General features: G+C 62.0%; 50 protein-coding genes, 2 tRNA genes and 1 riboswitch (1 of these 53 only partly in view). Of the genes, 25 read left to right on the forward strand and 27 right to left on the reverse strand.

What is annotated here, in order from left to right:
* Window positions 1-292: 292 nt before the first annotated feature.
* Window positions 293-493, reverse strand: coding sequence for a DUF378 domain-containing protein (locus EDD78_RS10770; protein WP_079699877.1), 201 nt, complete (start codon window positions 491-493; stop codon window positions 293-295).
* A gap of 63 nt (window positions 494-556) precedes the next feature.
* A complete protein-coding gene (locus EDD78_RS10775) occupies window positions 557-1,453 on the reverse strand; it encodes an LCP family protein (protein WP_159449029.1) in 897 nt (298 codons plus the stop codon).
* Between the two features lie 175 nt (window positions 1,454-1,628).
* Here EDD78_RS10775 and EDD78_RS10780 point away from each other — a divergent pair, with 175 nt between their 5' ends.
* Together EDD78_RS10780 and EDD78_RS10785 are read left to right on the forward strand one after the other, a co-directional pair.
* On the forward strand, window positions 1,629-3,884 hold the full coding sequence (locus EDD78_RS10780; RefSeq protein WP_132084937.1) for a hydratase: 2,256 nt from the start codon (window positions 1,629-1,631) through the stop codon (window positions 3,882-3,884).
* A 184-nt stretch (window positions 3,885-4,068) separates the two neighbouring features.
* A riboswitch (THF riboswitch) is annotated at window positions 4,069-4,168 on the forward strand.
* Window positions 4,169-4,291: 123 nt separating this feature from the next.
* Window positions 4,292-4,828: a folate family ECF transporter S component gene (locus EDD78_RS10785; RefSeq protein WP_079699880.1), complete on the forward strand. Its 537-nt coding sequence runs from the start codon at window positions 4,292-4,294 to the stop codon at window positions 4,826-4,828.
* 70 nt (window positions 4,829-4,898) lie between these two features.
* Here the strand turns inward: EDD78_RS10785 and EDD78_RS10790 are convergent, their stop codons facing one another.
* From EDD78_RS10790 to EDD78_RS10815, 6 genes are read right to left on the reverse strand one after another with little or no spacing between them, the layout of a single operon-like run.
* Window positions 4,899-5,633, reverse strand: a complete 735-nt coding sequence (locus EDD78_RS10790; protein WP_132084938.1) for an ABC transporter permease — start codon at window positions 5,631-5,633, stop codon at window positions 4,899-4,901.
* Window positions 5,630-6,412: an ATP-binding cassette domain-containing protein gene (locus tag EDD78_RS10795; protein WP_207668675.1), complete on the reverse strand. Its 783-nt coding sequence runs from the start codon at window positions 6,410-6,412 to the stop codon at window positions 5,630-5,632. Before EDD78_RS10795 ends, EDD78_RS10790 begins: the two co-directional genes overlap by 4 nt.
* Complete coding sequence (locus tag EDD78_RS10800; RefSeq protein ID WP_159449030.1) at window positions 6,364-7,275, reverse strand: ABC transporter substrate-binding protein; 912 nt, start codon at window positions 7,273-7,275, stop codon at window positions 6,364-6,366. Before EDD78_RS10800 ends, EDD78_RS10795 begins: the two co-directional genes overlap by 49 nt.
* Window positions 7,272-7,844: a UbiX family flavin prenyltransferase gene (locus tag EDD78_RS10805; RefSeq protein ID WP_079699884.1), complete on the reverse strand. Its 573-nt coding sequence runs from the start codon at window positions 7,842-7,844 to the stop codon at window positions 7,272-7,274. The genes EDD78_RS10800 and EDD78_RS10805 overlap by 4 nt, the downstream gene beginning before the upstream one ends.
* Window positions 7,845-7,854: 10 nt before the next feature.
* On the reverse strand, window positions 7,855-8,754 hold the full coding sequence (locus EDD78_RS10810) for a 4-hydroxybenzoate octaprenyltransferase (protein WP_286170856.1): 900 nt from the start codon (window positions 8,752-8,754) through the stop codon (window positions 7,855-7,857).
* Complete coding sequence (locus EDD78_RS10815) at window positions 8,744-10,438, reverse strand: menaquinone biosynthesis decarboxylase (RefSeq protein ID WP_132084939.1); 1,695 nt, start codon at window positions 10,436-10,438, stop codon at window positions 8,744-8,746. Before EDD78_RS10815 ends, EDD78_RS10810 begins: the two co-directional genes overlap by 11 nt.
* A gap of 149 nt (window positions 10,439-10,587) precedes the next feature.
* On the opposite strand from EDD78_RS10815, the gene EDD78_RS10820 reads away from it, so the two are divergent.
* The 9 genes from EDD78_RS10820 to EDD78_RS10860 all read left to right on the forward strand — a co-directional run bounded on the left by EDD78_RS10820 (window position 10,588) and on the right by EDD78_RS10860 (window position 21,583).
* Entirely contained in the window at window positions 10,588-12,555 is a 1,968-nt protein-coding gene (locus EDD78_RS10820; protein WP_132084940.1) for an NAD(P)/FAD-dependent oxidoreductase, read from the forward strand.
* A complete protein-coding gene (locus EDD78_RS10825) occupies window positions 12,548-13,513 on the forward strand; it encodes a polyprenyl synthetase family protein (RefSeq protein ID WP_132084941.1) in 966 nt (321 codons plus the stop codon). The genes EDD78_RS10820 and EDD78_RS10825 overlap by 8 nt, the downstream gene beginning before the upstream one ends.
* Window positions 13,514-13,533: 20 nt before the next feature.
* Window positions 13,534-14,607 carry a hypothetical protein gene (locus tag EDD78_RS10830; RefSeq protein ID WP_132084942.1) on the forward strand — a complete coding sequence of 358 codons (1,074 nt, stop codon included), beginning with the start codon at window positions 13,534-13,536 and terminating at the stop codon, window positions 14,605-14,607.
* The gene (locus EDD78_RS10835) at window positions 14,589-15,677 is read left to right on the forward strand and encodes an FAD:protein FMN transferase (protein WP_132084943.1); all 1,089 of its coding nucleotides are present in this window, start codon (window positions 14,589-14,591) and stop codon (window positions 15,675-15,677) included. The genes EDD78_RS10830 and EDD78_RS10835 overlap by 19 nt, the downstream gene beginning before the upstream one ends.
* Window positions 15,678-15,806: 129 nt before the next feature.
* Window positions 15,807-17,039 carry a glycerate kinase type-2 family protein gene (locus EDD78_RS10840; protein WP_132084944.1) on the forward strand — a complete coding sequence of 411 codons (1,233 nt, stop codon included), beginning with the start codon at window positions 15,807-15,809 and terminating at the stop codon, window positions 17,037-17,039.
* A gap of 238 nt (window positions 17,040-17,277) precedes the next feature.
* Window positions 17,278-18,555: a nickel-dependent lactate racemase gene (larA, locus tag EDD78_RS10845; RefSeq protein ID WP_132084945.1), complete on the forward strand. Its 1,278-nt coding sequence runs from the start codon at window positions 17,278-17,280 to the stop codon at window positions 18,553-18,555.
* A 31-nt stretch (window positions 18,556-18,586) separates the two neighbouring features.
* The gene (locus EDD78_RS10850; protein ID WP_079699893.1) at window positions 18,587-18,883 is read left to right on the forward strand and encodes a UxaA family hydrolase; all 297 of its coding nucleotides are present in this window, start codon (window positions 18,587-18,589) and stop codon (window positions 18,881-18,883) included.
* A gap of 16 nt (window positions 18,884-18,899) precedes the next feature.
* Window positions 18,900-20,063, forward strand: coding sequence for a UxaA family hydrolase (locus tag EDD78_RS10855; RefSeq protein ID WP_132084946.1), 1,164 nt, complete (start codon window positions 18,900-18,902; stop codon window positions 20,061-20,063).
* 95 nt (window positions 20,064-20,158) lie between these two features.
* Window positions 20,159-21,583, forward strand: coding sequence for a GntP family permease (locus EDD78_RS10860; protein WP_079699895.1), 1,425 nt, complete (start codon window positions 20,159-20,161; stop codon window positions 21,581-21,583).
* Between the two features lie 116 nt (window positions 21,584-21,699).
* Here EDD78_RS10860 and EDD78_RS10865 read toward each other — a convergent pair whose 3' ends face one another.
* Window positions 21,700-22,386 (reverse strand): GntR family transcriptional regulator, encoded by a 687-nt coding sequence (locus tag EDD78_RS10865; protein WP_079699896.1) that lies wholly within the window; start codon window positions 22,384-22,386, stop codon window positions 21,700-21,702.
* A gap of 172 nt (window positions 22,387-22,558) precedes the next feature.
* Between EDD78_RS10865 and EDD78_RS10870 the strand changes: the two genes are divergently transcribed.
* Window positions 22,559-23,479, forward strand: a complete 921-nt coding sequence (locus EDD78_RS10870) for an AEC family transporter (RefSeq protein WP_132084947.1) — start codon at window positions 22,559-22,561, stop codon at window positions 23,477-23,479.
* A 54-nt stretch (window positions 23,480-23,533) separates the two neighbouring features.
* On the opposite strand, the gene EDD78_RS10875 is transcribed toward EDD78_RS10870, so the two are convergent.
* The 7 genes from EDD78_RS10875 to EDD78_RS10905 form a co-directional block, all read right to left on the reverse strand.
* Window positions 23,534-26,170 carry an alpha-L-rhamnosidase gene (locus EDD78_RS10875; RefSeq protein ID WP_132084948.1) on the reverse strand — a complete coding sequence of 879 codons (2,637 nt, stop codon included), beginning with the start codon at window positions 26,168-26,170 and terminating at the stop codon, window positions 23,534-23,536.
* Window positions 26,171-26,185: 15 nt separating this feature from the next.
* Window positions 26,186-27,031, reverse strand: a complete 846-nt coding sequence (locus tag EDD78_RS10880) for a carbohydrate ABC transporter permease (protein WP_079699899.1) — start codon at window positions 27,029-27,031, stop codon at window positions 26,186-26,188.
* A gap of 11 nt (window positions 27,032-27,042) precedes the next feature.
* Window positions 27,043-27,930 carry a carbohydrate ABC transporter permease gene (locus EDD78_RS10885; protein ID WP_079699900.1) on the reverse strand — a complete coding sequence of 296 codons (888 nt, stop codon included), beginning with the start codon at window positions 27,928-27,930 and terminating at the stop codon, window positions 27,043-27,045.
* A 113-nt stretch (window positions 27,931-28,043) separates the two neighbouring features.
* The gene (locus tag EDD78_RS10890) at window positions 28,044-29,399 is read right to left on the reverse strand and encodes an ABC transporter substrate-binding protein (RefSeq protein ID WP_165873199.1); all 1,356 of its coding nucleotides are present in this window, start codon (window positions 29,397-29,399) and stop codon (window positions 28,044-28,046) included.
* A 115-nt stretch (window positions 29,400-29,514) separates the two neighbouring features.
* Complete coding sequence (locus tag EDD78_RS10895) at window positions 29,515-31,086, reverse strand: helix-turn-helix domain-containing protein (RefSeq protein ID WP_132084950.1); 1,572 nt, start codon at window positions 31,084-31,086, stop codon at window positions 29,515-29,517.
* A complete protein-coding gene (locus EDD78_RS10900) occupies window positions 31,080-32,876 on the reverse strand; it encodes a sensor histidine kinase (RefSeq protein WP_132084951.1) in 1,797 nt (598 codons plus the stop codon). Before EDD78_RS10900 ends, EDD78_RS10895 begins: the two co-directional genes overlap by 7 nt.
* A gap of 192 nt (window positions 32,877-33,068) precedes the next feature.
* Window positions 33,069-33,836, reverse strand: coding sequence for a DeoR/GlpR family DNA-binding transcription regulator (locus EDD78_RS10905; RefSeq protein WP_165873200.1), 768 nt, complete (start codon window positions 33,834-33,836; stop codon window positions 33,069-33,071).
* Window positions 33,837-33,992: 156 nt separating this feature from the next.
* Here EDD78_RS10905 and EDD78_RS10910 point away from each other — a divergent pair, with 156 nt between their 5' ends.
* Genes EDD78_RS10910 through rhaD form a run of 3 tightly spaced genes read left to right on the forward strand, consistent with a single transcriptional unit; the run spans window position 33,993 to window position 37,564 of the window.
* On the forward strand, window positions 33,993-35,477 hold the full coding sequence (locus tag EDD78_RS10910) for a rhamnulokinase (RefSeq protein ID WP_132084953.1): 1,485 nt from the start codon (window positions 33,993-33,995) through the stop codon (window positions 35,475-35,477).
* 1 nt (window position 35,478) lies between these two features.
* Window positions 35,479-36,735, forward strand: a complete 1,257-nt coding sequence (locus tag EDD78_RS10915; RefSeq protein ID WP_132084954.1) for an L-rhamnose isomerase — start codon at window positions 35,479-35,481, stop codon at window positions 36,733-36,735.
* Between the two features lie 13 nt (window positions 36,736-36,748).
* Window positions 36,749-37,564: a rhamnulose-1-phosphate aldolase gene (rhaD, locus tag EDD78_RS10920; protein WP_132084955.1), complete on the forward strand. Its 816-nt coding sequence runs from the start codon at window positions 36,749-36,751 to the stop codon at window positions 37,562-37,564.
* Between the two features lie 81 nt (window positions 37,565-37,645).
* Here the strand turns inward: rhaD and EDD78_RS10925 are convergent, their stop codons facing one another.
* The gene (locus EDD78_RS10925) at window positions 37,646-38,224 is read right to left on the reverse strand and encodes a GNAT family N-acetyltransferase (protein ID WP_165873201.1); all 579 of its coding nucleotides are present in this window, start codon (window positions 38,222-38,224) and stop codon (window positions 37,646-37,648) included.
* A 208-nt stretch (window positions 38,225-38,432) separates the two neighbouring features.
* Here EDD78_RS10925 and EDD78_RS10930 point away from each other — a divergent pair, with 208 nt between their 5' ends.
* The gene (locus EDD78_RS10930) at window positions 38,433-39,494 is read left to right on the forward strand and encodes a DUF4261 domain-containing protein (RefSeq protein WP_132084957.1); all 1,062 of its coding nucleotides are present in this window, start codon (window positions 38,433-38,435) and stop codon (window positions 39,492-39,494) included.
* 59 nt (window positions 39,495-39,553) lie between these two features.
* Here the strand turns inward: EDD78_RS10930 and EDD78_RS10935 are convergent, their stop codons facing one another.
* Both EDD78_RS10935 and EDD78_RS10940 read right to left on the reverse strand, forming a co-directional pair.
* Window positions 39,554-41,296, reverse strand: coding sequence for an FUSC family protein (locus tag EDD78_RS10935; protein ID WP_350308585.1), 1,743 nt, complete (start codon window positions 41,294-41,296; stop codon window positions 39,554-39,556).
* Between the two features lie 170 nt (window positions 41,297-41,466).
* Window positions 41,467-41,543 (reverse strand) — tRNA-Pro (locus EDD78_RS10940).
* A 177-nt stretch (window positions 41,544-41,720) separates the two neighbouring features.
* Between EDD78_RS10940 and rpmB the strand changes: the two genes are divergently transcribed.
* Window positions 41,721-41,909, forward strand: a complete 189-nt coding sequence (gene rpmB / locus EDD78_RS10945; protein ID WP_079699910.1) for a 50S ribosomal protein L28 — start codon at window positions 41,721-41,723, stop codon at window positions 41,907-41,909.
* Between the two features lie 77 nt (window positions 41,910-41,986).
* Here rpmB and EDD78_RS14105 read toward each other — a convergent pair whose 3' ends face one another.
* The 4 genes from EDD78_RS14105 to EDD78_RS14040 are packed head-to-tail and all read right to left on the reverse strand — an operon-like array spanning window position 41,987 to window position 43,466.
* A complete protein-coding gene (locus EDD78_RS14105; protein ID WP_132085008.1) occupies window positions 41,987-42,652 on the reverse strand; it encodes an N-acetylmuramoyl-L-alanine amidase in 666 nt (221 codons plus the stop codon).
* Window positions 42,649-43,092 carry a phage holin family protein gene (locus tag EDD78_RS10955; protein WP_132084958.1) on the reverse strand — a complete coding sequence of 148 codons (444 nt, stop codon included), beginning with the start codon at window positions 43,090-43,092 and terminating at the stop codon, window positions 42,649-42,651. The genes EDD78_RS14105 and EDD78_RS10955 overlap by 4 nt, the downstream gene beginning before the upstream one ends.
* On the reverse strand, window positions 43,092-43,268 hold the full coding sequence (locus tag EDD78_RS14270; protein WP_350308586.1) for a CD1375 family protein: 177 nt from the start codon (window positions 43,266-43,268) through the stop codon (window positions 43,092-43,094). Before EDD78_RS14270 ends, EDD78_RS10955 begins: the two co-directional genes overlap by 1 nt.
* Before the next feature lie 60 nt (window positions 43,269-43,328).
* Window positions 43,329-43,466 (reverse strand): hypothetical protein, encoded by a 138-nt coding sequence (locus EDD78_RS14040; RefSeq protein WP_159449034.1) that lies wholly within the window; start codon window positions 43,464-43,466, stop codon window positions 43,329-43,331.
* Between the two features lie 289 nt (window positions 43,467-43,755).
* On the opposite strand from EDD78_RS14040, the gene EDD78_RS10965 reads away from it, so the two are divergent.
* Both EDD78_RS10965 and EDD78_RS10970 read left to right on the forward strand, forming a co-directional pair.
* On the forward strand, window positions 43,756-44,370 hold the full coding sequence (locus EDD78_RS10965) for a LexA family protein (protein ID WP_207668677.1): 615 nt from the start codon (window positions 43,756-43,758) through the stop codon (window positions 44,368-44,370).
* Between the two features lie 243 nt (window positions 44,371-44,613).
* Entirely contained in the window at window positions 44,614-45,411 is a 798-nt protein-coding gene (locus tag EDD78_RS10970; RefSeq protein ID WP_181966705.1) for a hypothetical protein, read from the forward strand.
* Between the two features lie 479 nt (window positions 45,412-45,890).
* On the opposite strand, the gene EDD78_RS10975 is transcribed toward EDD78_RS10970, so the two are convergent.
* A complete protein-coding gene (locus EDD78_RS10975) occupies window positions 45,891-46,880 on the reverse strand; it encodes an AEC family transporter (protein ID WP_132084961.1) in 990 nt (329 codons plus the stop codon).
* A 189-nt stretch (window positions 46,881-47,069) separates the two neighbouring features.
* Here EDD78_RS10975 and EDD78_RS10980 point away from each other — a divergent pair, with 189 nt between their 5' ends.
* The 3 genes from EDD78_RS10980 (at window position 47,070) to EDD78_RS10990 (ending at window position 48,868) form a co-directional block, all read left to right on the forward strand.
* A complete protein-coding gene (locus EDD78_RS10980; RefSeq protein ID WP_079699914.1) occupies window positions 47,070-47,441 on the forward strand; it encodes an OadG family protein in 372 nt (123 codons plus the stop codon).
* Window positions 47,442-47,474: 33 nt separating this feature from the next.
* Complete coding sequence (locus tag EDD78_RS10985; protein ID WP_079699915.1) at window positions 47,475-48,608, forward strand: sodium ion-translocating decarboxylase subunit beta; 1,134 nt, start codon at window positions 47,475-47,477, stop codon at window positions 48,606-48,608.
* Between the two features lie 77 nt (window positions 48,609-48,685).
* Window positions 48,686-48,868 (forward strand): hypothetical protein, encoded by a 183-nt coding sequence (locus EDD78_RS10990; RefSeq protein ID WP_079699916.1) that lies wholly within the window; start codon window positions 48,686-48,688, stop codon window positions 48,866-48,868.
* An 88-nt stretch (window positions 48,869-48,956) separates the two neighbouring features.
* Here the strand turns inward: EDD78_RS10990 and EDD78_RS10995 are convergent, their stop codons facing one another.
* Genes EDD78_RS10995 through EDD78_RS11005 form a run of 3 tightly spaced genes read right to left on the reverse strand, consistent with a single transcriptional unit; the run spans window position 48,957 to window position 54,270 of the window.
* The gene (locus EDD78_RS10995) at window positions 48,957-51,998 is read right to left on the reverse strand and encodes an efflux RND transporter permease subunit (protein WP_132084962.1); all 3,042 of its coding nucleotides are present in this window, start codon (window positions 51,996-51,998) and stop codon (window positions 48,957-48,959) included.
* Window positions 51,995-53,662, reverse strand: a complete 1,668-nt coding sequence (locus tag EDD78_RS11000) for an efflux RND transporter periplasmic adaptor subunit (protein WP_132084963.1) — start codon at window positions 53,660-53,662, stop codon at window positions 51,995-51,997. The genes EDD78_RS10995 and EDD78_RS11000 overlap by 4 nt, the downstream gene beginning before the upstream one ends.
* Window positions 53,663-53,712: 50 nt before the next feature.
* The gene (locus EDD78_RS11005; protein ID WP_079699919.1) at window positions 53,713-54,270 is read right to left on the reverse strand and encodes a winged helix-turn-helix domain-containing protein; all 558 of its coding nucleotides are present in this window, start codon (window positions 54,268-54,270) and stop codon (window positions 53,713-53,715) included.
* A gap of 219 nt (window positions 54,271-54,489) precedes the next feature.
* Between EDD78_RS11005 and EDD78_RS11010 the strand changes: the two genes are divergently transcribed.
* The 3 genes from EDD78_RS11010 to EDD78_RS11020 form a co-directional block, all read left to right on the forward strand.
* A tRNA-Gly gene (locus tag EDD78_RS11010) sits at window positions 54,490-54,563 on the forward strand.
* 270 nt (window positions 54,564-54,833) lie between these two features.
* Window positions 54,834-56,540 (forward strand): ATP-binding protein, encoded by a 1,707-nt coding sequence (locus tag EDD78_RS11015; protein ID WP_242942195.1) that lies wholly within the window; start codon window positions 54,834-54,836, stop codon window positions 56,538-56,540.
* A gap of 202 nt (window positions 56,541-56,742) precedes the next feature.
* Window positions 56,743-56,976, forward strand: the 5' portion of a protein-coding gene (locus EDD78_RS11020) for an AraC family transcriptional regulator (RefSeq protein ID WP_132084964.1). The gene runs 690 nt beyond the window's last position; only the first 234 of its 924 coding nucleotides appear in the window; it begins with the start codon at window positions 56,743-56,745; the stop codon falls past the right edge of the window.

A 56,976-nucleotide genomic window follows, 5' to 3' on the forward strand; every position in this document is an offset into this window, starting at 1 on the left:
TCTTTGGTGTCGGGCCGCGCCCGACGCGTTTCCCGGGCTTTTTAACAAACCCCGCCTCCCGAGGGAGGTAAGTTTTATTATATCACCCCGCTGCCTTTCTTGTCAACCCTTTCCTTTCACCCTTTCGGGCTCAAGATCACGGCCTCCCGCCGGACAGCTTATTTATATTAGCATAGGGTTGTCCGGTTTGTCAAGTATATTTTCCCTTGTTTTTCAAGAAAATTTTACTTTAATTTACGCCGGAAACACATTACCTGCTTCCCGGCGTAAATCAAAGCTATTCCTGTCGCAATCAGTCGGCGTGCGACGTATCCTTAAAGAGCAGGGAGATCACCCAGATTCCCGCCAGCGCCACCAGGGTATAGATGATCCGGCTGAGAACCGCCGCCTGTCCGCCGAACATCCAGGCGACCAGGTCGAACTGGAAGATCCCGATGGCGCCCCAGTTGAGCGCTCCGATGATGACCAGAATCAATGCAATTTTATCAAGCATACTGTAAAACTTCCTTTCCCAATTGCTTTTCGCTAGTAGTATGGTCCAGTTGTTTCCATTTATTCAGACGTGCTGCTGCGCGGGAGAATAGATTTCCTGAATCTGCCCGAGCGCGGTTTTGGACAGCGAAAAAATTTCAAACTGCTCGTTCGAGTTCCCGGTGATGGGGATCGAGATGGCCGCCTCCCCCCGCAGCTGTGCCAGAAAGCGGGCGGCGGGCTTTATACGGGTGTAATCCATCGCGGAAAAGTCGGTCTGGACCATATTGACGATCCGCTCAAAGAGCGCGTCGCTTTCCTCGGTCAGGATCAGCTCCCCATGCTGGTTGATCAACGAGCATGCGAGCTCCCCCATCACCCGGGCGCGCCCGAGCTCCCCATCGGGATAGCCGCCATAGGTCATTACCTCATAGAAGAGGCTGCCCGAAAGCTGCTGGTTTCCCGCCTCCAGGGTGGTGCCCACGTTCCCGCCGCTGAGCGTCAGGGGGGCATTCAGCCGGTAGCGCACCCCGCCGAGCAGGTCGATAAGGTCGATGACGTTCTGCTTATTCATCTTAATATACCGGTCGATCTGTACCCCAAGGTCGTCCGCCAGCTCGCCCGATACCCGCTTGACCCCGGCATATTCATAGAGGTTGTCGATTGATAGGGTGTTGTTATTGATTTCCAGCAGCGTCCGCCCGGGCAGGGCGAGCACTGGAATCTGCCCGCGCACCGGATCAAAACGGATCAGCAGGAAGCTGTCCTCCTCTTCGGGGGAGGCGCGCTCGATCACGACCAGGAGGTTGAGCGCATCCTCGTTCGAGGGCAGATAGGCGCCCTGATACTCATTCGTGTCCAAATCCCGGTGCATCTGAGGCGGCACGAAGAGGACGACCAGCATGGCCGCCACCGCCAGCACCAGAAAGCCGGCCGCGAAGGACAGCAGGAAGTAACGCACCGTCAATCTTTTTTGATTCATCCGCCCCGCTCCTTTTGATCCGAATAAGAATAGCATGGTCCGCCCAAAACGAAAAAATACAGCTTTTTGCCTTTGGCGCTCAGACAAATCCTGTTAAAACCTTGCGCGGCGGCGGTATTCTATGCTAAACTTGTGTTTGTTCGACGATTCATATGTTTAAGGAGGGAGTTCCTTTATGATACAACTCAAAGAAGGCGGCGCCTTCATCAAAAACGGCGCCGAAATCCTGGATGATGGCCAGTGCGCGGGGCTGGACAGCCGGCAGCTGCGGCAGAATACCATCGCCTATTCGATTTTAAAAAGCCACAACACCGCAGAGGACATGCAGAACCTGAAGCTCAAGTTTGACGCGATGGCCTCCCACGACATCACCTATGTCGGGATCATCCAGACCGCCCGGGCCAGCGGGCTGCGCGAGTTCCCGCTGGAGTACGTGCTGACCAACTGCCACAACAGCCTGTGCGCGGTGGGCGGCACCATCAACGAGGACGACCACCTCTTCGGCCTTAGTGCCGCGCGCAAATACGGCGGAATTTATGTCCCGGCCCATCAGGCGGTCATCCACCAGTACATGCGGGAGATGGAGGCCGGCTGCGGGCGGATGATTTTGGGTTCGGACAGCCACACCCGCTACGGGGCGCTGGGCACCATGGCCATCGGCGAGGGCGGGCCGGAGCTGGTCAAGCAGCTGCTCGGGCGCACCTACGACATCGCCCTGCCGCAGGTGGTGGCAGTTTACCTCACAGGGGCCCCCCGGCCGGGGGTCGGGCCGCAGGACGTGGCGCTGGCCATCATCGGAGCGGTCTTCAAAAACGGTTATGTCAAAAACAAGGTCATGGAGTTCATCGGGGACGGGATCCAGAACCTCGGGATGGAATACCGCAACGGGATCGACGTGATGACCACCGAGACCACCTGCCTCTCCTCGGTCTGGATGACCGACGAAAGGACGCGCGAATATTTAAAGGAACACGGGCGCGAAGAAATGTACCGTCCCCTCTCTCCAAACGGGACCGCCTACTATGACGGGCTGGTGACGGTGGACCTCTCGAAGGTCAAGCCAATGATCGCCCTGCCCTTCCACCCCTCGAACACCTATACTATTGAGGAGCTTTGCGCCAACCTCTCGGACATCCTCCACGAGGTCGAGCTCACCGCCAAGCGGCAGCTCGGGAACCCGGACCTCCGGTTTTCGCTGCAGGACAAGATCCGCGGCGGGCGGCTGGTGGTGGACCAGGGTGTCATCGCCGGATGCGCGGGCGGAACCTTCGACAACATCTGCTGCGCGCGGGACATCCTGCGCGGACATTCGATCGGCAGCGGGGAGTTTTCGCTGAGCGTCTACCCCTCCAGCCAGCCGACCTTCCTCTCGCTGGTGGAAAACGGCGCGATCGCCGATTTGATGACCAGCGGCGCGACGGTGCGCAGCGCCTTCTGCGGGCCCTGCTTCGGCGCCGGGGACGTGCCCGCCAACGGCGCGCTGAGCGTGCGCCATTCGACGCGCAACTTCCCCAACCGCGAGGGCTCCAAGCCGGGAGAGGGACAGATTTCCTCGGTCGCGCTGATGGACGCGCGCTCGATCGCGGCCACCGCCATGAATGGCGGCGTGCTCACCGCGGCCGATACGCTGGACATTGATTATCAAAGTCCCGCATACAAGTTTAACGGCGAGGTTTACAAAAACCGCTGCTACTACGGCTTCGGCAAGGCGCGCCCCGAAGAGGAGCTGCGCTTTGGGCCGAACATCACCGACTGGCCCCACATGCCCGCCCTGACCGAGCATCTGCTGCTGAAGGTCGCCTCCTTCATCACCGACCCGGTCACCACCACCGACGAGCTGATCCCCTCGGGCGAAACCTCGTCCTACCGCTCGAACCCCGAGCGTCTGAGCGAATTCGCCCTCTCGCGCAAGGACCCCGCCTATGTGGGCGAGGCCAAGGAGGTGCGCGCTTTCGAGCGGCTGCGCGAGGAGGGGCAGGACCCCTTTGGCGGCGGGCTGCAGGGACTGCTCGAAGAGATCAAAAAGCTCGACAGTGGAGTGGACAGCAAGGAAATCGGGATCGGTTCGCTGGTCTACGCCGTCAAACCGGGCGACGGCTCGGCGCGCGAGCAGGCGGCTTCCTGCCAGAAGGTGCTCGGCGGCTGGGCGAACATCGCGCAGGAATATGCCACCAAGCGCTACCGCTCCAACCTGATCAACTGGGGCATGCTTCCCCTGCTGCTCGAGGGCGAGCCGAAGTTCGGGCGCTGCGACTGGATTTATATCCCCAATGTGCGCACGGCGGTGGAAAAGCGCCTGGAAACCATCGAGGGCTACGTCTTGGCGGACGGAGATGCGGTTCCTCTCAAGCTGTCTCTGGGCAGCCTGACCGACGACGAACGCCAGATCATCCTGGACGGATGCCTGATCAATTATTATAAGAACCACTGACCCGGCGGTGGGAGCGCCGCCTGAAACCATATGCCGGCCTCCACGCCGGCGTACCAAGTATCTTTCGGTCTAAAGTTGCGCCAGCAACTTAGATGCCGACGTTTACGCCGGCGTAGAACAGTCTTTCGGTCTAAAATAATTGCGTCAGCAATTATTTAGATGCCGGTGGGTAACCACCGGCGTAGGCAGAGTAGGCAGCCAAGCGTAAAGTGTCCCGCGGACGGGGAGTTGCCGCGGGAACGAAAAGCGAATAGCTTGCGGTTTGGCTGCCGCATCCCGCTGTTAGTGAAAGGTGTTAGAACGGGACGCGGCGCGTCCTCGACGATGCCTCAATCTAAATACGGGAACGGCCTGCCTTTTACCAGCGTAAAGGCAGGCTTTTCATTTTTGAAGGAGGTATCGTCACCATGCTGGAATCCATCCGACTCTCGTACCGTTCCCTGCGCGAGGCGCGCACCCTGACCACCATGTCCATCCTGATCGCCCTCGGGCTGCTGCTCGGGCTCGTCACCCTGGTGCCCAACGAATTCCTCAAAATCGGCCTGGGCTTCACCGTCACCTCGGCGATGGGCTTCCTCTTCGGGCCAGTGCCCGCCTGCCTGGGGGCCGGGGCGATCGATGTGCTGCGCTTTTTCCTGCGCCCCACCGGCCCCTATTTCTTCGGCTTCACCTTCAACGCCCTGCTCACCGGCACCATCTACGGGCTGCTGCTCTACCATAGACGCCCCACCTTCTGGCGCTGTCTGCTGACCAAGGGGGTGGTCTCGCTGACGGTCAACGTCATCCTCTCCACACTCTGGCTGGCGGTGCTTTACGGACAGGCAATCAACGTGCTGCTGCCGGTGCGGCTCATAAAAAACGCCGTCGCCCTGCCGGTGGAGGCGGCAATCATGTTCTTCATCTTAAAGACCATGGAGCGGGTGCGGCAGGTGCAGCGAAAATAACCGGTCTATAAAAAGTGCCCCGGGTCAACGACCCGGGGCACTTTTTCTGCTTTCACCGCTTTTGCCGTGGTTATGCCTGCTTCCACCGGCAAAGCCTCTGCGCTAGCAGGTCCACGCCGAGGAAGAGCAGCGCGCCGACCAAAGAGATCAGCACGATCCCGCCGTACATCCCGAGATAATCAATCCGCGACCAGCAGTCCAGGATGTAGTAGCCGATCCCCCGGTCGGTCCCGTAGCCTTCGACCAGGAAGAGCAGTGCCAGCGCGGTGCCCACCCCCAGGCGCAGGCTGGTCAGCAGCGCCGGGAGCAGCGCGGGCAGGGTGATCTGCCAGAAGCTCTGCCACCGGCTCGCCCCGGCGCTGCGCGCCAGGGCGTAGAGGGCGGGGTCGGTCTCCTTTGCGGCATCCCGGGCCGCCACCGTCACCGGGAAAACCACGCTGAGAAAGATGATCATCACCTTCGAGCCGTCCCCAAGCCCCAGCAGCAGCATGGCCACCGGCAGCAGCGCGCTCTTGGGCACCGGATAGGCAAAATAGAGGACCGGATCGAGCGCGCGCCCGAGCGCTGGCAGGCGGGCCATCGCGATCCCCGTCAGCCCGCCTGCCAGCAGCGCCAGCGAAACGCCCATCCCCACCCTCCAGAGGCTGAAGAGGATATGCCCGCCGGCGCCGCAAAGCGTCTGCGGCAGGGCGCGGTAGACCGCGATGGGCCCGGGCAGCGCGCGGGTGCGGAGTGCCGCCGCCAGCAGCAGCCAGAGCAGGTTGCAGCAGAGAAACCCCAAAAGGAATTGCCGCGTCTTTTTCATCCCGCCGCCTCCCCCGCGCGGGCGGCGCGCAGCTCCTCCCCGAGCTTCGCCGCCAGCACCCGGCGGCGAAGGTCATCCGCCCCCGCCTCCGGGTTTTCGTGCAGGGCCAGAAAACGTCCGCCCGGGCCCATTACGGCGATCCGGCGCGCGAAGCAGAGCGCCTCTTCGATCTGGTGGGTGGCGAGGACCAGGGTGGCGCCGCTCTCCTGCCAAAGGCTGTGGCAGAGTGTGCGGGCCTCTGCCGCTGTACCGATGTCCAGGGCCGAAAAGGGCTCGTCGAGCAGCAGCAGCCTCGGCCGCATCAGCAGCGCGCGCGCCAGGGCCACCCGCTGCGCCTGTCCTCCGCTGAGCTCGGGCGGATACCGCCTGAGCAGCGCCGTAAGTCCCAGCCGCGCTGCCAGGGAATCCAGGGCCGCAGCGTCTTCGCCTCCCCGCAGCCGCGCCGCGAAGAGGCAGTTTTCCCGCACCGTTTTCCAGGGCAGCAGCCCGTACCCCTGCGGCACCAGTCCGATCGGGACCTTCTTCGGGGTCAGCGGCTCCCCGTCAAAACGCAGCTCCCCGCGCTCGGGGGTGAGCACCCCGCACAGGAGATGGAGCAGGGTGGTCTTCCCGCAGCCCGAGGGGCCCAGCAGCGCCAGCGACCCGCCGTCCGGCAGGGTAAACGAGAGGTCCTCGATCACCGGCGGGTCGCTGGGGCGGTAGCGGGCTTTCAGCGCCCGTACGCTGAGCATCAGCGCGGGGAGCCCAGCAGCGCGTCCGGGCTGAGGTCCCCGCTGCATAGGCCCCGCTCCGCCGCCCAGCCGATGGCGCGCTGCAAATCCTCCCGGGACGGCAGCGCGCTCGGGCGGTAGTGCGGCAGCGTGGCGGGGACACCGGCCTCCTTCGGAAAACCAGCCGCCTCGAGCAGCGCCGGGTCGATTTCCCCGGCGGGCAGGGCATTGAGCTGCCCCGCCGCCTCGTCATACGCCTCGTAAAACCGGGTAATTTCCCCGCCCTTCTTTTCGAGCGCCGTCCCGGTGAAGGCCGAAACCGCCGGATAGAGGTGGGAGGTGTTGGCGCTGCCCAAAGCGGTTGCCCCCTCCTGCAAGGCCAAGGTGCTGAACGGCTCGGGCAGCAAGACGAGCTCCACCTTGTTTTCCCGCAGCATCTGCAGCCGGTCGGGGATGCGCGGCACCAGCTCCTTTTTGAGATAGTCCGGCGGGTAGCCCTCCTCCCCGAGGATATATTCCAAAGCGTACTCGATCAGGGTGTTCTGCGAGATGGCCACCCTCTGCCCGGCCGCCCCGGCGAGGGAGCCGATCCCGCTGCCGGGGGCGGCCAGGAGCAGATAGTCCCCATCGGTCACGCCGGTAATGCGCACGTCCAGCCCGGCGTTTTGGTAAATGCAGACCCCGATGTAATCGGTGAACACCCCGTCGAGCTCCCCGGCCTGCAGCGCCGCGTCCCGGTCCTTGGCCGAGGAAAAGACCTGCATGTCCAGGGTGAAACCATGCGCCTGGTCCATCCCCTGCTCCTTCATCAGCGCCAGCGGCAGGATGTCCGCCGAGTACATCACCCCCAGGCGCAGGGCTTCCGCCTCCCTGCCGCCGCAGCCGCAAAGCAGCAGGAGCACCGACAGGAATAATAAAAAAATCCGTTTCATTCGCGTACTCCCTTCCAGTGTGGATAACATTCGTTCTTCAGCCCCAGGCAGTCGAGCACCTTCCCCGCCATGAAGCCGGTCAGCTCCCCGACCGTCTGCGGCCGGTGGTAAAAGCCGGGGCAGGCGGGCAGGATCACCGCCCCGGCCCGGCAGAGGGTCAACATATTTTGCAGGTGGACGGCGCTCAGCGGCGTTTCGCGGATCATCAGCACCAGCGGGCGGCGCTGCGCGAGGGAAACGTCCGCCGCCCGCGCGAGCAGGTCGTCCGCTACCCCCGCTGCGATCCGGCCGAGGGTGGAAACCGAGCAGGGCGCCACCGCCATGCCCGACACCGGGAAGGAGCCGCTGGCGATGGGCGAAAAGAGGTCCCGGTCATCCTCGGTTTGCAGGTTTTCCCGCCCGCGGGCCCATTCGTCGAAGCCGAGGCCGCACTCGTAGCGCAGCACCTGCTCCCCCATCCCGGTGAGTACGGCATGCACCCGCGCGCCGCGCGCAAGCAGCGCATCGATGAGCGCGAGCGCGTAGGCACTCCCGCTCGCCCCGGTGATCCCGACAATATAACGTTCCATCGTCTCCTCCTTATAAATAGACGTCCAGCACCCCGCAAAAAAGCAGCAGCAGACTGGTCAGCTGGCTGACATTATAGGAAGCGAGCTGCGCCTTGTCCCGCCGGTTGGGGGTGACCATCCGGTGCTGGAGCGCCATCAGTGCGGCGATCCCCGCAAACCCCATCCAGAAGAGAGGGCCCATGCGCGCCTCCAGCAGCCCGAACGCCAGAAGCGCCAGAAGCGCCAGAAGATGAAAGGCGGCGCTGATCTGCAAAGCGCGGCGCAGCCCGAAGCGCACCGGAATGGAATAAAGCCCGTGCGCAAGGTCGAACTCATAATCCTGGGTGCCATAAAGGATGTCGAACCCGGCGGTCCACAGGCAGTTGGCCGCGCCCAGCAGCAAGGGGCGCAGCGCGAAGCGTCCGGTCACCGCCAGCCACGCCCCCACCGGCGCGCAGGCGCAGGTGACCCCCAGCACGAGATGGCACAGCCAGGTGAAACGCTTGGTGTAGGAGTAGCCGCTCATCAGCAGCAGCGCCAGCGGCGAGAGCAGCAGGCAGACGGGATTCAGCATCCCGGCACTGAAAATCAACAGCAAAAAGCAGACCGCGCTCAGCGCCAGCGTCTCGCCGGATGTGACCTCCCCGCGGGGGATCTGGCGGCCCGCGGTGCGGGGGTTGCGCCCGTCGATTTGCGCGTCCACCGCCCGGTTGAGGGCGTTGGCCCCGGTGCGCGCCGACAAAAAGGCGAGCCCCGCCCAAAAGAGGGTGGCAAAGCGGGGCCGCCCGCCGCTCGCGCAGAGCAGCGAGAGCGCGGCGAAGGAGAGGGAAAAGACCGTGTGGCCGAACATGACGAGCGTGCCGTACCGCCGCGCCCGCCCAAGGCAGCTGCGCAGCCCGGACAACGCAAAGCCCATTCTTTTATAAGCCATATTCCTTCCACCGGCGGGTAATCCGCCGGCGCACCTCCCCGTCCATTTCAATGTCCGCGGGCCAGGGATGGTGGAGCCCTTCGTCCTCCCGTTTTCGGGTGGCGTCGAGCGCCGCGCCGCCGGCGTGCACGGCCAGGTCCCGCCCGGCGTCGATGTTGTTATAGATCCTCCAGAGCACCTCGCCGAGGTCCCGCACGTCCACGTCCCGGTCCACCGCGACGGCGAGCTTGACCTTCCTATCGTCCAGCAGCCGCAGCGCAGCGCGCAGGCCCTGCCCGGCCTCCCGCTTATCCACCGCTGTGACCTCCATGCGCCCAAGGCGGGCGGGGCGCTCTGGCTTTGCCGTCGCGTCCACCCCCAGGCGGGTGCCGAAGAGCGCGGTGGGCGAGGAGTGGTCCAGCGCATCGAGCGTCCCCTTCGAGAAGGTAAGGTCCCGCCCCGGCTCGACATTTTGCAGGACGGCCTTCAGTACCGCCTGCCGGTCCGAGGGGTCGGTCCCTTCATCCACCGCGATCAGCAGCTTGGTGTAGCGCAGCTGCCCCATCCCCCAGACGGCGTTCATCACCGTCTGCGCCGCGCCGGGAAAGTCGTTTTTTACGCTGAGCACGGCGCAGCCGTGGAACACCCCCTCGAGCGGGAGGCAGAGGTCATGTAGCTGCGGGATGGCCTTGCGCAGGATGGGCAGGAAGAGACGCTCGGTCGCCTTGGCCAGGTAGCAGTCCTCCATCGGCGGGCGGCCCACCACCGTGGCCGGGTAGACGGGGGTTTTCCTGCGGGTCAGGCAGGTCAGATGAAAGCGGGGGTAGAGCCCCTCCAGGGAATAGTAGCCGGTGTGGTCCCCGAAGGGGCCCTCCCGGCAGAGGGGCTCGAGCGGGTCCACATACCCCTCCAGCACAAACTGTGCGTCGCGCGGCACCCAAAGATCGCAGCTGCGGCAGCGGACAAGGGATACCGGGCGCCGGCGCAGAAATCCGGCGAGCAGCATTTCATCCACCCCCGGGGGCAGCGGCGCGGTGCAGGAATAGGTGATCGCCGGGTCGCACCCCAGCGCCACCGCCACCGGCATGCGCTTGCCCGCCTTCCGGTAGCTTTCAAAAATCTGCGAGCCGTCCTTGTGCTTGTGCCAGTGCATGGCGGTGGTGGCCCTGTCCAGTACCTGCATGCGGTACATCCCGGCGTTCTGCGTCCTGGCGCCCAGCTCCTTGGTGAAGACGACGGGCAGGGTCAAGAACTTCCCGCCGTCGAGCGGCCAGCACTTTAAGATGGGGAGCTCCCCAAGGTTTGGACTGTGCTCGATTACCTCCTGGCAGGGCGGGCGGCCGAGGGGGACGCGAACCGGCAGGCTGCGAAACATCCGCCAAAAGAATGGGATGCTCGAAAGGAGCCCCCGCAGCGTCGTGTAGCGCGACAGGTCGAGATACCCTTCCAGCTGCCGCTCGAGCGCGCCGAAGTCCTCCACCCCCAGGGCGAGGCTCATGCGCCCTTCGCTGCCCAGAGCGCCGATCAGCACCGGGAAGTCCGAGCCCTCGACGCGCTCGAAGAGCAGGGCCGGTCCGCCCTGCTTGCCGACCCGGTCGGCGATCTCGGTGATCTCCAGGACGGGCGAGACCAAGGTCTTTACCCGCCGCAGCTCCCCTCGCGCCTCGAGCGCTTTTATGAAAGAATTCAGGTTCCGCTTCGGCACGGCGCTCCCCCGTTTCAAACGTAATTTTGCGTGGACAACGTTCACGAGCATTAATTTTGGCGCAAACGGGGAAGACTATTCCATATATATCGCCGCGCGCAAAACTCTATGCCAGCGCGCGGCGTCTGCCGAGATAGGAGACTGAACGCATGAAACATGTGCTTATCCTGGGCGCCGGCTATGCCGGCGTTCTGACCGCCAAAAAACTTTGCCGCAAGCTGCGCGGGCGCGGGGACATCGAGATCACACTCATCGACCGCAACCCCTACCACACCATGCTCACCGAGCTGCACGAGGTCGCCGCCCACCGGGTGGAGGAGGACAGCATTCGCATGGACCTCTCCCGCATCTTCACGGGCAGGCCGGTGCGCGTCGTGCTCGACGAGATCGCTGGGATCGACTTTGAACAAAAAATCGCCGCCGGCTCCAAGGGGGAATACCCCTACGACTACCTGGTGCTCGCCAGCGGCTCGCAGCCGACCTTTTTCGGGGTGCAGGGGGCAGAGAGCCACGCCTATACCCTCTGGTCCTACGACGACGCGGTTACCCTGCGCGAGCGGCTCGAGGACAGCTTTCGCCGCGCGGCGCGCGAGCGCGACCCCGCCGAACGCCGCCGGATCTTGACCTTCTATGTGGTCGGGGCGGGCTTCACCGGGGTGGAGATGGCGGGCGAGCTCGCAGAGGATGTCCCCTTCCTCTGTGAGCGCTACGGGCTCGAGCGCTCCCTCGTCTCGCTCTATGATGTGGATATCCTCGAGCGCACCGTGCCCATCCTGCCCGAGCGCCTTTCGGGGAAGGTGGAGCGCCGGCTGCGCAGGATGGGGGTCGAGGTGCTGCTCGGCACCGGGGTCCGGGAGATCGGCGAAGACTACATCGTCCTCGAGCGGGACGGTGAGCAGGAGCGCCGCGAAGCGGGCACGGTGATCTGGACGGCGGGGATCGAGAGCTCCTCCCTCGCGCACCAGGCGGGCGAAACCCTCAAAAACGCCCGGCGGGGCCGGATCGAAACGGACGCCTACCTGCGCGCGCCCGGGCATGAGGAGGTCTACATCGCCGGGGACAACATCCTGTACACCCCGCGCGGGTCGCAGGAGCCGGTGCCCCAGATGGTGGAAAACTGCGAGCAGAGCGCCGACACCATCGCCCACAACCTCGCTTGCGCGATCACCGGTAGCGGGGAGCCGGAGGAATACCGTCCGAAGTTCCATGGCGTGATGGTCAGCGTGGGCGGACGGTACGGGGTGGCCCACGTCGGGCTGCCGGGGCACCTGTTCGCCCTGCCCTCCTTTTTGGCGATGTTCGTCAAGCATTTCATCAACCTCGTCTACTTCGTGCAGGTGATGGGCTACAACAAGGTGGTGAGCTACCTGCGGCACGAGTTTTTCACCATCCGCCGCTGCCGCAGCTTCCTGGGCGGGCATTTTTCCAACCGCACCCCCAGCTTCCTGCTCGTGCCCCTGCGTGTCTGGCTCGGGCTCTGCTGGCTCTATGAGGGGGTGATGAAGATCGTCGAGGGGTGGCTAAACTCCCCCAAGCTCACCGGCTTCTTCGGCGGGGCCAACGCCTTCTTTCAGGAAATCCTCTCCTCTGCCGGCGCGCGGAACGTCACCGCCGCGGTGGATGCGGTGGCCAGCGCCACCTCCTCCGCCGAGGAGACGCTTTCGAGCGGGGTGGCGCTCTTCAGCTACCGGATCCTCGGCTACTTCGACCTGACCCTGGTCAGCGGGAGCGAGGTGGCAAGCTCCACCCTGGCGGACTACGCCCTGAAATTCGACTTCCCGCTCATTAACTGGTTTGTGAGCACCCTCATCCTCCCCTACGACGGGGTACAGCTCTTCATGCAGATTTTCATCGTGGTGGCGGAAATCCTCATCGGCCTCCTGCTCGTCTTTGGGCTGCTGACCTTCCCCGCCTCGGGGCTCTCGCTGGTGCTGCAGTTCATGTTCGTCTGCACCACCGGGCTGTATCTGAGCACCTTCTGGATGATCTTCGCCGCAATTGCCGTCCTGATCGGCGGCGGGCGCACGCTGGGGCTCGACTACTACGCCATGCCCTGGCTCAAGGAGCGCTGGCAGCGGGTAAACTTCGTGAGAAAGTGGTATCTCTATCATGACTGAGCAAGCCTTCCCGGATTTTGAGCACGCCCTCGCCGGAGCCCAAAAGCGTCTAAATGACGCGCTGCTGGGCTCCCCCTCCCTGGTGCGGGAATACACCGCCCATCTGGCAATGTCCCCGGGCAAGCAGCTGCGCGCGCGCTGCCTGCTCGCCTGCGCGCAGCAGGAGGACGGGCGGGTGCCCGCCGACGCCGCGCCCCTGGCGGCAGGGGTCGAGCTGCTGCACCTGGCCACCCTGGTGCACGACGACGTGATGGACGACGCCGGCCTGCGCCGGGGCGCCCCCACCCTGCAGGCGCGGTACGGCAAGCGGGTGGCGGTCATCTGCGGGGACTGGCTGCTGGCGGCAGCGCTGCGCACCGCCGCCGCACTGAACGACCGGGAGCGCTTTCTCTCGCTGCGCCTGCCCGGGTACATCGGGCGCGTCTGCCTCGGGGAGCTGCGGCAGACCGCTGAAAACGGGAACCTCGGGCTCACGGCCCCGCAGTACCTGCGGATCATCGGCGGCAAGACGGCCGCCCTCTTCGCGGGCAGCTTCTACGCCGGGGCGCTGCTCTTTACCGACGAGCACGAGCTGCGGCAGCGCTACGCGCGGTTCGGCCGGTACCTGGGGCTGCTCTTCCAGCTGGCCGACGATCTGGGGGACTTCACCCTCGATCAGGACCTTGCCAGGAAGCCGGTGCGCTCGGACTATGAGCAGGGGGTGATCACCCTGCCGCTGATCCACGCGCTGGCGAAGGACCCCGAGCTTTCGGCCCGCGCGCGGGAGGGGCGTATCCCCATGGACGAGCTGGCGGAACGGGTGCGCGCCGGGGGCGGGCTGGATTTTACCCGCGCGCTCTGCCGGCGGTATCACGACCGGGCGCTGCGCCTGCTCCCCGCCCTCCACGCGCCGAAGGAAAAAGAAGCGCGGCTATTGTCCCTGCTCGAGCGGGCGGGGCGGGCCGCACAGCCGTTTTAGGAAAAAGGAGACCGGTAAAAATGAAGCAAACCATCATACGAACACTGGGAATGTCCCTGGCGCTCTGCCTGCTTTTCGGCTGCACCTCCAACCTGCCCAAAGGGCATTCGCCGCTGAGCAGCAGCTCGCAAGGGAGCGCCCCGCAGGACGGCGCCACTGCGGCAGAGGGCGGGCTGCTGATCGGGATGGCCATCCAAAACTCCGTCGCCGGCTCGGCCCCCGCCGAAGGCGGAGAACCCGGCTTGGCGCAGGCCGACTCGAACGTTGTCGCCGTGCTGGTGGACGGCGAAGGCCGGATCGTGGACTGCAAAATCGACGCGGTGCAGAGCAAGATCGAATTCTCCGCGCAGGGCACGCTGCTCACCGACACGGCCGCCCAAATCGAGACCAAGACCGAGCTCGGGGAGCGCTACGGGATGAAAAAGGCCTCGGGGATCGGCAAGGAGTGGAGCGAGCAGGCCCAAGCACTCGCAGATTACGTGATCGGCAAGACGGCGGATGAAGTGAAGGGGATCGCCCTCACCGAGGAGGGCAGGCCCGCCGACGCCGAGCTCGCCGCCTCGGTCACCATCTCGGTCGGGGGCTGGCTGGATGCGGTGACCGAGGCCGTGGGGAACTCGAAACCCCTCGGCGCCAAGGCCGGGGACAAGCTGGGGCTCGGGATCGTCACCGGGATCGCCAAATCCACCCCGGCCGGGGAGGAGGACGGCCTCGCGCAGGCCGACTCGACCTACGCCGCCGCCTCGTTCGACGCCGAGGGCCGGATTACCAGCTGCCTCATCGACGGCTCGCAGAGCGCCGTGCGCTTTGATAAGGGCGGACAGATCCTCTCGGACCTTAACGCTCCGATTCCCACCAAGGACGAGCTGGGCGAGGAATACGGGATGAAAAAGGCCTCCGGGATCGGCAGGGAATGGAACGAGCAGGCGGCGGCCTTTGCCGCCTACGCCGCCGGGAAGAGCGCGGATGAGCTGAGCGGCATCGCCCTCACCGAGGAGGGCAGGCCCGCCGACGCCGAGCTCGCCGCCTCGGTCACCATCTCGGTCGGGGACTTTAACGTCTGTCTGCAAAAGGCATGGAAGCGCGCGCAGTAAAACAGGGGGGCCGGCTGGCCCCCCGTCTCTTTTCCTGCTGCCTTGCGCTTTCCCTCGCACTCGGCGGCTGCGGGGCGCGGGAGCAGCGCTTCCAGGCGCAGTTCCTCGGCCCCTTCGACACGGTGACCACCGTCGTGGGCTACACCAAGCAAAAGGAACGCTTCCAGGAGCAGGTGCAATTTCTCCACGACGAGCTGGAACAATACCACCGGCTCTACGACATCTACCACGACTATGAAGGGGTGGTAAACCTCAAAACCCTCAACGACCACGCCGGGCAGGGGCCGCTTTCGGTGGACCGGCGGATCATCGGCCTGCTGCGCTGCGCGAAAGAGATGGAGGCGCTCACCAGCGGCAAGGTCAACGTGGCGCTGGGGAGCGTGCTCTCCCTCTGGCACGGCTGCCGCGAGCAGGCGCTCTCCGATCCGCTTTCCGCCCGCCTGCCGGACGACAGGGCGCTGCGGGGGGCGGCGGGGCACTGCGACCTCTCGAAGGTAATGATCGACGAGGCGGCGGGGACGGTCGCAATCCTCGATCCCGGGCTGCGCCTGGACGTCGGCGCCATCGCCAAGGGCTACGCGCTCCGGGAGGTCTGCGCGCAGCTGGAAGAGCAGGGGGCGGATCAGCTGCTGATAAGCCTTGGCGGCAACGTCTGCGCCATCGGCGGGATGGACCGCGCCCGGACGCCGTTTTCGGTCGGGCTGCTCGACCCGCAAAGCGGGGACGAGCAGCGCTATCTGCTCACCCTGGGGCTGCAAGATTGCACGGTCGCCACCAGCGGGGACTACCAGCGCTACTTCACGCTCGACGGGGTGCGCTATTGCCACATCATCGACCCGCAGACGCTCTATCCCGCACGCCACTGCCAATCGGTCAGCGTGCTGGCCAGGGACCCCGCGCTTTGCGACGCGCTCTCCACCGCCCTGTTCTGTCTTTCACCCGAAGAGGGCCTCGCCCTGATCGAATCCCTCCCCGGCGTTGAGGCGTTCTGGCTCCTGCCCGGCGGCGGCCGGCGGCAGAGCAGCGGCTTTTCGGCGGCAGTGCTGGAGGGGGAAAGCCTCCTGCCTTGACGCGCCGCCTCGATCCTGCCCAAAGAATCCGCTGTATTCTTATTGAAAACGCCGATTGTATACAATCCTCCCCGCCCGTTATAATGAAGACAGCAAGCAATGCCGATAGAGTGAAAGGTGTGACAGAATATGACGCTACGCGAGGATGCAAACCGGATCGTTTCCGATGCGATCACGGCCGCCCTGCCCGACACGGCGGTGAAGAAGGCGCTGGAGGGCCGCTCCTTCGGCCCGGGCCGGCTGGTGCTGGTGGCCCTGGGCAAGGCCGGCTGGCAGATGGCCAGGAGCGCTTACGACCTGCTGGGCGAGCGAATCGAGGCGGGCGTGGTGGTCACCAAGTACCAGCACGCGAAAGGCCCGATCGGGAATTTCAAGATCGTCGAAGCCGGGCACCCGGTGCCGGACGAGAACTCCTTCTCGGGGACCCGGGCGGCCATCGACCTGGTGCGCGACCTCGGGGAGGACGACACGGTGCTCTTCCTGGTTTCGGGCGGCGGGTCCGCCCTGTTCGAGCAGCCGCTGATCTCCCCCGAGGAGCTGCAAGGCCTGACCGGCCAGCTGCTGGCCTGCGGGGCGGACATCGTCGAGATGAACACCATCCGCAAGCGTTTCTCGGCCGTCAAGGGCGGGCGCTTTGCACAGATCTGCGCCCCGGCGAAGGTCTTCTCGATCGTGCTCTCGGATATCATCGGCGACCCGCTGGACATGATCGCCTCCGGTCCGGCCTATCCCGACAGCTCGACGAGTGATCAGGCCCGGGAGATCGCCCGCAAATATAACCTCACCCTCACCCCCAAGATGGAGGAGCTGCTGCTCCAGGAGACCCCCAAGGAGCTGCACAACGTCGAGACGCACATCACCGGCAGCGTGCGCCAGCTCTGCCGCGCGGCCGCAAAGTGCTGCGAGGAGCTGGGGTATGAACCGCACATCCTCACCGCCAGCCTCTGCTGCGAGGCGAGGGAGGCGGGCAGCTTCCTCTCGTCCATCGCGCAGTACCACCAGGACTGCGACCACTCGCTGGCCTTCATCGCCGGCGGCGAGACGGTGGTCCACCTGACCGGCAAGGGCCTGGGCGGGCGCAACCAGGAGCTGGCCCTCGCGGGCGCCGCCGGGATTGCCGGCCTGCCCGCCACCGCGCTCTTCTCGGTCGGCTCGGATGGGACCGACGGCCCCACCGATGCGGCGGGCGGCTATGTGGACAACACCACCTTTGAAACACTGAAAGAGGCCGGGACCGACGTCTTCGAGGTGCTGCGCCAAAACGATTCCTACCACGCGCTCGAGCGCTGCGGCGGCCTGATCAGGACCGGCGCCACCGGCACCAATGTCAACGACGTGGCGGTGCTGCTGCTGCGCCGCTGAGTGGAAAAATCCGTGCTTTGAAACAGAAAAAATCCTCCCGCTGCGGCGGGGGGATTTTTTTGTCGTCTGCGGGCGGTATTATTAACAATTTATTCATGATTAATTTGTGTATTTAGACAAAAAGTCTAAATTTAGGAGAAAACGAATTGACTTTATGTCGAATTTGGAATATCCTATTTTTGGATTAAATATATTGTATACATCATACAAGCTATTGATGCTTTGCAGGAGGTTCAGGATGAAGACCATCAACATTCCCTATTACACTTCGAGTCTTCCGCTTCACATCGAAGAAGCGCATCTCGCCGCGGTGATCACCGCCAAGATGCACGAATACGACCCCGGCAAGAGCGAAGAGGAGCTGGTGCGCGCGGCTCTGCAAAACCCCATCGGCACGCCCCGGCTGCGCGAGCTGGCGAAGGGCAAGCGCAAGGTGGTGCTGGTCACGAGCGACCACACCCGTGCGGTCCCCAGCAAGATCACCCTGCCGATCCTGCTCGCGGAGATCCGCGAGGGGAACCCCGAGGCGGACATCACCATCCTGATCGCGACCGGGCTGCACCGGGCCACGACCGAGGCGGAGCAGCGCAAGATGTTCGGCGATCAGATCGTGGACAACGAGAAGATCGCCATCAACGACGCCTTTCAGCCCGAGGACTTTACCTACGTCTGCGCCCTCCCCTCGGGGGCGGGCTTCCAGTGCAACAAGCTGGCGGTCGAATGCGACCTGCTGCTGACCGAAGGGTTCATCGAGCCGCACTTCTTCGCCGGCTTCTCGGGCGGGCGAAAGAGCATCCTCCCGGGGATCTGCTCCCAGGAGACGGTCAACGAGAACCACTCCTTCAAGGCGATCGCCTCGCCCTACTCCACCACCGGGGTGCTGGAGCACAACCCGATCCACGAGGATATGATCTTCGCCGCGCGCAAGGTCAACGTGCAGTTCACCTTCAACGTCGCGCTGGATGGGAAAAAGAAGATCGTTGCCGCCTTCGCCGGGGACCTCGAGGAGTCCCACGCCAAGGGGGTCGAATTCATCCGCGAGATGTCCCAGTGCCCGAGTATCACCGGCGACATCGTGATCACCTCCAACGGCGGGTATCCGCTGGACCAGAACCTCTACCAGTCGCCCAAGGCGGTCGCCACCGCCGAGGCCTGCGCCGGGGAGGATGGGGTGATCATCATGTGCTGCTCCTGCTTTGACGGGATGGGCGGCACCCACTTTGAAAAGCTGATCGTCGCGGGGACCCCCGAGGAGATCGAGGCGGACCTCTCGAAGATTCCGCCCAAGGAGACCATCCCCGAGCAGTGGTGCGCGCAGATCTACTCGCGCATCCTCAAAAAGCACAAGGTCATCCTGGTGACCACCTACCTGGATCACGAACTGGTCAAAAAGGCCAATATGATCCCGGCCTCCAGCCCCGACGAGGCGCTGGCCATGGCGCGGGAGATGAAGGGCCAGGACGCGAAGGTGGTCGTCATCCCGGACGGCGTTTCGGTACTGGCGGTCAAAGAGTAACTATTATCAAGCGGGAAAGGAAGCGATGGCTATGGCGCTGAATCTGGCGCTCAAGGTTCACGATCAGGACAACGTGGCGACCATCTTCGCCAATGGGATTGTCGACGGCACAAAGGTGGAAGTGCGCGACAAGAAGGGGCAAAGCGAGATCATCACCGTGCACGGCGACGTGCCCTACGGGCACAAGATCGCCCTGTGCGACATCCATAAGGGCGAGCAGATCACCAAGTACGGCGAGGAGATCGGCGTCGCCACCGCCGAAATTGGGAAGGGCGACTACGTGCATGTGCACAACCTGGACAGCATGCGCGGGCGCGGCGATCTGTAAGGAGGGATCAGAGGCTATGGAATTTTTAGGATACAAACGGGCAAACGGCAAGGTCGGCTCCCGCAACCACGTTGCGGTAATCCCCAGCGTCATCTGCGCCAACGACGTGGCGCAGGCCATCGTCGGCCAGGTGCAGGGGACGGTCGGCTACTTCCACCACCAGGGCTGCTGCCAGCTGCCGCCCGACCTGGACCGGGTGACCGACACCCTCTGCGCGCTCGGCTGCTCGCCCAACGTGGGCGCGGCGCTCGTCGTCAGCCTCGGCTGCGAGGGGACCGACCACGAGCGGCTGGTGCAGACGATCGCAGAAAGCGGCAAGCCGGTTGAGATCATCCACATCCAGGAGCTGGGCGGCGCCAGCCGGGCCATCCAGGCGGGGATCGACGCGGCTCAGAAGCTGGTCATCGAAATCTCTACCCAGCAGCGCCAGCCGGTCGACATCTCCAACGTGGTGATGGCCATCAAGTGCGGCGCGTCCGACACCACCAGCGGCATGGCCTCCAACTGCGTGGTCGGCTACGTGGCCGACAAGCTGGTGGACCTGGGCGGCACCGTGGTGTTCGGCGAGACCACCGAGTTTCTGGGCGGCGAGCATCTGCTGGCGCGCCGCGCGGTCAACAAGGAGGTCGCGGACAAGATATACGAAATTGTGGGCAACATGGAGGCCAGGGCGAAGTCCCTGGGGTGCGACATGCGCAAGGGCCAGCCCACCCCGGGCAACATCGCGGGGGGCCTGTCCTCCATCGAGGAGAAGAGCCTCGGGGCCATCGTCAAGTCCGGCACCCGCCCGATCCAGGGCGTGCTCGGCTATTCCGACATGGTGACCGACCAGAAGGGCCTCTGGATCAAGGACACCCCCGGCCGCGAGCCGGAAATCCTCACCGGCATGGCCTGCACCGGCGCGCAGTTCATGATGTTCTCCACCGGGCGGGGCGCCCCGCAGGGCTTCCCCTCGATGCCGGTCATCAAAATCTGCGGCAACCCGAACACCTATGAGCGGATGATCCACGACATGGACCTCAACGCCGGGCGGATCATCACGGGTGAAAAAACCATCGAAGAGGTCGGCGAGGAGGCCTTCGCCCTGCTTTTGCGGGTGCTGAACGGCGAGTACACCAAGAACGAGGCCATCAAGTACTTCAACTCGATCGACATCTACACCATGGGCCCGGTCATTTGATTTTCGTTTTCCCGGTCCCGGCAGGGGCGAGCGCGCCGGGGCCACGCAATACATATCCTATCCCACCACCCTAAAATTAAGGAGGAGAGTAGTTTATGAATCCCGTAATCGCAATGCTAATCGGCGTCATCGTGATGATGGTCCTCATCATCTTTACCCGTATGCACGCCTTCCCCTCGCTGATCATTTCAGCGATTCTGATCGGCATCCTGTCCGGCGTTCCGCTGGGCGAATCCATTTCCACCGTGACCTCCGGCTTCGGCGGCACGATGGCAAGTATAGGCATCGTCATCGGCTTCGGATGCATCATGGGCATCTTTTTGGAGAAGAGCGGCGCGGCCAAGCGCATGGCCTTGACCATCCTCAAGATGGTCGGCGTCAAGCGCGCGGACGTGGTGCTGGGCCTGACCGGCTTCGTGGTCTCCATCCCGGTGTTCTGTGACTCCGGCTTCGTCATCCTTTCTTCCCTGGCCAAGGAGTTCTCCCGCCTGACCAAGAAATCCATGGTCGGACTGGGCGGCATCCTGGGCATGGGCCTTTACATCACCCACTTCATGGTTCCCCCGACCCCCGGCCCGCTGGCCGTGGTCGGCACCTTCCAGCAGGAAGGCCTGGCGGTGGACCTCGGTATGTTCATCATCTACGGGCTGCTCCTGTCCATCCCGCTGTTCATCTTCTCGGTCTTCCTCTTCCGCTGGTTCGGCAACAAGTATCCGCAGTTCGTCGTTCCCAGCGAGATCGACCGCAGCAAATACACCGAAGCGCAGCTCAAGGTCCTGGATATGATCGAAGCGAAGACCAACGCCGGCAAGGAGCTGGAAAACAGCGACTTCGAGGCATTGCTGAGCACCGAGAAGCTCCCGGGCGCCGGGATCTCCTTCACCATCCTGCTTCTGCCGGTGGTCCTGATCCTCTGCAACACCATCGTCGGGCAGATCGCTTCCCTCGAGGGGACCATGCTCGCCTCGATCGTTACCTTCCTCGGCAACCCCGTCATCGCGCTGTTCATCTCCCTGTGCCTGGGCGCGTTCGTCCTGGCCAAGGACCTGCCGAATAAGATCGTCAACGACATGATGAACCTGGCGCTCAAAGACGCCGGCCCGATCATCTGCATCACCGCCGCCGGCGGCGCCCTGGGCGCGGTCGTCAAGGCGACCGGCGCTGCGCAGATCATGGCCGACGGGATCGTCGCCATCGGTATCCCCGGCATCCTGGTCCCGCTGCTCATCGGCTGCATCATGCGCTTCCCGCAGGGCTCCGGCACCACCGCTATGATCACCGGCTCGGCCATCATCGCCCCGATGGTTCTCACCCTGGGGATCAACCCCTACCTCGCGGGCCTGGCCGTCTGTCTGACCGCGATGTGCCCCTCGTTCCTCAACGACAGCTATTTCCACGTCGTCACCAACTTCAGCGGCATGGACATCAAGACCAGCCTCAAGACCTGGACCATGGGTTCGATCGCCGTCCCGGTCTTCGGCTCGATCATCATCTGCATTCTCAGCATATTCTTCCATTAAGAGTACCTTCCTGTTGGGATAGGAGGATACGTATTTTGTGCCACCCTCCCGGATGACACAAATGCGCCCCCGGCTTTTCGCCGGGGGCGCATACTTATTGTCAAGCCATAGAACGGTTACCGTTTGTCCTCCGCCTGCTGTTTCTTCTTTTCCAGGTATTCGAGGATCTTCTCCTTGGCAAGCTCGAGATGGTGCTGGTTGGCGCGGTTGGCCTCCTCCAGCGCGCCGGTGAGGATGCAGTGCACGATCTCCCTGTGCTCCTCGACCGACTCGTCGAAGCGCTGCTGCCCGATCAGGGAATAGATGCGGAACTGCTGGATCATGGTGTGCACCTTCTGGTAGCTCTCCTCGAGCAGCCGGTTGCCGCCCAGGGTGATGAACAGGTTGTGCAGCTGGGTATCCAACTCGATATAGTGCTTGAGGCGGCCCTCGCTATGGGCGCGGGTCAGCTCGTCCACATAGCGCAGCAGCTCCTCCTTGTATTCGGGGGTCAGGTTCTTGCCCGAGTGCAGGATGGCGTAGGATTCCATCATCAGCCGCAGATCGAAGACCTCCTCGATGTCGCGCAGGGTGAACTCCTTGACGAAGACCCCTTTGTTCGGGATGTCCACCACCAGCCCGTCCCCGGCCAGCTGCCGCAGCGCCTCGCGGATCGGGGAGCGGCTGACGCTCAGGCGGTTCGCCAGCTCCTTCTCCTGCAGCCACTGCCCGGGCTGGTAGGCGCCGCCGCAGATTTCCTCCTTGAGTATCTGATAGACCTGATCCTTGATGGTGCTGGCGATGGGACGATGGACGATGGCCATGATTTTGGGCTCCTTTTCGCGGTTAGCTTTTGAATTGATTGTAAAAGATATAAGCTATTATATCACATTTTACAAATCCTGCGCGAGGGGTTACAATAGCTTTATAAAAATTTCTATGGCCGACCTACGGCCATGGCTGTTTACCAGTAAAATTTAGTAGAGGGGATGTCCCATGGGCGCGGTACTGCTCAAAGCGCTCTCCTTCGTGCTGCTGATCGCGGCGGGTTTCCTGCTCCGGCGCGCGGGGCTCTTCGGAGAGCGCGACTACCAAATTCTCGTCAGGATCGTGATGAACCTGACCCTGCCCGCGGCGGTGATTACCAACTTCGCCGGGCTCGAGCTCAGCGGCGCCCTGCTCTTCGTGGTGCTGCTCGGGCTCCTCTCCAACCTCGCCTTGTTCGGGCTGGGCTGGTGGCGCAGCCGCAGCAAGCCGGCCGGCCAGCGCGCCTTTTCGATGATGAACCTGCCCGGTTATAACATCGGCACTTTCGCCATGCCCTATATGCAGAGCTTTCTCGGCCACGGCGGGGTGGTGATCGCCTGCCTGTTCGACACCGGGAACGCCATCATGTGCACCGGCGGCTCCTACGCGCTCTGCACCGCCGCCATAGGCGGCGACGGCGGCCGCCCCCGGCTGCGCGATACGCTCAAAAAGCTCTTCACCTCGGTGCCGTTCGACGTCTACCTCTTTTTGCTCGCCTATTCGGCGCTGGGGCTCAAGGTCCCGCAGGTCGCCCTCACCCTGCTCGCCCCCTTGAACGCCGCCAACCCGGGGCTGGCCATGCTGATGATCGGGCTGATGTTCCGGTGGGAATCGAAGCCCGGCTACCTGCGCGCGGCCCTGTCGGTGGTACTGACGCGCAACCTCTTCGCGCTGCTCGTCGCACTGGGGATTTATTTCTTCGCCCCCTTCCCTCTGGAGATCAAGCAGGTGGTGGCGGTGATCCTCTTCGCGCCCATCTCGGTGATCGCTCCGGCCTTTACCGAGCGCTGCGGCGGCGACGCGGGGCTGGCGGGATTCACAAATTCCCTGTCCATCGTGGTCAGCCTTCTGATGATGACCGGTCTCATGCTGACGTTGGGGATCGCCTGAACTCTTAACATGAAAACGGGAGGGCCGTGCGGCCCTCCCGTTTATTGATTCCCGTTATTTTACGGTGAAGCGGTAGCATCCCGGCGCGAGCAGGTAACGCGCCTCCCCGCCGCTGCTCCCAAGAGCGCGCGCGTTTTGTGGCGCGCTGACGCGCGCCCCCTCCCCCGCCCTCAGGGTCAGGATGGCGGTGGTGTTCGGCGGAATGGTGAACTGGTACTCCACTTTGTCCCCCTCCATCCTCCAGCCGCTCTCCAGCGTGCCGCGCGGGGTGCGGTAGCGGCAGCAGAGCTCGCTAAGCCTCCTGTCCGGCACCGGGTGCAGCCGGATGTCCCGGTAGCCGCCCGCCTCTTCTGCATCGCAGTCGATCCCGGCGGCCACCCGGTAAATCCACTCCCCGATCGAACCGTAGGAGTAGTGGTTGAAGGAATTCATCTCGTCGCTCCAGAAGCTGCCGTCCTCCATGATTCCGTCCCAGTGCTCCCAGACGGTGGTGGCTCCCTTGCGCACCTGGTAGAGCCAGGAGGGGAAGTCCTCTTTAAATAGCAGCTCGTAGGCAAGGTCCGCCCGGCCGTTTTCGCTGAGCGCAAAGCAGATGTAGGGCGCGCCGACGAAGCCGGTGTCCAGGTGCCCGCCTTTCCGTTCAATCAGCTCGGCGAGCTTCCTTACGGCCGCCGGGCGTTCACTGTCCTCGACAAGGCCGAAGACCAGCGCCAGCACCTGGGCGGTCTGGGTCTCTTCGCTCACTTCGCCATCCCGGACGAAACGTGCCCGGAAGGCGGCGCGGACCGCCCCATAGAGCGCCTCATATTCCTGTGCGTCCGCCTGACGGCCCAGCAGCCGCGCCACTTTTGCCACGATCCGCGTCGAGACGGCGTAGAAGGCGGTGGCGGTATAGAGCGGGTCGGTCGCCCCGATGTAGTCCCCGGGCTTCGCATCGAGCGCCACCCAGTCGCCGAGCTGACTGCCGCCCTCCCAGAGGCCGTTTGGGCTCTCGGCGCGCATGTAGCCGACATACCGCTTCATCGCCCCGTAGTTCTCCTCGAGGATGCGCCGATCGCCATAGGCCGTGTAGAGCACCCAGGGGCAGATGGTGACGCAGTCCCCCCAGGCCGCCGAGGTGGACTCGGGCCCGGCGCTGGCCAGGTCCCAATCCCGCGGCAGGATGTTGGGCACCACAAAGGGCACGGCGCCGTTTGAGAACTGGTCGGCCCGCACACCCCGCAGCCACTTTTCATAGAAGAGGAAGCAGTCGAAATTGAAGCTGGCGGTGCGCGCGAAGATCTGCGCGTCCCCGGTCCAGCCGAAGCGCTCGTCGCGCTGCGGGCAGTCGAGCGGCACCTCGATAAAGTTCCCGCGCTGGCCCCAGAGGATGTTTTTATAGAGCCGCTCGATCAGAGGGTTCCCGCTGCGCAGCTCGATGGTCTGCTCCATCCCCGAATGGGCCGCCACCCCCAGGACGCTGTCCTCATTGGGCTCGCCCGGCCAGGCGACGACCTGGATATACCGGAAACCCGAGAAGGTGAAATGCGGCTCGAAGATTTCGACGCCCTCCCCCTTCAGGATGTATTGCAGCTCCTGCTTGGCGCTCCGCAGATTGTAGGGGTAGGCGTTGCCGTCCGGGCCCAGCGTCTCCACCAGGCGCAGGAAGACGAGCTCCCCTTTCCTGCCCTGCACCCGGATTCTCGGCCAGCCGACCATGTTCTGCCCGAGGTCGAGCACCCTATCCCCATTGGGGGTGCGAAGGATCTTTTGCACCCGCAGCTCACGCTGCGCCCTCACCGGTGCGCAGAGGGTGGAGACGAGCTCCCCCACCTGCGGGCTGAGTACCCGCACCGGGGACCAGCCCGCCCCGGATAAGCCCGGCTTATCCCAGCCGGGAAGCTCGAGGCGCGCGTCGTAAATCTCCCCGTCATAGAGCTGGGAGCTGAGAATCGGCCCGCGGCGGTAGCGCCAGCGCTCATCCGAGGAGACGATTTCCTCCCGGCCGTCCTGATACCAAAGGTGCACCTGGCAGCGCAGCGCCCGCTTGTGCCCGTAAAGCTCCCGCTTCTTGTCCCAGGTGTAGGGGCCCTTGTACCACCCGTCGCCCAGGATCGCGCCGAGGGCGTTTTCCCCTTCCCCCAGCAGCTCGGTCACGTCGTAGCTCTGGTATTGCAGATGGTCCCCATAACTCGTCCAGCCGGGGGTGAGATGGTCCCGTCCCACCTTCCGCCCGTTGATGTGCGCCTCATAGAGCCCGCAGGCGGTGATGTAGAGCCGGGCGGCGCGAAGCCCGCCGCGCACCGAGAATTCCCTGCGGTAATAGTGGCAGGATTCCTCCTCGTCCCGCGCGCCGATCCAGCGCGACGTCCAGGGGGAGCCGAGGAACCCGGTCTCAAAGCGCGCCTGGCTCCAGCCGGAGCATTCGTTCTCTTCGTTCCAGAGCCGCACCCGCCAAAAATAGGGGGTGCGCGCGCTGAGCGCCGCGCCCCCGTAGGGGATCCCCAGTGTCTCGAAGGACTGTACCCGTCCGCTGTCCCAGCAGAGCGCGCCGAACGTTTCCTCGGTGGAGACCTCGATCTGATAGGCGCTCTGCATGGCGCCCTGTCGCGTGCTCTCCATCTGCCAGCTCAGGCAGGGGGAGGGCGCGTCGATCCCGATTGGGTTTTCCCGGTACTCGCAGCGCAGGAAAGCCGCCTTGTCGCTTGTCAAAGATAACCCCTCCTTTTAGCCCTTGACCGCGCCGGCGGTCAGCCCTTCGATCATCACCTTGTTGAGCCCCAGATAGAGCAGGATGGTCGGCAGCGTCCCCATCGCGATGGCCGCGAAGGTCGGGCCCCAATCCCTGGCCCCGAAGCGTCCGCTGAACATCACCAGCCCGGTCTGCAAGGTCTTCAGCTCGGTCGAGCTGACGAAGGTCATCGAGAAGAGCAGGTCGTTCCACACGTCCATGAAGCTGATCATCAGGATGGTGACCATTGCGTTCTTGATCAGCGGCAGCATGATCTTAAAGAATACCCGGTAGATCGAGCAGCCGTCGATCACCGCCGCCTCGATCATCTCGTTGGGGATCCCCTTAAAGAAGCCGGAGAAGAGATAGATTGACATCGGCAGCCCAAAGGCGGAAAAGGCCACGATCAGGCATTCGAGGGTGTTTAAGAGGTTCGCCGTCTTGAACATCAAAAACAGCGGGATGAGCATGACCTGCACCGGGATCATGATCCCCATCAAAAACAGGGTGGAAACCGGGCCGCTGAGTTTCCAGCGCATCTTGGTCAGCCCGAAGGCCGCCGGCGCGCTGAGCAGGACGATGAAGGTCAGCGAAAAGACGGTGGTGTAGATGCTGTTCCCCATAAAGGTGCTCATATGCCCCACGTTCCAGGCGTCGATGTAGTTCTGCACCTCGATCCCCTGCGGCAAAGAATAGCTCGGGGTCAGCGCGATCTCGGAGTTGGTCTTGAAGGAGGAGAGCAGCAGCCAGATGATGGGGTACAGCTCGATCAGAAGGAAGATGATCAGCAGGGTGGTCCCCACCGCACGCAGGGGGGAGACCTTCTTTTTTGTTTTTTCCATTTCGCTCCTCCTCAAATGGTATTGTCTTTGCTCAGCAGCTTGTTGATGATGAGCGAGAAGAACAGGCACTCGATCATGATGAAGATTGCAATGGTACTGCCGTAGCCGTACTGCTGGTAGACGAAGGCGGTGGTCTGCATGTACATGGTGGGCATGCGCGTGGCGTTGCCCGGGCCGCCGCCGGTCAGGGCGTAGATCGAGTCGAACACCTTGAGCGTACCGGTCATGCTCAGCACCAGGGCCATCATGATGATGGGCTTGAGCATCGGCAGCAGGATGTAGCGCACCCGCTGCGGCCCCGTGGCCCCGTCAATCTGGGAGGCCTCGATCACGTCGCCCGGGATGTCCAGAAGCCCCGAGTAGAAGAGGGTGGCGTAAAGGCCCATCGCCTTCCAGATGTCGGCGATGATACAGCAGATGAGCGCCGTCGAGCTTTCTCCCAGCCATCCCTTGGCATAGGCGCCCAGGCCCACCACCTCCAAAAGGCTGTTGAAGAGCCCGTATTGCGGCTGGATCTCGAGGATTTTGACGAACATCTGCCCGATGGCCACCGAGGGCAGCACCACCGGGAAAAAGAGGATGGTGCGCACCAGGTTCTTGTGCGAGCGCAGGCCGAACATCAGCATGAAGGCCAGCAGCAGCCCCAGCCCGATCTGCCCGGTGACCACCCCGGCGACGTATTTCAGGTTGGTGGTGACCGCCATCCAGAAGTCGCGGTCGCGAAAGAGGGTCGTGAAGTTCTGGCTCCCGACGAAGCGGAAGTCGAGCCCCGGCACCCCGTCGTACACGGTGTAGGTGGCGGACCAGACGATCGGCACCAGCACAATGCATGCATAGACCAGCATGGCCGGCAGCACGAAGGCGGCGATCGCTTTTTTGTCCCGCAGCAGCTTATCCAAGGTATGTACTCTCCCTTCCCATCAAGCAGTCAGTCCCGCCGGCCATCGGCTTTATGGCTGGCGGGACTGGCATCGTTTTTCTTAGATTCTTGGCTTGTCAGCTCAGGTGGAGGCTACTGCTTCGCCAGCTCGGTCTTGATCGCTTCGTCGCAGATCTGGCAGTATTCCTCCGGGGTGATCTCGCTGACCAGCAGGGGCTGCACGTTGTCCTCAACGGTGCTGGAAGCCTTCTGGGGGAGCTTGAATTCCAGCCAGGCGCCGGTGCCGGTCACCTTCTGCATCTCATCGAGCACGAGCTGGGTGTAGTAGCTGGTCTCGTGCTCCTCCTGCATGGTGTAGGGGGTGAGCAGGCCAAGGTTCTCCAGCGCGTAGTCGCCATAGCGCGGGAAGACGTAGGCGATCCAGTCGCGCAGCGCATCGTCGTAGTTCTGGGCGCCGATACAGAGCGTCAGCCCGTAGTGGCACAGGTAGTCGCCGGCGCTGCCCTTGCCGTCCGGGAAGGTCGGGAAGGCCATGAGGCCCATGTCCTCGCCGATGGTGTCGCTGCCCTCGAGGCGCTCGGTGAACCAGGAACCGGTGTAGCACATGGCCGCCTTGCCGCCGAGCATCATCTCATAGGCGATGTCCTCGTCCACCGAGTTGACGCCCTCGCCGAAGTACCCCTTGGTGTTCATGTCCTGCAGGATTTTTGCGCTGTCCACCACGGTCGGGTCACTCATCGACAGCACGCCGTCGTTGATGTCCACGATGGACTGGACCCCCAGCCGCCTGAAGGTCATGTTGGCGATCCAGCGGGTGGCGCCCCACTTGCCCTTGGCGAAGAGGGCGATCGGCTGCACACCGTTATTTTTGAGCGTGTCGCACACGGCGGTGAACTCGTCCCAGGTGGTGGGCACCGTGACGCCGTTCTCCTCGAAAATTTTCTTGTTGTACCAGATGGCCTCGATGTTGTTCTCGGTCGGCAGCACCCACATCTCGTCGGTGCCCTGGAGGTTCGCCAGCCCCTGGTAGACGGACTCGGGCAGGCAGCTCTCCACCCCCGCTTCCTTTAGGACCTCGGAGGCGTTCTTGATCTGGCCGGACTTGATTAAGGACGCGTTGGTGTCGGCGCGGTCCGAGTTAAAGATGTCCGGCAGGGAGTTGGAGGACGCCAGGATCATGATCTTCTGCGGCAGATCGTTTTGCGCGATCTTCTCATTCTCGATGGTGACGCCGGGATGGTCCTTCTGGTACTCGGCGGTCAGGCCGTTTAACACCGCAGCGGTGTTCTGGTTGTCGTCCCAGACGGTCAGGTGATGGATCACCCGCTCGGTGGTGTCGGCGCCGCCCTCCTGCGAGGCGGCCGAGCTCTCTGCGGGCGCCGCGGCGTCGGAGCTGCTGTTTTCCAGCTTCTTGGCGGAGCACCCCGCAAACGCCGAAGCGGCACAGACGGCGGCCAGCACTGCGCTCAATACTCTTTTCGTATTCATCAATAACCCTCCCAAAATCATGGTTGTTTTGTGTAGTTTCATTGTAGCATTTGACAAAAAAATCGAATAGTGAGCTTTTTTTCTGATTCGGTGGGGGGAATTTCTGTTTTATCCTTCAGTGCCCGTGTTTATACTGGTCCGGCGTGATGCCGAAGGTTTTTTTAAAGACCTCGCTGAAGTGGCGCGCGTCGTGGAAGCCCACCTGGGAGCTCACGGCCGAAACCTTCATCCCGCGCTCCAAGAGCTCCCGGGCGTGCTCGAGACGCACCGAGGTGAGGAATTTGATATAGGTGGTGCCCACCTGCTCCTTGAAGAGCATGCTCAGATAGGTCGGGTTCATGTAGACCGCCTGCGCCAGCTCCTGCAGCGTCAGACTCTTGTCGTAGTTTTTGAGGATATACTGCTTGGCCTCGAGCACCCCCTTGTGCATGCCGCGGCTCTTGACCTCCTGCAGCCAGTCGCACAGCCGCCCGAAAAATCCGCGCACCCACCCGCAGATCTGCCGGTAGCCGCGAAGTCTAAACAGCTCCTCATGCGGGAGGTACCCCTCCCCCAGAGTCTCCAGATAATTCTCCCCCGTCTCCTGCGCGGCCCGCAGCCCGAGATAGCACAGCTCCAGGCATTCGTGGCAGAAGAGCTGGGGCGAGAGGTTCGACTTCCACCAGAAGTCCAGCAGCCCGTCCACCGCCGCCAGGGTCTCCTCCCGTTCCCCGGCGCGCAGGCGGTAGAGGATCTCCTCCTCGCGCCCGCCGCCCGCGGGCAGAGGCCCGCTTTGCACCTCGCCGATGGGGAGCACGCTGTTTTCTTCCCGAAAGAGCGCATACCGCAGCGCCTGGCGCGCCTGCAGGCAGCACAGCGGCAGGTGCAGCGGGTCGGCGCAGTCTTCCCCCACCCCGGCGAAGAAGGAATATTCCCCTTCGGCCGCGAGGGCCGAAAGCCGCCGCGTAAGGCAAAGCTCCTGCGCCCCCGGTGAGAGCAGGACGAGCAGCAGGTCGCCCTCCTGCTGCAAGAAGACGGCCTGTTCGCCCTCGCGCAGTGCCCGGCGCTGGAAACTGCGGCACAGGGCGGCATATCCGTCCTGCACCGTATTGCGCGGCGCGGCATGGTTCCCTTCCCCATCCCGCTGCGCAATGCGCAGCGCGGCGGCACCCCCGCTGCGCAGGGGCGGCAGCGGCAGCCCCCGTTCCTCGAAGAAGGCGACGTACTGGCTGAAATCCTGGATTGTCCCGTCGAGCAGGGCGCGCACCGCCTGGAAGAGCGCGTCCTGCTCGGCGCGCGCCTTTGGCATATCAGAATTCCCGGCTGGCGCGCGGGAGTGCAGCAGCTTGACCGCCCGGCTGATGGCGCCGTCGATCGATTCGAGGGTGACCGGCTTTTCCAGATAGTCGAGCACGCCCAGGCTGATGGCGCTCTGGGCATAGCGGAACTCGTTGAAGCCGCTGAAAATGACGAAGACGCTCTCGGGCACGATCTCCTTGGCCCGCCGGATCATTTCCAGCCCGTCCATGACGGGCATCTGGATGTCGGTGAGCACGATCTCGGGGCGCAGACGCTCGATGAGCGCCAGCCCCTCGCTGCCGTTGCGGGCGGTACCGGCCAGCTCGACGCCGTAGCTCGACCAGTCGGCGAGTGAGCGCAGGCCCTCGAGGACCACATATTCGTCGTCCACCACAATGGCTTTCAGCATTGCTCTCCTCCTTTTGGCCCCCAGGGGCCCTCGAACTGCGCGGGCAGCCGGATGGTCACCCGCGTACCCTGCCCCGGCCGGCTTTGGAAGGTGATCCGACCGCGCTCACCATAATAGAGCTGTACCCGTTCCACGACGTTTTGCACCCCGTAGCCCGCGTGGACCTGCGCGGTGTCCGCCATCCCCACCCCATCGTCCTCGACGGTGAAGAGGATGTCCTCCCCCTCTCTTTTCCCGCGCAGCCAGAGCGCGCCCCTGCCCTCCTTGGGCTCGAGCCCGTGGAGCACCGCGTTCTCCACAAAGGGCTGCAGGATGATCTTGATGATCTCGCACTCCAGAATTTCTTCCTCCGCCTCGATGTGGTACTCGAGCTTATCCTTGTAGCGCAGGGACTGGATGATCAGATAATTCTCCACCTGCTCAATCTCCCGGCGCACGGTGGTGGTCTCCCCGCCGCTGTTGAGGCTGATTTTAAAGACCTTGGACAGCGAGATGGCCATCTGGCCGATCTCGGGGACCTTCTGGAGGTTGGCCATCCAGTAGATGCTGTCCAAGGTGTTGTAGAGGAAATGCGGGTTGATCTCGGCCTGCAGGCATTTGAGCTGCGCCTCCTTCTGGCGCAGCCGCAGCTGGGCGACGCTTTCGTTCAGTCGGTAGTTTTCCCCGATCATCTCCAAGAATTTATTCCCGATCGTCCCGATCTCGTCGTCGGAAAACTGCTCGTCAAAGACCCGCTTGCCGTCCCCGACCTCCTCGATCACCCGCTCGAGCTTGTGCAGCGGCCGGTTGATGGAATTGGAGAGCAGCAAAAACAGCAGGATGGCCACCGCCGCGGTCATCACCGCCGTGAAGGCGGTGTAGCGCTTGATGGTGCCGGTATCCCGCAATAGATCGTCCAGCCTGACGGTGTGCACCAGCTGCCAGCCGGTGGCCCCGTTTTGAAAGCGGGTGGTGAAAAAGCCGCCTTCCTCGTCAAAGAGGCCGGGCGGCACCTGTTTCTTTGCCAGCGCCTCGTGAAAGGACGGGTTGTTGCAGTAGAGCAGGTTCTGCTCGCGGGAGCTGCCCGCGTCGAGGATCATGTAGCAGCCCGCCGCGGTGGCATCTGCGGCATCCGTGCCGGCGCTCGGGAAGGCGGAGCGGAAGATCCGCGTGCGCACGCAGGTGATCAGCACCCCCAGCTCCTCCAGGCTGCCCGGTACCCTGACCAGCTTGCCGCAGGTAAAAACCTCGTTGGCATTGGTCGGGTCGAGCACGTCGTAGCTGAAAAAGACCTCCTTCCCCTGCGCCTCGATGATCTGGCGGTACCAGTCGGTCTTGCTGACCTGGCCGAAGGAGGAGTTCAGCATGGCGCCCAGGGAGTTGACCCTGGAGCCGCCCGAATAGAGCGTGCCGTTTTGATCATAAAACCCGGCCCAGAGGATGTCGTTGAGATAGAAGGTATAGTAGCGCATCTTCTCCTGCAGCAGGGCGTCCCGCGCGCGCTTCCCGTCCGGGTCGTGCGCGAAGGAGGTGTTCTGCGCCGCCAGCAAGAACTCCTGGTCATATAAAAAGGTGCGCGAAGCGCTCACGATCGAATCCAGCGTCGCCTCCAGAATCCGCCCGGAGGTCTGCAGGCTGGACTGGTAGGACCGCGTGTGGTTGCGCTCGATGATCGAGGCGGAAATCCGGTAGGACATGATCCCCAGCGCCGGCACCGAAATCAGTATCAGGAACATCATCGCCGCCAGGAACTGGTTTTTGATCTTCTTCATCCCCAGCAGCCGGGGAATACGCTCGATCAATTTGTGCATGGGTACGCTCCTCTCTATGCAAAAAGAGGAGCTAGCTCCCCTCGCTTTTTACTTAGGGCCCGGCCGTGCCTCAGGCTTTACCTGAGACTATATTATAATTGAAGAGAGCGGGCCTGTCTATTTTTGACGAATAACTTGATAAATGATCATATTCAATCATCAACATGATCATTAGAACGTCGCGCTTACCACCTAAAGCTGGGGGCAGACCAGGTCGCAGGCCGTCCCCTCGAGCAGCGCGAGGATATCCTCCCCCGGGCGCTGGTCGGTGATCAGGTAATCGACATCGCCAAAGCCGCAGGTCTGGTAGAGGAAGCTGCGGTAAAACTTGGTGCTGTCGCAAAGCAGGATCTTCGTCTTGGCCCGCTTTAGCATCCGGCGCTTGACCTGGGCCTGCTCAGGATTGGCTTCGGTGATGCCGAAGCGCGGGTCCAGCCCCGAGCAGGAGAAAAATGCCACGTCGGCGCAGTAGCTGTCGAGGGATTGCAGGGTATCGCTGCCGACCAGGGAGTTGGAGCGCTCGAGCAGCCGCCCGCCGGGGAGGTAGACCTCGTGCGCCCCCGCCTGGGAGAGCAGCATGGCGCTGCGCAGCCCGTTGGTGATCACCGACAGGTTTTTCACCCCCCGCAGGTAGGGCAGCATGTACCCCGCCGTGCTGCTCGAATCGAGGAACACCCGGTAGGAATCCTTGAGGAAGTAGGAGGCCAGCTCCCCAATGATCCGCTTCTGGGGCACCGCGCTCTGCTCGCGGATGGTGACGCTCAGCTCGTCGTTCCCGCCCTCGTAGAGCACCGCGCCCCCGTGGGTGCGCCGGATCAGGCCCTTGTGCTCGAGCGCGCACAGGTCCCGCCGGATGGTCGCCCCGCTGGCATAGAACCGTTCACAGAGCAGTGCCACCGAGGCTGACTTCTTGACCTGCAGGTATTCGTAAATTTCCTGCTGCCGCTGTGATTGCAGCATATCCTTCCCCTCCATTGATGTCCCAAATTGATTGTTTTTTCCTGTTTTGATGATCATATTTCAATTTACCGCTCATAAATAGACATTTTTGCTCGCAGCAATTATAATATAGCAGGAACCAGCCGTCCTGGCAAGGACGAGAAAGGAAGGGCGCTTATGCAAAAGCATGTACTGGCCATCGACCTGGGCGCGTCGAGCGGGCGGGCAATCCTCGGGCAGTATCGGGACGGGCAGCTGGGCCTCGGCGAGGTCCACCGCTTTCCAAACGATCCGGTCGCCGTCGGCGGGGAGCTCTACTGGGATTTCCTGCGCCTATTTCACGAGATCAAACAGGGGCTGCGTCATGCCGGCCGGGTGGACAGCGCGGGGATAGACACCTGGGCGGTGGACTACGGATTGCTGGACGGCGCGGGGCGCCTGCTCGCAAATCCCTACCACTACCGGGACCGGCGCACCGACGGGATTGCCGACCGGGTCTATGAAAGCGTTCCGGCCCGGGAGCTCTACGCGCGCACCGGAATCCAGTACGCCCCCTTCAACACCGTCTTCCAGCTCTGCGCCGATCTTTGGCAGCGCCCGGAGATTTTAAAGCAGGCCCGGCACATGCTGCTGCTGCCCGACCTGATCGGCTACTATCTGACCGGACAGATGGGGGCGGAGTATACCAACGCCTCGACCACCGCGCTGCTGGGCGTACATACCCGCGGCTGGGACCGGGAGCTTTGCGGCCGCCTCTCCCTGCCCTACCGGCTCTTTTTGCCGCTGCGCCAGCCGGGTAGCGAGCTGGGGGTGCTGACCCCCGCGCTCCAGGAGGAGCTGCTCCTCCCCGCAGTCCCCATCCTGTCGGTCGCCTCGCACGACACGGCCAGCGCGGTGGCCGCCCTGCCGCTGGAGGAGGGGGAGGAGTGCCCCGCCTACATCAGCTGCGGGACCTGGTCGCTCTTCGGCACCGAGCTGCCCGCCCCCTTAGCGAGCGAGGAGACGCGCGCCTTAAACTTTACCAACGAGGGCGGCGTAAACGGCACCATCCGCTTCCTCAAGAACATCATGGGCTCCTGGCTGATCCAGGAGTCCCGCCGCCAGTGGGAAAAGGAGGGGCATTCCCTCTCCTTCTCGGACCTGGAGGAGCTCGCGCAGCGCGAGGAGCCCTACCGCTCCTTCATCGACGTGGACGACCCTGTGCTTATCCAGCCCGGCGACATCCCCTCCAGGATCAAAAGCCTTTGCGCCAGGAGCGGGCAGCCGGTGCCCGAGGGGATCGGACAGGTGACCCAGTGCATCTACAGCAGCCTCGCCATGAAGTACCGCCTCACCCTCGACCAGCTGGAGCAGGTCACCGGGCGGCGCTTCCCGCTGCTGCATATGATCGGGGGCGGGATCCAGAGCAAGCTCCTCTGCCAGATGACCGCCGACTGCACCGCTATCCCCGTCGAAGCCGGGCCGGTGGAGGCGACGGCGCTCGGGAATATCGCCGTGCAGCTGATCGCGCTGCGTGCCCTGCCCGACCTTGCCGCGGCCCGGCGCTGTATCCGCCGCAGCTTCCCCGTCGCCCGCTATCTGCCGCGGGGCGACACGCTGCAGCAGAAAATCCGTTACCTGCAATACCAAAAGGCGGTCCTGCCGCCAAAAAAGGAGCTGTAATATGAAATCGGTAGAGAAGGCCTACGAGCTGGCCAGGGAGCGCTACGCCGAAATCGGCGTGGACACCGGGGAGGCGCTGAGAAGGCTCGAACAGATCAAAATCTCGATGCACTGCTGGCAGGGGGACGACGTGCGGGGCTTCCTGTTCCGGGAGCGCGCTCTCTCGGGCGGGATCCAGGCCACCGGGAATTACCCCGGCGCCGCGCGCACGCCAAGCGAGCTGCGCGCCGACATGGAGATGGCGCTGCGCCTGATCCCCGGCAAGCACAGGATCAACCTGCATTCCACCTATGCGGACACCGACGAGCGAATCGACCTCGACGAGATCGAGCCGCGCCACTATGAAAGCTGGGTACAGTGGGCCAGGGAGCAAGGGCTCGGGCTCGACTTCAACCCCACCTGCTTCTCGCACGAGAAGTCGGAGAGCGGCTTCACCCTCGCCAGCGCCGACCGCGGAATCCGCGACTTCTGGATCGAGCACTGCAAGCGCAGCCGCAGGGTCAGCGCCTATTTCGGCCGTGAGCTCCAGTCCCCGAGCGTCAACAACATCTGGGTCCCGGACGGCTACAAGGACACCCCCATCGACCGGCTGGCCCCGCGCCAGAGGCTGCTTTCGGCGCTGGATGAAATCTTCCGGGAGCCGATCGATGAGCGATATAACCTCGACGCGGTGGAGAGCAAGGTCTTTGGGATCGGCAGCGAGAGCTACGTTGTGGGCTCGCATGAATTCTATCTGGGATATGCGGTGAAGAATCAAAAGCTCCTCACCCTGGATGCCGGGCACTTCCACCCCACCGAGGTGATCAGCGGCAAAATTTCCGCCGTGCTGCTCTTTTGCAACGAGCTGCTTCTGCACGTCTCCCGCCCGGTGCGCTGGGACAGCGACCACGTGGTGATCCTGGACGACGAGCTGCAGCAGATCGCAAGCGAGCTGGTGCGCGGGGATCTGCTCTCCCGCACCCACATCGGCCTGGACTTCTTCGATGCGAGTATTAACCGGATCGCCGCCTGGGTGATCGGGATGCGCAGTATGCAAAAGGCGCTGCTGCACGCCCTGCTCGAGCCGACCGACCGGCTGCGCGAATATGAGCTTGCAGGCGACTTCACCAGCCGCCTTGCCTGGCTCGAGGAGCTAAAAGTCCTGCCCATGCAGGCGGTCTGGGATTATTTCTGCGAGAGCAGCTCGGTCCCGGCGGGGCTCGAATGGCTCGACGACATGCGCCGCTACGAGGCACAGGTCCTCGAAGCGAGAAGCTAAAGGAGGGAAATCCATGAACGATATGCTGCAGGCGCCCTTTTTAAAGGAGATGTGCGCCATCATCGGCAATATGTACCGCCTGGGCTGGGACGAGCGCAACGGCGGCAATGTCAGCCTCCTGCTGGATGAAGCCGAGGTCGCCCCCTATCTCTCCCCCGGCGGGGAGACGCGCGCCCATCCCATCGGGCTTTGCGCTTCCCCGCTGGCCGGGCGCTATCTTTTGCTGACCGGATCGGGCAAGTATTTTAAGAACGTGCCGGGCGACCCCGCGCATAACCTGGGGCTGATCCGGATCACCCCCGACGGGCTCTCCTATGAAATCCTCTGGGGCTTTCTGGAGGGTGCCAGGCCCACCAGCGAGCTGCCCACCCACCTGCTGAACCACATTGCGCGTCTTGCCGCCGACCCCGCCCACCGGGTGGTGATGCATTGCCACCCGGCCAACGTGCTGGCCATGACCTACATCCACGAGCTCGAGGACCGCGCCTTCTCGCGCACCCTGTGGCAGATGAGCACCGAGTGCGTGGTGGTCTTCCCCGAAGGGGTGCGCGTCCTGCCCTGGATGCTCTGCGGGACGGTCGAGATCGGCCGGGAGACCGCCAAAAAAATCGCCGACTGCCGGGTGGTCCTCTGGGCGCACCACGGCATCTTCGCCGCCGGCGCCAGCCTGGACGAGACCTTCGGGCTGGTCGAAACGGTGGAAAAGTCGGCCGAAATCTTCATCAAGACCCGAGGCTGCCCCGTTTTGCAGACCATCCGGGACGGCGAGCTGCAAAGGCTGGCCGACGCCTTCGGCGTGCGGGTGCAGCCGGGCTACCTCGAAGCGTGAAAGCTGATAACCTCCATTTTGAAAGGGCGGGCACCTAATAAACAGGTGCCCGCCCTTTATTTTTTCACCGGTATGCCCCGGCTAGCCCTCCATACGCCGCCGCATGACGGTGATTCCCTCCAGCTCCCTATCGGCCGAAAAGCCGCATTTCAGATAAAGCTCCTTCGGCCCGTGGTAATGCTCATAGCAATCCTTCGCTCCCCGGTTCGGATAGCCTTCGACCCACTGCGCGCCCCGCTTTTTCGCCTCCACGCAGACATGCCGCAGCAGCGCGGTGGCCACCCCCTGCGAGCGAAACGGCGGCGCAATACAAAAGCAGACCGCCGACCAGATGTTTTGCCCTTCATCCTCGCTTTTGATGAGCCCTTCGTAGATGGACAGCCTCCGGTAGTCCCCCCGCGGCCCCGCGTTGCACCAGCCCACCGCCCGGCCGCCGGCGTAGGCAAGATAGCCGTGCATGGCGCCCTCTTCGATCATTTTCGCCGCCCGGAGGCGCCGCGCCCGCTGCCCGACCCGGTAGAGGGCCCGGTTCTCCTCACGGTCCAGATACCCCTCCAAACAGTAGCAGGCGGCCCAGTCCGGATGATCGCAAAAGGCCGCGCCCTCGAAAAATCCGAAAAAGTCTCCCGCCCGCGCGGGGGTCAGCGCCTCGATTTGCATGCCATCCCCTCCCTTTTGATTGCTGAGCATGAGCGAAGAAATAAAAATGCTCATGGACGTAGGCCGGCCACAGGATTTTAAAAAAATAGCTCAAGGAGCTATTTTTCATTTTACTACAGTTCCGGCCTCCATTCAACATTTTGGCCTTGCGTATGATTCGAACCAATGGTAAACTGAAAGTAGAAAAATATGGAAGGTGACGTTTGGCATGGGGGAGCAATATCAGGCAGCGCTTAAAGCGATGTCCGCTTGGCTGGCGGATGAGCACAGGCTGGGCGCGCCGCCCTATAAGATCGAATGTACGGGCGACTTCCTGCTGCACGGGCTACGTTACTACCTGTTCCGCTATAAAAAGCATTTCTGGGGCCGGTGGCTGCTGGGGGTCTGCGGCGGGTACGAGGGGAACTCTTTGGAGCACTGCGGCCATGTGCTGAGCGATAAGCGCTCCTATGACCCCGCCAAGGCCCGGGAGCAGGCCACCGCTATGGTGGAGCGGCTGCGGCCGCACCGGATGGACCAGGCGCAGGAGAAGCCGGAGCCGGCGGGCCCGTTCTTGAGCTTTGTGCTGCTGGAGCAGGACCGCTGGGACCCCCAAAAGCTGCGCCGGGACCTGGCAGGCTGGGGGATCGACTGCCCACAGGAGACGCAAGGCGGGGGCCAAAGCCTGGTGTGGGAGGTAGAGGGCATGCTTGCCGCCATCAGCCTGATGCCTTCGCCCATCCCGGGCGGGGAGGCCGAGGAGAACGCCCATTCAAATTACATGTGGCCGGGTGCCGCCGAGGCGGCGAAGGCCCATCTGGCCCACCTGGACGTGGCGGTCATAAGCCGGGGGCGGCCGCCCGAGGCGGCGAGCGCTCTGCACGTCAAGCTCTGCGCCGCCGCGCTCCTGCAAAGCGGGACGCTGGGCCTTTACACCAACGGCTCCGTGCTGCAGCCCGAATTTTACCTGGAGGCCGCCGAGCTGCTGCGCAAGGGCGAGCTGCCGATTTTAAACCTGGTCTTCGTCGGGCTCTACCGCTCCGAATCGGGGGTGGGCGGCTACACCTGCGGGCTGCGGCAATTCGGCTGCCATGAGCTGGAGGTGCTGGACAGCACCGCCGACCCCGACGAGCTGCGCAGCTTTCTCTACGACATTGCCGGCTATGTGCTGCGCGAGCATGTCGTGCTGCACGGCGGGGAGACCATCGGGCTTAGTGCCGGACAGAAGCTGGCTCTCACCCTCTCCCCCGGCGTTTCAGTGGAGGGCGAAAGCCTGAAGGTCGCTTTTTAACCGGTTGCGCCGAAAAGCCCCGCCCCTTCCAGAGGTTTGGAAGGGGCGGGGCTTTTCGGTTAGTTCTCCTGTAGGGCCGGGCCGCCTGATTGTGGTTCCCATCCGGTGCGGTGCGCCATGCGCACGGCACGGCGGCATTTTTCCAGCAGCTCCTGAGCACCTTCCCAGTTGAGCTCCTTAGCGTTCTGGCAGAGCTTATCCTCCTGCAGATGCGCCTGGATCACCAGCCCGTAGTAGAGCTGAGGATCGGCTCCGGGGTCGCGGCAGACCCGGGTGAGCAGCTCGGTAGTGGACAAATACTTGTTCCACAGCTGGCGGGTGGCCGTCGCCCTTCGAAACGGGAAGAAGACCTTGTTGGCCAGCAGGGCGATAAGGATTCCCAGCGCGATATAGCTCAGGCGGACCAGCGACATGTAACCGACCTGACCGAAGCCGAACATGCCCATAAAGACGGCGCCGCCGAGCGCGCCCACGGTGGAACAGGAGTAGGTCGCCGAGTAGTCGGTAAAATAAAAGGACAGATAGCCGGAGAGCATCATGACCGCCGTGCGCCCCGACGGGGAGGGGATCAAGGAGAAGAGCATGACGCTGCACAGTCCCCCGACCAGAGTGGCAACCATCCGCTTCTTGGCCTTTAAGCCCACGTCGTCGGCATAGGGCAGGGAAACCGAGGCCACTGTAAAGAGTAGCCACTTTCCATGCGGTAGGCCCAGCTGCTGGACCAGCAGCGTACAGAGCGCCAGCAGGATGCTGACCCTCAACGCGTAGACGACCCGCACCGGGCTCACACGCAACGCGGCCTTCAGCCGCACCGAAAGCGAGAGCAGCGTCTTGCGGTATTGTTTTTTCTTTTGCGGCTGCGTCATGCTCAGCATCCGGCTGCGGATATACTGCAGGCAGTTTAAAAAGCGCTCCGCCTCGCCGTTTTGCTCCCCGCCCAGGTCCTCCCGGCAGATGGGCGCAAGGTACGCCGTCTCGCGCAGCATATACGCGCGCAGACGGGTGAGGCAGCATGAGATGTACCGCAGCATCCCGGCGCGCGGGGGTGTGATCGGCCCCTCCATTTCATAGAGCAGCAATACGAGGTTTTCCAGCCCCCGTCCCGCGTCGATCATCGCAAAGCTGGCGTCCGAAATGCACAGCGCTTTGCGGCGCCGGTCATATACGATTTGGCTCAGCTTGCACAGCTCCTCGCGAAGCTGCTCGGGGTTCCGGGGCGCCCCCCTGCCCGACAGCAGGCAGCCGATGCACTCGTCGGCATGGCCGATCATCGAAACCAGCACGTCGCGGGCGGTTTCGACAACCCGTTTCCTCCCATTGATCAGCTGATAGAGGATGATACAGACCGCCCCTGCAAACACGCCCAGCAGCCTTTTGGGCAGCCGGTCCGGCGTAACGGGCGAAATGAATACCAAAAACAGATAGGAGAGGATGTAGGGGAAATACAGGTGGCTGACATATTCGTAGGTAAAGGCGTAGAGGATCAAAAAAATCATGGCCAGGTTGACCGGCAGGGCGAAAACAGGGGGAGCGTTCGCCACAAAACAGGCCGCAGCTGCCATGAGGAAGAGGACGACGGTCTGGATGCACAGATGCCTGACCGGTGTGGCGGTCAGATCGCGCACCATCGAGGCGGACATCATGATGGTGAAGATGACGCCGACAATGGAGTTTTCCATCCCGAAGATTCTTTGAAACAGATTGACGAAAATAAGAATGAAAATAAAGTTTAGCGTCGCATGGCGAAAGTTTTTATGAAAGCTCGCTATCATGCTGGCGCCGATCTGATGTACTTTTTCCAACCGGAAGATCTCCTTTCTACTCTTTATTATAGACAGTCTGCCGGGGAAAATCAAATCAGCAAGCAGCGTCGAAGGTCGATTCCGGGTATTGAGGTTGCAAGCCAACTTTTAGATATTAATAAAAAAAGAAACCGCACGACAAGCGTAAAACGGCTTGTCATGCGGTTTTTTGGTCCGAGTGGCGGGACTTGAACCCACGGCCTCTACCACCCCAAGGTAGCGCGCTACCAATCTGCGCCACACCCGGAAAACAGCTTTTATATTATAGCATGCTCTTTTTGAGAAATCAAGTGCTGTATTCCGGAATTCCACTACAAAATCCAGCGATCGCGAAGATTATTTTAAAAAACGCTTGCTTTTATAAAAAATATCTGATAAAATACGAATGTTGACATGGAAAAGGATTTTAAGGAGGTGCAGACATATGGCAAAATGCGATATCTGCCAAAAGGGTGTCACTTTCGGTATTAAGGTTTCTCACTCCCACAAGCGTTCCAACCGCGCATGGAAGCCCAACGTAAAACGCGTTAAGGCGATTGTCGACGGTACTCCCCGCCGCATCTACGCCTGCACCCGTTGCTTGCGTTCCAATAAGGTGACCCGCGCCGACTAAGAGCGTAGTTGTAATGACCAAAACAAAACCTGTTGCCATCTGGGGCAACAGGTTTTTTGTTTTTCTATCGCTTCGCATTACTGTGTCACAATCATGGCCGGATAGCCGTCCTGTCTCAGCTGCTGCATATAGTTCTGCGCGTTTTCCCGGCTTTGAAAAGCGCCCACCTGTACCCGGTAGAGCTTTTCGCTTTCCTTCTGCCCGCCCAGCGCCCCAATAATTTCCCCAAACGGGAAACATTCTCCCGGGCAGCAGGGCTTGGTGATGGGGTTGATCTCATAGTGCCCAACGATATGCTCCCGGTCCGCCGGAACCTCCGTGCCATAAAGCCGCTTGATCTCGGTGCGGATATACCGGATCAGCCCGACGCTCGCCTCTTGCTGCGCCGCCGTCAGCTTCCCGCGTCCATCCTTCCAGTACCCCTCGTGCTCGATTGAGATGGTATAATAATTCGCGTTGGTCTTGCGCTCGCGGACCGTTTCCAGGGTGCTCTTGCCAAAGTAACGCTTATCGTTTGCCGCCATGCTGGTGCCGTTGCACCATGCCGCCTGATCCAGGGGCACCAGCTGTGCAATCCGGCCGTCCTTGCCCACCACAAAGTGGGATGAGGTCTGGGAGGCCGGGTTGCAAAGCCAGCCGACCGTCCCATCATAGGTCCCCTCCGCAATGTGACAGACGATCATGTCCGGCTTCCAGCCGTCTCGGGAAAAGCAGTTGGGGGAAGTTTTCTGCTCAATCTTCATTTTCCCTTCTCCCCCCGTTCCTTGAGCTGTTCAAGCAGAGCCGTAATGAACCCCGGCCAGGGCATGCCCAGCTTGGCCGAGTTTTCGATGATCGACAGCCCCTCCCGGCCGAGATAAAAGCAGATGATGGCGGTGCGTATATAAGGGTTATCAAAGCTCAGCGCCCGGTCCATCACCACCCCAAAGGCCACGAAGAGCAGCACCAGCACCTTGTTGATTCCGCCCCAGAGCATGACCTGGCTGTCAACATTCCTGACCTTGACGGCACAGAGCAGCCCGAGCAGGACGTCCAGTCCCATCGCCCAGAGCAGCGCGATCATCATGAAATCCCATCCCCCCAAAATTCCCGCCAGGAAGGTCCCCACAGCGGCCACCGCCGCGGAAACCTCGGCGCCTTTGGCGCCATAATTCCAAAACAGATTCCCCATCGGTACCTTCATCACCCCAACGCTCCAGTGTCAGGGAGCTTCCTCACCTGCTCGCGCAAAGAGGCGGGAACCTGTTCGACCGTTTTTCTCCCCTTGCGGATTAGCTGTACATATCTGTTAACCGTCTCGTTCACCTTCCTGTTCCAATCACTCATACAATTTGCATCATGCGAACTATAATAATTCATTTTTACGATTCATCTTGCACTGGGACCGGGCGCGAGGGCCCCTTCGCTCCCGGGTCCCATCTATATCAAAAGCCCGTCAGAGGCGGACTTTCTGTCCCGACCGCGCCGTCTTCCCTTGCGCTCCATCCGATCCCCCAATGCCGCCGCCAAAGCAATCAGCCAAACTCCAGGCAACAGGATCACCATCATCGCCACCATATAAGCACCCCCATTGGTATCGTTTAAGTAACTCAAGAAACAAAAAACAATGCCTTCACAAAACAAAAAGAAGGAGTGGGTGTCTGATTTTACCTCAAACTGCAAATTTCATTGTAAAATAGAGGTTGTCCACATTTCCACTTGTTTTCTTGTTTCGTTTTCGTAACTTTATTGTACAACGATTCATTGCTAATGTCAATACGAAAACGCAACTTCATTGCCAAATCCAAAGTTTTTGTTGCATTATCGTTACTTGCATGGTATGATAAGGGCAAGGCAGGTGAAAGCAATGGAGCTACAGGACCTCATTCGGACCAGACGCACCCAGCTGGGAAAGACCCTGGAGGAGATCGGCAAGGCGGTCGGTGTCAGCAAGGCGACGGTGCAGCGGTGGGAGAGCGGCGAAATTAAAAATTTGCGCCGCGACCGGATCGCGCGCCTGGCGGCTGCTCTGGAGGTGACGTCTGAAAGCATCGTGATGGACCAACCCACCGAAGGCGTTTCGCACACCGGGATCAAGATTCCGGTCCTCGGCTATGTGCGGGCGGGCATCCCGATCGAGGCGGTCCAGGAAATTTTGGACTATGAGGAAATCACCCCCGAGATGGCCGCACAGGGCGAACACTTCGCGCTGCAGGTCACGGGCAACAGCATGGAGCCCCGGTTCCAGGAAGGGGATGTGGTCATCGTGCGCCGACAGCCGGATGTGGATGATGGAAACATAGCGGTGGTGCTGGTCGACGGCAACGACGCGACCGTCAAAACGGTGAGGAAGCACAAAAACGGCATCTCCCTCGTAGCGATGAACCCCTCCTACACCCCAATGTTTTTCACCAACGACGAGATACTCGAGCTGCCTGTCAGCATCATCGGCAAGGTGGTCGAGCTGCGCGGCAAGTTTTAATGTCCCTGCCGCCTTCTAAATATAAAACCTTGGAAACAAAGCCGCCAATGCACTGGCGGCTTTGTTTTTTCATATAATGGTACGGCTGGGGCATACCGGTCCCGTGTGGGGGAAGCGGGACGGGTATTATCCCGCGCAAAGGAATGAAAGTGGGTGCAAAGACGGGATTGCGTGCACAAATTCCTGCGACTTTCATAAAATAATACTAGGCAAGAACTATTACTGATATTAGGAGGATTAAGTATGGCAGAATCCAAGGCTTACGCCAACACCGCTTCCGGGCACAATACTTTCAAAGAAGCCGTGTGCATAGATGCCGGCAGGATTTACGACAGCTGCAGCGATAAAGACTGTCTGGAAGACCTTCAGGTCGTCTTTGCGCCCGATGCGCAGTTCGTGATCGACGCCGCCACCAGTGCCAAGGTGAAATCGGTCGAAGTACTTACTGTATGTCTGGATGTGGAGCCCGTCCCGTTCAACAAGGGCTTCTACAGCGTAGACATGACGTTTTATTTCAAGGTGGACTTAAAAGTCAGTACACCCAATACATGTGACCCCATCACGGTCTGCGGCGTTTCCCAGTTCCAGAAGAAGGTCATTCTCTACGGCAGCGAGGGGAATGTCAAAATCTTCACCTCCCGCAACTGCTGCGAGCATCCCTTCCAGCATACCACCAACATGCCCAAAGCCAGTGTGCAGATCGCCGATCCGATCGCGCTGGATGTCCAGCTCATCGAATGTCCGCCCAAGTGCGAGTGCCCCTGCTTCCCGCCCGAGGTGCTGAGCTACATCGGCTGTGACTGCTGCGCGCCGACCTACAACAAGATCGTCCTGATCACCATCGGGCTGTTCACCATCGTGCAGATCGAGCGCGATGTGCAGATGATGATCCCGGCCTACGACTTCTGCGTGCCGGAGAAGGAATGCACGCCTGGCGGCGGCGCGGAGAATCCCTGTGACCTCTTCCGCCGGATCAAATTCCCGACCAACGAGTTCTTCCCCCCCAATCTTGCCGATCTGAGTGAGGATGAAAACTGCTAATGCCCTCGCCGACGAACCCGATGGACGGAAAGTAAGTTGCATGCAAAAAAGGAAGCAGCAGGGAAGATTCCCGCTGCTTCCTTTTTCCTGTTCGTAACGGCCCGCAAAAGTAAAACGCCGCGGCAGGGAGCGCGCCCGCCTCTTTATCAAGGCGTCCCCCTGCCGCGGCTATCCTGTTTATTTTTACGTCCTTTCTTTTATGCGGGTGCCCTTCTAAAGCGCGCGCCGGCATGGCGGCGGGCTATTCGCGGGCAGAGGCGGCCACCTGCCGCCCAGCCGTACCGGTCGGGGTCCCTACATCCCTATCATATGGCCGCAGGCGGTTATCGGTACCCCGCCCCCGGAGCCGAGCGGGGGCATGTCCGCCCCCGCTCCCGGCGCGTGGGTGAGAAAGGTTTCTCTCCTGCTCCGGGATTTGCCCGGATCGGTGAGAAAAAATTTTTATGGGTATCGCCGCGGACCCCCAAAATCAACCCGGATTATTGCCCCGCCAGGCGTACCAGCCACTCCCAGATCAACAGCAGAAGCGGCATGGTCGCCACGCTCATCAAAGTGGAGAGCACGATCAGGCGTACGGCGTAGATGCTGTCCCCGCCGTAGAGCTCCCCCATGAACGAGGCCGCCACCGCCGTCGGCGCGCAGGCGGCGATTACGATGGTGGTCTTAATCAGGTACCCGTCCGGTACGAAGCGGGAAAGGTCCAGCGCCGCCAGGAGCAGCATGAGCACCAGCGGCAGCGCCACCAGGCGCAGCAGTGCCAGGACGATCCCGCGCACCGAGCAGAAGACCTGGCGAAGATCCGCCTGGGAGATGAAGATCCCCACCAGCAGCATCGAGAGCACGGTGTTGAGCCCCCGGAAGCCCTGCGCCACCGTCAGCAGCACTTCGGGCAGCTCGATATGTAAGAAGTAGAGCGCCCCGCCGATCGCCACGCTGACGGTCGCCGGGTTGACCAGGCACTGCCGCAGGGAGCTCTTACAACCCGGCTCCCCGGGCAGCCCCCGGCGGGCGCTGTCCACGATCATCATCAGCCTCCCGTAGCTGTAGAGGCAGAGATTGAAAGCCACTAAATAGGCGGTCAGAAAGAAGACCCCGTCCTCGCCCAGCACCGCCTGCACCATCGGGATACCGATATAGCTGGAGTTGGACATCACCAGCGCGAAGCGCTCCACCCCAATATTCTGGTTCCCGCTGCGCTCCCGGATCAGGAGGCGTGCCAGGAGGATGAAGATCAGGTGCGTCCCCACCGCCAGCAGCAGCGCCGTCAGCAGCGCGCCTGCCTCGGCCGCGTCGTATTCCCGCTGCATGGCGCTGATGATCACCCCGGGAGTGACGGCGTAGAGCAGGATGTTGGACAGGCTGACCGTGCACAGCGGGTCCAGTTTTCTCCCCCGCACCAGCAGATAGCCGATCAGCGCGATCAGGACCATGACGGCGACCTGCTGCAGGATGATGAGCGCGTTTTGCACCGAAGCTCCCCCTAAAACAACATTTTTCTTATTGTACTCCCGCGCCCCCGCTTTGGCAACCGTTTTGGTTAAATTTTTGTCAGTTTATAGATTGAAATCCGCCCCCATCTATTGTATAATAACTCATGTACACAAAAACCGCGCCCCAACATGCGGTTTTAAGGATATTAAGGAAAAGGAGATCGAGCCATGGATATTGCATACGCACTATCAGTCATCTTCACAGGGATCAGCATCGTGTTCCTGGTGCTGATCGCGCTCATCCTGGTCATGGTCGCCATGGGCAAGGTCCTCGGCGGCACCGGCAAGAAAAAGGATGACGCCCCCTCGGCGCCCGTCAAGAACGCGCCTGCAGCCCCGGCTCCCAAGGCAGCGCCGCCGCAGATGGCGGTCCAGTCCGGCACCCCGGAGGAGGTCGTTTCGGTCATTTCGGCCGCCATCGCCGCCTTTACCGGTGGCAAGGGCAGGATCACCTCGATCCGCCGCGCGAAAAAAGAAGCCCCCCGTGGGCGCAGCGCATGGTCCATGGCGGGTCTGCGTGAAAACACCCAGCCGTTCTAAGGCCGGACAACGACAAAGAAAGGAACGAATCGGATGTTAGATATGTTCTTAGGGACGATCAAGGATATCGCGCTGAACTCCGGCTTTGCGAACATCACGGGCGGACAGGCCCTGATGCTCATCGTGGCCTGTGTCCTGCTCTACCTTGCCATCGTCAAGAAATTCGAGCCCCTTCTCCTGCTGCCGATCGCCTTCGGCATGCTGCTGGCCAATATCCCGGTGGCCGGTCTCTCCGCCCACAACGAGGGCAGCCTGATCTACTATATCTATCAGGGCGTCAAGATGGGAATCTATCCGCCGCTGATCTTCCTCGGAATCGGCACCATGACCGACTTCGGGCCGCTGATCGCCAACCCCAAGAGCTTTATCCTGGGCGCGGCGGCGCAGCTAGGTATTTTCTTAACCTTCTTCATGGCCCTGGCCTCCGGCCAGTTCACCCCGCAGGAGGCGGGTTCGATCGGCATTATCGGCGGCGCGGACGGCCCGACCGCCATCTTTACCACCAGCAAGCTGGCCCCCCACCTGCTCGGGCCCATCGCGGTGGCGGCCTATTCCTACATGGCGCTGGTCCCGGTCATCCAGCCCCCCATCATGAAGCTGCTCACCACCAAGAAGGAGCGCTCGATCGTGATGGAGCAGCTGCGCCCGGTCACCCAGCGTGAGAAGATCATCTTCCCGATCCTGGTGACCATCGTCGTTTCCTTCATCGTCCCGGATGCCACCGCCCTGGTCGGTATGCTGATGCTCGGCAACCTCATGAAGGAGTCCGGCGTCGTGGACCGCCTGGTCAAGACCGCCGGCAATGAGATGATGAACATCATCACCATCCTGCTCGGCATCTCGGTGGGCGCCACCACCACGGCCGAGACCTTCCTGACCCTGCAGACCCTGCTGATCGTCGTGCTGGGCGTCATCGCCTTCGGCTTCGGCACCGCGGGCGGCGTTATCTTCGGCAAGATCATGTGCTGGGCCACCAAGGGCAAGCTCAACCCCCTCATCGGTTCCGCCGGCGTCTCCGCCGTCCCGATGGCGGCGCGCGTCTCCCAGAAGGTCGGCCAGCAGGAGAACCCCTCGAACTTCCTGCTCATGCACGCCATGGGCCCGAACGTGGCCGGCGTTATCGGCTCGGCCGTCGCGGCGGGCGTGCTGATCAACATCCTCGGCTAATTCCAAACGAACGATCAAATCCGAAAACCCGCGCTCATAGCGCGGGTTTTCTTGACCCATGAAAAGGAGGGCTTTCCTTGTTCGGACAAAACCGCCCACAGCCGCCCATCTGGCGGATTCTCGTCTATATCGCGGTCACCATCGCCCTGCTCGTGGGGCTCGGATGGTTCAACACCCATATCCTCGGGGATCACACCGTCTATCCCGACGGGGCCGCCCCCCTCTCCAGCGTCTCATCCGAGGCTTCCACCGCCGGCTGATCAGCCGCAAAGCCGGGGGATTATAAGAAAGCAGGGGTACTTTAAAGTGCCCCTGCTTTCTTCTCTATTTGAATCCGCCGGTAAACCGTCAGGCGAAGCGCGCCCGCAGCCGCCGGATGGGATGGAAATTCCTTTTCTTCGGCGTCTGCCCGTCCTTGCCGCAGAACAGCAGGTAGAAGGTCGGGATCAGGATCAGCGTCAGGAAGGTCGAGCTGATCAGCCCGCCGATCACCACCACGCCCAGGGACTGCATGGTTTCGGTTCCGGTCCCGATCCCCATCGCCAGCGGGATCAGGGAGAGCACGGTGGTCAGGGTGGTCATCATGATCGGCCGCAAACGGGTCCGGCCCGCCTGGCAGAGCGCATCGTAGGCCGAGAGCCCCTGCTCCCGGCGCAGGGTGTTGGTGTAGTCGATCAATACGATGGCGTTGTTGACCACCGTACCGGCCAGCTGCACGAAGCCGATCAGCGAAGCCATGTTGATGCTGCTCCCCGCGATCAGCAGCGCCGCGAAGGCGCCGATGGCGCAGAACGGGACCGAGATCAGGACCACCAGGGAGAAACGGATGGAGTTAAACTGAATGGCCATGACCATGAACACCAGGAAGATGGCCGAGGCGATCGCGGTATAGATCGCGGAGAACTCCTCGTTCATCGAGCGCATGTCTCCGCCCATCGACAGGCTTACCCCTTCGGGCAGGGAGAGCTTCATCGCCTGCGCCGACACCTCGGACGAGGTCTTGGCAGCGCTGTCGCTCCTGGTCTGGCCGCTGACCTCGACGAGGTATTTCCCATCGAGCTTTTGCAGCGACTGGGGCGCGTTCGAGTACTCGATCGACGCCACGTCCATCAGCGGGATATAGCTGCCGCTGCCGGTTTTGAGCATAACCCCTTCCAGGTCGGACACGTCCTCATAGGTCCCCTCGGGATAGACCACCCGGACGCTGTATTCCTCACCGTCCTGGGTGATGGTGGTGGCGGTCGTGCCCGAAATCATGTTCGAGACGGTGGACATAATCTGCGAGGGGGTGAGCCCCAGCGAGCGGGAGGTCAGGGAATCCACCACGATCTCGGCCTGGGGGTTGCCGTCCGAGAGGGAGGTCGAGGTCGAGACGATCCCCTCGTGGGTCTTCATCATCGCCGCCACCTGCGAGGCGGCCTCCTCCAGCTGGGCGAGGTCCTTGCCGGTGAGCTGCACCGTCACCTCGGCGTTGCCGCCGATGGACATGCCGCTTTGGGCCGAGACGCTCACCTTGCAGTCGGTCATGTCCGCGGTCTGCTCGCGCAGCAGGTCGACCATCTCACCGGTCTCCATCGAGCGGTCGTCCTTGAGGTAGACCGAAATCGAGCTCGAGCCCGAGCCGGAGCGCACCGAATATTCGTCGATGTCCGGCTGCTCCTCCAAAATGGCCTCGATCCCCGCCAGGATTTCGGAAACCTTTTCGGTCTTGAGGGCGGGCTTGGTTTCGACCGAAATCTGGATCGAGCCCTGGTCCATCATGGGCATGAGCTCGGTGTCGATGTGGGTGACCATCGCACCCGAGACCACCAGCAGGGAGACCGCCACCAGGATGACCAGTGCCTTGAGGTTCAAAAGCCTTGCGATCAGCCTGCCGTAGGCGTTCTCGATCCTCTCCATGACCCGGGTAATCCTCCCCTTGTGCTCACGGGGCTTAAGGCGGCAGAAGAGCAGCGGGATCAGGGTCAGCGCCGAGATCAGCGAGGCGGTCAGGGCGAAGATGATGGTGTAGCCCATGTGCTTAAACATCTGTCCCGCCATGCCCTCCATCATCGAGATGGGCAGGAAGACCACGACGGTGGTAATGGTCGAGGCAACCACCGAGGAGGCCACGAGCCTGGTCCCTTCCAGCGCGGCCTCGGTAAAGTCTCGCTCCACGTCCCCGCGCCGAAAGCAGCTCTCGAGCACTACGATCGAGTTGTCAACCATCATGCCGATCCCGATCACCAGACCACCCATTGACAGGGTATTGAGGGTGAGCCCGCAATAGGACATGATAATCAACGTGGTCAAGAGGGAGAATGGCATGGAGGTTCCCACAATCAGCGACGCCTTGATGTCCCCGAAGAAGACCAGCAGCACCGCCATGGTGATGATAACTCCCAGCACCAGGGTGCTGGCCACGCTCATCAGCGATTCGCGGATGGTTTCGCCGCTGTCGTTCATCACATTGATCGGCTTATCGGGGTTTGCGGCGTTGAGGGAAGCGATCACATCCTGCACCTTGGAGGAGATGGTGACCGCGCTCGCGCTCTGGTTCTTGTCGATCGAGATCATCACGTTTTCCCGACCGCGCGCGCGGCTGATGGAGGAATTTTCATCCTCGGCCATCTGGATGTCCGCCACATCCTGCAGGTAGATGATGTCCCCCGACTGCAGCGTGATCGGCACCTCGGCGAGGCTTTCATAGGTATCGAAGTGCTCGCCGCCCTTGAGGGTGATGTCCTGGTCCCCGCGTCCGATGGTGCCCGCGGGGGTGGAGAAATCGGCGCTGGCGATCGCGCTGGAAACGTCGCTCATGGTCAGGTTATACTGGCCCAGTTTTTCCTCGTCGAGCTGGATGCGGATATACTGGCGCTTGCCGCCCATCACCTCGACCGAGGCGACGCCCGATACCGCCTCGAGCTCGGGCTGGACCTCGTTTTCGGCGTAGTAGAGCACCGAGTCGGAATTTTCGCTCGCGTCGAGGTAGAGGCTCATGACCGAGGACTGGTTCATCGACATCTCCATGATCGAGGGCTCCACGTCATCCGGGAGCTGCCGTTCGAGCTGGTTCAATTTATCCTGTAAATCGGTCTTGACCTCCTCGGTGTCGGTGCCATACTCGAATTCAAGGGCGACCATCGCGTTCCCTTCGCTGGAGGTGGAGGTCATCGACTTGAGGCCGTCCAGCGAGCCGACCGCGTCCTCGATCACGCTGGTGACCAGCTCCTCCACGTCCTCGGGTCCCGCGTTGGAATAGGAAGCCCGGACCATCAGCATGGGCATTTCCATCTGGGGCGTCTGCTCCATCTCCATGCCGAAGATGGAGGACACGCCGTAGATGACCAGCGCCAGGATGCACACAAAGATGGCAACCGGGCGCCTCAGTGCAAGTTTGGTCAGGTTCATTCCTCTGTCTCTCCCCCGTCTGTATCATTTTGGGGGGCCGATTCATCAGGTTCTTTTGCCGCCTGCGGGCCCTGCGGCTGCGCCGCCTCATCGGAGCCGGCCTCTTCCCCGGAGGGGCTGCTCTCGCCGACCACGCTGACCGCCGCCCCGTCGCTGAGGTCGGGATGCCAGGTGGTCACCAGCTGATCGCCTTCGTCCAGCCCCTCTGTGATTTCGATCTCCTCCCGGTTCGAGATCCCCGTCCCCACCGCCGTCTTGACGGCGGCGCCGTCCCGCACGACGTAGACATATCCCTGCCCGTCCTCATAGCTGATGGCGCTCACCGGGATAACGATCGCATTTTCCGCTTTGGAGGTCGCGGCCGACACCTTGACGGTCATGCCGTTGACCAAAGAGACCTCGCCCGCCTGCACCTCGGCCTTGACGGTGAGCAGGCCGCTGCTTTCGATCTTCTGCCCGATCTCGACGATCGACCCCGGGAAGGAGGCCGAACCCCGCTCCACCGTCACCGGGTCGCCGATGGACATCGAGTCGATCGAGTCGGCCGAAACGCTGAAGGAGACGAGCATGCTGTCCTTGTTCGAGATGGTATAGGCCGCGCTTTGGGTGGTGGCGTTTTCAAATTCATCGAGATTCTTGCTCTCGATGATCCCGTCGATCGGCGCGTAGACCTTGGTCTTATCCAGCTTCTTCATGGTGGTCTCATAGGAAATCTTGGCCTGGCGAAGCTGCACGTCCGCCTTTTCCTCATCCTCCTTGCGCTGCTTCTCGGTCAGCAGGTTCAGGGAATCCTCGGCCGAGGAGAGGGAGAGGCTGGCGGAGCGCACCGAGCGCAGGAACTGGTCGACCTCGTCGTCATAGCCGTCATAGGCCTTCTTGGCCGCTTCGTAAGCCGAGTCGGCCGCGTTGTAGGCCTGCTCCTTAATTTGCAATTCATCCTTGAGGTAATCCAGGTCGTCCTCCAGGTCCTCGAGCTGGGAGGAGCCGATGGTCGCGTTCTTGATCTGCTCCTCGAGCTCGGCGACCTGCCGCTTGACGGCGTTGTATTCGCTCAGGGCGTCGCTGCGCGCGCTCTTGGCTTCATCCTTGGCGTCCTCAAGGTCGTCCTCATTGCCCTCGTCCTTGTAGTTCTCCAAATCCTCCACCGCATTCTTGTAGCTGTTTTTCGCGTTTTCATAGCTGGAGGTCTTCTGCTGCAAGGAGCTTTCATAGGTGCTGCCCAGGCTGCTTTCGATGTTGAGACGGCTCAGCTCATAACTCGCCTCGGCCGCCTGCGCCTCGAGCTCAAGATCGGAGGAATCGATCTCGAAGAGCAAGTCGCCCTTCTGGACCGCGTCGCCCACATTAAAATATGTAGTCTTCACCTTGCCCGAAGTCTCGGGAAAGACCTCCAGCGAACGGCCAGGCTCGATCTTTCCGACGTATTTGGTGCTCAGCTCCAGGCTACCGGTACCCACCGGCTCGGCTTCCACCAAGATATCCTCCTTCTGGACCTGCTGCCCCTCGGCTTCGCCGCCTTTTCCTCCCTGGCGGCCGCCGCCCATACCGCCGCCTCCCATGCCTGCGCCCATGCCGCCCATCGCACCAGTGGCCGTGACGATTCCCGCAATAACTATGGTGACCGTGCAGCAAAGCGCCACGATCAGCTTCATCCGTTGTTTCACCAAACATTCATTCCTTTCGCTGCGCCACTCGGCACATTCGTAATCGTTGCTCAGATATTTGCCGGGTCCTCTTTTTCTTCCTGCTGCCATTCGAACAGATACCCTGCCTTGCGGATGGTCACGATCCGCCCGGCGTACTCGCCCAGCTTGGCCCGCAGGCACTTGATGTGGGTGTCCACCGTGCGTTCATCCCCGTGGTAATCGGAATGCCATACCACCCGGATGATCTGCTCGCGCGAGAACACCTCGTTGGGGTGGGCGGCGAGGTGGTAGAGCAGTTCAAATTCCTGTGGGGTGGTGCCGACCCGCTTCCCCTTAAGGAAGACCGAGCGCCCGGCCGCGCAGATGTATAAGCCGCCCAGGCGGACGTCCTCCCGCTGATCGCCGTTTACAGGCCCCATGCGGATGGAAAACAGCCGCGCGCCGCCGCCCGAAGCCAGCGTAGGAGACAGAATATCCAGCGCCACGACCAGGCTCCCCCGCTCCTCCTGCGAGACCAGCCGCCGCGCTTCGGCGGCGTCCAGCGCCTGGAAGCCTCCGCTTTCCAGCCGGCGGGTCAGAAACTGGTAAGGGTCCGGCCGCTGCGGGACGGCCGTTTTTTCGTTCATGGCCTTTCCTCCCTTTCTTTGATAATCCGTTCCCTATTATATCGGCCGATTGTGTTTGTTCGGTGAAAACTGTCTGACGGCTGATTGATATTTGTGTTGGAAGTTTGAAGCCTGTCGAAAAGTTTTTGGGCCTACCCTGATTGGGAGCTCTTGACAACCCGCACGGTTTTTAATATAATAATAGTCACCGGCACAAATAACCGGTTGAAAAAAGAACATGCGGGTATAGTTTAGTGGCAAAACATCAGCTTCCCAAGCTGAGGTTGCGGGTTCGATTCCCGCTACCCGCTCCAGTAAAACCACCCTTTGGGTGGTTTTTTTAATTTGCTCGGCTGGAAATACACGCCCTCCCGGGCGCATCTCAGGCAGCAAGCGAGTCTGAGCCGCAGACGAAGGATAAATTCCCGCTGCCTACTTCCAGCGGCGGGCCGTCTTGTGCACACATATAAGCCCTATCTTTCGCTGATCCGTTGCTATTTTTATCGCCTTCTGCTATACTTTATGGTAAAGTTCTACAAAAACCAATAATATGGAAAGCGTAGCAGATAGAAATGAAGAAGTGGTTGAAACGTCTGTCGCCAATTTTTTTGGCGGTCTTATTCTGCCTGATCAGCACCGTTGCCCTGATGGCCATGCTCCATATGCAGGGAAACGCCCGGGTCGTCAACTATACGGGGATTGTCCGGGGGGCGACGCAGCGGCTGGTGAAGCAGGAAATAAACGGAATTTCTAATGATGCGCTGATACGCCGCCTGGACGGCATCGTCTCCGAGCTTTCCACCGGCGAGGGAGAAAACAATTTGATTGCGCTTCCGGACGAGGCGTATCAGACTCTGGTTGGGCAGATGCAGATGGCCTGGGGGGAGATCAAGGACGAGATTGGGCTGGTGCGGCATGGTCGGCCCTCCCGGCGGCTGTATGAATTGAGCGAGTCCCATTTTGAACTGGCGGACCGGGCCGTGTCGGCGGCGGAGCGGTATTCGGAGATGCGCGTCACCAATTCCATCGGCATCCTGCTTTGCCTCAACGGCGGGTTCGTTATCCTGTTTATCCTGCTTTGGGTGAGCGAGGCGCGGCAGAAGAAGGCGCAGATGGCCCTGGACCTGGCCGAGAGCGCAAACCGGGCCAAGAGCGAGTTCCTTTCCCGGATTTCCCATGAAATCCGCACGCCCATGAACGGCATCACCGGCATGTCGGCCATCGCCCGGCGGTATGTAAACGACCCGGAAAGGATGACGGATTGCCTGAACAAAATTGACCTTTCCGCAAGCTATCTGCTGTCTCTGCTCAACGACGTATTGGATATGTCCCGGATCGAAAGCGGGAAAATCCAGCTGGACGAGCAGCCTTTCGATTTGACAAAAATGCTGGAGCGCGTTCAGGAAATGTTCCGGCGCAAGGCGGAGGACGGCGGCGTTGTGCTGAACGTCTGCACAGACGGGCTGTCCGTTGCCCAGGTGATCGGGGACAACCTGCGTATCAGCCAGGTGCTGGTAAACCTGGTGTCCAACGCCCTGAAATTTACGCCTGCGGGAGGCAGCGTAACGCTCCGGGCGCGGCAGACGGCGGTAAATGACGAGACGGTCTGCCTGGAATTCGTGGTTGCCGACACCGGGATCGGCATAAGCGACACGTTCCAGCAGCGCATCTTCGAGCCCTTCGAGCAGGCGCAGCCCGCCACGGCCCGCCAATATGGCGGAACGGGCCTGGGCCTTGCAATTTGCAGCAGCTTTATCAAGCTCATGGGCGGTACCATCAGCGTTCACAGCAAGCTGGGCGAGGGTACGCAGTTTACCGTGTGCCTGACGTTGCGGCGGGACGCGTCCGCCGGGACCGGCGGACCGCAAGAAAGTGGAAAAAAAGTCGCCTGCAGCCTTACGGGCATGCACATCCTCCTGGCGGAGGACAATGAAATCAACGCGGAGATCACCACCCTGCTCCTGGAAGATTTGGGCGCTGAGGTGGAGCGCGTAGAGAACGGCAAGGCCGCCGTCGAGCTGCTGTCGTCGTCGCCGGCGGGAACCTTTTCGCTGATCTTCATGGATGTGCAGATGCCGGTAATGGACGGGCTGACGGCCAGCCGTACCATCCGCGCCCTCGACCATCCGGATGCCGGGCGCATCCCCATTATCGGCCTGTCCGCCAATGCGTTTCAGGAGGACAGGGAGAAATCCAGGGAGTACGGAATGACCGCCTATCTCGCAAAGCCCCTGGATTTGGACCGGTTATACCAGACGCTGGACCAGGTCATCGCCAAAGAGAAGGTGTGAAAATCGGCAGGGCTTCGTTTCACTCCACGCGGTGAGACAGCCCCTTCCCTTGGCCCGGCCGCCGGCGTCCCCTCCAAACGGCGCCTGGGTTGAGCGCAATCCCCCTCCTGCCGTCCATGTGGCGCGCGGGGACGTTCGCAGCTTCCAGCAAGCCCCAGATCCAGTTCTGAAATGTCGCCGTCCAAGGAGGAGGGAGCCCGGTATGAAAAACATCTCCCACATCGAGTTTTACACCGAGACCAAGGAAGAACGGCTGCCCGGTTTTGCTCCCGACTTCCCATATATTGCGTCCTGTGCGCAGCTGGACAAATACAGGGACGGGTTCGTCCCGTGGCACTGGCACAAGCCCGTCGAACTCTTTTACATGGAAAGCGGCGCGGTGGAATACTGCACGCCCCAGGGGAGTACGATCTTTCGCGCCGGAGCCGGCGGGATG

The sequence above is a fragment of the Harryflintia acetispora genome, assembly GCA_004340125.1.
Lineage (GTDB): Bacteria > Bacillota > Clostridia > Oscillospirales > Ruminococcaceae > Harryflintia > Harryflintia acetispora.

Coding starts and splice junctions, on each gene's coding strand:
- EDD78_RS10985 (WP_079699915.1), top strand. CDS start 47,475: ATGTTAGATATGTTCTTAGGGACGATCAAGGATATCGCGCTGAACTCC.
- EDD78_RS10855 (WP_132084946.1), top strand. CDS start 18,900: ATGGAATTTTTAGGATACAAACGGGCAAACGGCAAGGTCGGCTCCCGC.
- EDD78_RS14040 (WP_159449034.1), bottom strand. CDS start 43,466: ATGGTGGCGATGATGGTGATCCTGTTGCCTGGAGTTTGGCTGATTGCT.
- EDD78_RS10790 (WP_132084938.1), bottom strand. CDS start 5,633: ATGAAAAAGACGCGGCAATTCCTTTTGGGGTTTCTCTGCTGCAACCTG.
- EDD78_RS10955 (WP_132084958.1), bottom strand. CDS start 43,092: ATGAAGGTACCGATGGGGAATCTGTTTTGGAATTATGGCGCCAAAGGC.
- EDD78_RS10810 (WP_286170856.1), bottom strand. CDS start 8,754: ATGGCTTATAAAAGAATGGGCTTTGCGTTGTCCGGGCTGCGCAGCTGC.
- EDD78_RS11005 (WP_079699919.1), bottom strand. CDS start 54,270: ATGAACGAAAAAACGGCCGTCCCGCAGCGGCCGGACCCTTACCAGTTT.
- EDD78_RS10775 (WP_159449029.1), bottom strand. CDS start 1,453: ATGAATCAAAAAAGATTGACGGTGCGTTACTTCCTGCTGTCCTTCGCG.
- EDD78_RS10840 (WP_132084944.1), top strand. CDS start 15,807: ATGACGCTACGCGAGGATGCAAACCGGATCGTTTCCGATGCGATCACG.
- EDD78_RS10890 (WP_165873199.1), bottom strand. CDS start 29,399: ATGAATACGAAAAGAGTATTGAGCGCAGTGCTGGCCGCCGTCTGTGCC.
- EDD78_RS14270 (WP_350308586.1), bottom strand. CDS start 43,268: ATGAATTATTATAGTTCGCATGATGCAAATTGTATGAGTGATTGGAAC.
- EDD78_RS10785 (WP_079699880.1), top strand. CDS start 4,292: ATGCTGGAATCCATCCGACTCTCGTACCGTTCCCTGCGCGAGGCGCGC.
- EDD78_RS10835 (WP_132084943.1), top strand. CDS start 14,589: ATGGAAGCGCGCGCAGTAAAACAGGGGGGCCGGCTGGCCCCCCGTCTC.
- EDD78_RS10995 (WP_132084962.1), bottom strand. CDS start 51,998: ATGAACCTGACCAAACTTGCACTGAGGCGCCCGGTTGCCATCTTTGTG.
- EDD78_RS10830 (WP_132084942.1), top strand. CDS start 13,534: ATGAAGCAAACCATCATACGAACACTGGGAATGTCCCTGGCGCTCTGC.
- EDD78_RS10820 (WP_132084940.1), top strand. CDS start 10,588: ATGAAACATGTGCTTATCCTGGGCGCCGGCTATGCCGGCGTTCTGACC.
- EDD78_RS10795 (WP_207668675.1), bottom strand. CDS start 6,412: ATGCAGCGGGGACCTCAGCCCGGACGCGCTGCTGGGCTCCCCGCGCTG.
- EDD78_RS10770 (WP_079699877.1), bottom strand. CDS start 493: ATGCTTGATAAAATTGCATTGATTCTGGTCATCATCGGAGCGCTCAAC.
- EDD78_RS10860 (WP_079699895.1), top strand. CDS start 20,159: ATGAATCCCGTAATCGCAATGCTAATCGGCGTCATCGTGATGATGGTC.
- EDD78_RS10780 (WP_132084937.1), top strand. CDS start 1,629: ATGATACAACTCAAAGAAGGCGGCGCCTTCATCAAAAACGGCGCCGAA.
- EDD78_RS10865 (WP_079699896.1), bottom strand. CDS start 22,386: ATGGCCATCGTCCATCGTCCCATCGCCAGCACCATCAAGGATCAGGTC.
- EDD78_RS10850 (WP_079699893.1), top strand. CDS start 18,587: ATGGCGCTGAATCTGGCGCTCAAGGTTCACGATCAGGACAACGTGGCG.
- EDD78_RS10825 (WP_132084941.1), top strand. CDS start 12,548: ATGACTGAGCAAGCCTTCCCGGATTTTGAGCACGCCCTCGCCGGAGCC.
- EDD78_RS10970 (WP_181966705.1), top strand. CDS start 44,614: ATGGCAGAATCCAAGGCTTACGCCAACACCGCTTCCGGGCACAATACT.
- EDD78_RS10900 (WP_132084951.1), bottom strand. CDS start 32,876: ATGCACAAATTGATCGAGCGTATTCCCCGGCTGCTGGGGATGAAGAAG.
- EDD78_RS10870 (WP_132084947.1), top strand. CDS start 22,559: ATGGGCGCGGTACTGCTCAAAGCGCTCTCCTTCGTGCTGCTGATCGCG.
- EDD78_RS14105 (WP_132085008.1), bottom strand. CDS start 42,652: ATGAAGATTGAGCAGAAAACTTCCCCCAACTGCTTTTCCCGAGACGGC.
- EDD78_RS10905 (WP_165873200.1), bottom strand. CDS start 33,836: ATGCTGCAATCACAGCGGCAGCAGGAAATTTACGAATACCTGCAGGTC.
- EDD78_RS10925 (WP_165873201.1), bottom strand. CDS start 38,224: ATGCAAATCGAGGCGCTGACCCCCGCGCGGGCGGGAGACTTTTTCGGA.
- larA (WP_132084945.1), top strand. CDS start 17,278: ATGAAGACCATCAACATTCCCTATTACACTTCGAGTCTTCCGCTTCAC.
- rhaD (WP_132084955.1), top strand. CDS start 36,749: ATGAACGATATGCTGCAGGCGCCCTTTTTAAAGGAGATGTGCGCCATC.
- rpmB (WP_079699910.1), top strand. CDS start 41,721: ATGGCAAAATGCGATATCTGCCAAAAGGGTGTCACTTTCGGTATTAAG.
- EDD78_RS10880 (WP_079699899.1), bottom strand. CDS start 27,031: ATGGAAAAAACAAAAAAGAAGGTCTCCCCCCTGCGTGCGGTGGGGACC.
- EDD78_RS10965 (WP_207668677.1), top strand. CDS start 43,756: ATGGAGCTACAGGACCTCATTCGGACCAGACGCACCCAGCTGGGAAAG.
- EDD78_RS10930 (WP_132084957.1), top strand. CDS start 38,433: ATGGGGGAGCAATATCAGGCAGCGCTTAAAGCGATGTCCGCTTGGCTG.
- EDD78_RS10805 (WP_079699884.1), bottom strand. CDS start 7,844: ATGGAACGTTATATTGTCGGGATCACCGGGGCGAGCGGGAGTGCCTAC.
- EDD78_RS10910 (WP_132084953.1), top strand. CDS start 33,993: ATGCAAAAGCATGTACTGGCCATCGACCTGGGCGCGTCGAGCGGGCGG.
- EDD78_RS10800 (WP_159449030.1), bottom strand. CDS start 7,275: ATGAAACGGATTTTTTTATTATTCCTGTCGGTGCTCCTGCTGCTTTGC.
- EDD78_RS10980 (WP_079699914.1), top strand. CDS start 47,070: ATGGATATTGCATACGCACTATCAGTCATCTTCACAGGGATCAGCATC.
- EDD78_RS10895 (WP_132084950.1), bottom strand. CDS start 31,086: ATGCTGAAAGCCATTGTGGTGGACGACGAATATGTGGTCCTCGAGGGC.
- EDD78_RS10915 (WP_132084954.1), top strand. CDS start 35,479: ATGAAATCGGTAGAGAAGGCCTACGAGCTGGCCAGGGAGCGCTACGCC.